Source organism: Kordiimonas lipolytica, from assembly GCF_001550065.1.
Genome location: NZ_LRUB01000017.1, coordinates 112,511 through 168,051 on the forward strand (window position 1 = coordinate 112,511; position 55,541 = coordinate 168,051).

The 55,541-nt window shown below is 57.2% G+C and carries 58 protein-coding genes (2 of these 58 running past the window's edge); 22 read left to right on the forward strand and 36 right to left on the reverse strand.

What is annotated here, in order from left to right; all coding sequences use genetic code 11:
- The 3 genes in view from KORM41_RS08565 to fumC are tightly spaced (at most 8 nt apart) and all read left to right on the forward strand, a layout consistent with a single transcriptional unit that may run on beyond the window.
- Nucleotides 1-795, forward strand: partial view of a sensor domain-containing diguanylate cyclase gene (locus tag KORM41_RS08565; protein WP_231727048.1) — the end only. 855 nt of this gene lie to the left of the window's left edge; the window shows 795 of its 1,650 coding nt (coding positions 856-1,650); the start codon falls outside the window, past its left edge; its stop codon occupies nt 793-795.
- On the forward strand, nt 795-2,075 hold the full coding sequence (locus KORM41_RS08570; RefSeq protein WP_068143439.1) for a DUF2336 domain-containing protein: 1,281 nt from the start codon (nt 795-797) through the stop codon (nt 2,073-2,075). The genes KORM41_RS08565 and KORM41_RS08570 overlap by 1 nt, the downstream gene beginning before the upstream one ends.
- Before the next feature lie 8 nt (nt 2,076-2,083).
- Nucleotides 2,084-3,481: a class II fumarate hydratase gene (gene fumC, locus KORM41_RS08575; RefSeq protein ID WP_068143441.1), complete on the forward strand. Its 1,398-nt coding sequence runs from the start codon at nt 2,084-2,086 to the stop codon at nt 3,479-3,481.
- Nucleotides 3,482-3,537: 56 nt separating this feature from the next.
- On the opposite strand, the gene KORM41_RS08580 is transcribed toward fumC, so the two are convergent.
- The 5 genes from KORM41_RS08580 to KORM41_RS08600 form a co-directional block, all read right to left on the reverse strand.
- Complete coding sequence (locus tag KORM41_RS08580) at nt 3,538-4,653, reverse strand: hypothetical protein (protein WP_068147197.1); 1,116 nt, start codon at nt 4,651-4,653, stop codon at nt 3,538-3,540.
- Between the two features lie 290 nt (nt 4,654-4,943).
- The gene (argB, locus tag KORM41_RS08585; RefSeq protein WP_082719644.1) at nt 4,944-5,852 is read right to left on the reverse strand and encodes an acetylglutamate kinase; all 909 of its coding nucleotides are present in this window, start codon (nt 5,850-5,852) and stop codon (nt 4,944-4,946) included.
- Nucleotides 5,853-5,904: 52 nt separating this feature from the next.
- Nucleotides 5,905-6,630: a lysoplasmalogenase gene (locus KORM41_RS08590; RefSeq protein ID WP_068143445.1), complete on the reverse strand. Its 726-nt coding sequence runs from the start codon at nt 6,628-6,630 to the stop codon at nt 5,905-5,907.
- A gap of 101 nt (nt 6,631-6,731) precedes the next feature.
- The gene (locus tag KORM41_RS08595) at nt 6,732-8,036 is read right to left on the reverse strand and encodes an MFS transporter (RefSeq protein ID WP_068143447.1); all 1,305 of its coding nucleotides are present in this window, start codon (nt 8,034-8,036) and stop codon (nt 6,732-6,734) included.
- Nucleotides 8,037-8,046: 10 nt separating this feature from the next.
- Nucleotides 8,047-8,676, reverse strand: coding sequence for a cation transporter (locus tag KORM41_RS08600; RefSeq protein ID WP_068143449.1), 630 nt, complete (start codon nt 8,674-8,676; stop codon nt 8,047-8,049).
- A 174-nt stretch (nt 8,677-8,850) separates the two neighbouring features.
- Between KORM41_RS08600 and KORM41_RS08605 the strand changes: the two genes are divergently transcribed.
- Nucleotides 8,851-9,933: a succinylglutamate desuccinylase/aspartoacylase family protein gene (locus KORM41_RS08605; RefSeq protein WP_068143451.1), complete on the forward strand. Its 1,083-nt coding sequence runs from the start codon at nt 8,851-8,853 to the stop codon at nt 9,931-9,933.
- Between the two features lie 114 nt (nt 9,934-10,047).
- Nucleotides 10,048-11,070, forward strand: coding sequence for a ferrochelatase (gene hemH, locus KORM41_RS08610; RefSeq protein ID WP_068143452.1), 1,023 nt, complete (start codon nt 10,048-10,050; stop codon nt 11,068-11,070).
- 2 nt (nt 11,071-11,072) lie between these two features.
- On the opposite strand, the gene KORM41_RS08615 is transcribed toward hemH, so the two are convergent.
- The 9 genes from KORM41_RS08615 to KORM41_RS08655 all read right to left on the reverse strand — a co-directional run bounded on the left by KORM41_RS08615 (nt 11,073) and on the right by KORM41_RS08655 (nt 19,521).
- Nucleotides 11,073-11,624, reverse strand: coding sequence for a TIR domain-containing protein (locus KORM41_RS08615; protein WP_068143454.1), 552 nt, complete (start codon nt 11,622-11,624; stop codon nt 11,073-11,075).
- A 2-nt stretch (nt 11,625-11,626) separates the two neighbouring features.
- Nucleotides 11,627-12,463, reverse strand: coding sequence for a macro domain-containing protein (locus KORM41_RS08620; protein WP_068143455.1), 837 nt, complete (start codon nt 12,461-12,463; stop codon nt 11,627-11,629).
- Nucleotides 12,464-12,542: 79 nt separating this feature from the next.
- A complete protein-coding gene (locus KORM41_RS08625; RefSeq protein ID WP_068143457.1) occupies nt 12,543-12,992 on the reverse strand; it encodes a copper chaperone PCu(A)C in 450 nt (149 codons plus the stop codon).
- Nucleotides 12,993-13,204: 212 nt separating this feature from the next.
- The gene (gene pip / locus KORM41_RS08630; protein ID WP_068143459.1) at nt 13,205-14,170 is read right to left on the reverse strand and encodes a prolyl aminopeptidase; all 966 of its coding nucleotides are present in this window, start codon (nt 14,168-14,170) and stop codon (nt 13,205-13,207) included.
- 124 nt (nt 14,171-14,294) lie between these two features.
- A complete protein-coding gene (locus tag KORM41_RS08635; protein ID WP_068143461.1) occupies nt 14,295-14,963 on the reverse strand; it encodes an HAD family hydrolase in 669 nt (222 codons plus the stop codon).
- Nucleotides 14,964-14,965: 2 nt separating this feature from the next.
- Nucleotides 14,966-15,763: a nucleotidyltransferase family protein gene (locus tag KORM41_RS08640; protein WP_068143464.1), complete on the reverse strand. Its 798-nt coding sequence runs from the start codon at nt 15,761-15,763 to the stop codon at nt 14,966-14,968.
- Nucleotides 15,730-16,920, reverse strand: a complete 1,191-nt coding sequence (locus KORM41_RS08645; RefSeq protein ID WP_068143466.1) for a hypothetical protein — start codon at nt 16,918-16,920, stop codon at nt 15,730-15,732. Before KORM41_RS08645 ends, KORM41_RS08640 begins: the two co-directional genes overlap by 34 nt.
- Nucleotides 16,921-17,266: 346 nt before the next feature.
- Complete coding sequence (locus KORM41_RS08650; protein ID WP_068143468.1) at nt 17,267-18,079, reverse strand: nucleotidyltransferase family protein; 813 nt, start codon at nt 18,077-18,079, stop codon at nt 17,267-17,269.
- A gap of 41 nt (nt 18,080-18,120) precedes the next feature.
- Nucleotides 18,121-19,521 carry an MmgE/PrpD family protein gene (locus KORM41_RS08655; RefSeq protein ID WP_068143470.1) on the reverse strand — a complete coding sequence of 467 codons (1,401 nt, stop codon included), beginning with the start codon at nt 19,519-19,521 and terminating at the stop codon, nt 18,121-18,123.
- A gap of 158 nt (nt 19,522-19,679) precedes the next feature.
- On the opposite strand from KORM41_RS08655, the gene KORM41_RS08660 reads away from it, so the two are divergent.
- Genes KORM41_RS08660 through KORM41_RS08675 form a run of 4 tightly spaced genes read left to right on the forward strand, consistent with a single transcriptional unit; the run spans nt 19,680 to nt 23,235 of the window.
- Nucleotides 19,680-20,819, forward strand: coding sequence for an ABC transporter permease (locus KORM41_RS08660; protein WP_068143472.1), 1,140 nt, complete (start codon nt 19,680-19,682; stop codon nt 20,817-20,819).
- 3 nt (nt 20,820-20,822) lie between these two features.
- Entirely contained in the window at nt 20,823-21,599 is a 777-nt protein-coding gene (locus tag KORM41_RS08665) for an ABC transporter ATP-binding protein (RefSeq protein WP_068143474.1), read from the forward strand.
- 32 nt (nt 21,600-21,631) lie between these two features.
- Nucleotides 21,632-22,603 (forward strand): MlaD family protein, encoded by a 972-nt coding sequence (locus tag KORM41_RS08670; RefSeq protein ID WP_068143477.1) that lies wholly within the window; start codon nt 21,632-21,634, stop codon nt 22,601-22,603.
- Nucleotides 22,600-23,235, forward strand: a complete 636-nt coding sequence (locus KORM41_RS08675) for an ABC-type transport auxiliary lipoprotein family protein (protein ID WP_068143478.1) — start codon at nt 22,600-22,602, stop codon at nt 23,233-23,235. Before KORM41_RS08670 ends, KORM41_RS08675 begins: the two co-directional genes overlap by 4 nt.
- On the opposite strand, the gene KORM41_RS08680 is transcribed toward KORM41_RS08675, so the two are convergent.
- Together KORM41_RS08680 and phaR are read right to left on the reverse strand one after the other, a co-directional pair.
- A complete protein-coding gene (locus KORM41_RS08680; protein WP_082719646.1) occupies nt 23,232-24,464 on the reverse strand; it encodes an MFS transporter in 1,233 nt (410 codons plus the stop codon). The two genes, KORM41_RS08675 and KORM41_RS08680, sit on opposite strands and share 4 nt — an antisense overlap.
- Nucleotides 24,465-24,568: 104 nt before the next feature.
- Nucleotides 24,569-25,162, reverse strand: coding sequence for a polyhydroxyalkanoate synthesis repressor PhaR (gene phaR / locus KORM41_RS08685; RefSeq protein ID WP_068144066.1), 594 nt, complete (start codon nt 25,160-25,162; stop codon nt 24,569-24,571).
- A gap of 144 nt (nt 25,163-25,306) precedes the next feature.
- Between phaR and KORM41_RS08690 the strand changes: the two genes are divergently transcribed.
- From KORM41_RS08690 to KORM41_RS08715, 6 genes are all read left to right on the forward strand, one after another.
- Complete coding sequence (locus KORM41_RS08690) at nt 25,307-25,513, forward strand: hypothetical protein (RefSeq protein ID WP_068143482.1); 207 nt, start codon at nt 25,307-25,309, stop codon at nt 25,511-25,513.
- Nucleotides 25,510-26,781: an alpha/beta fold hydrolase gene (locus tag KORM41_RS08695; RefSeq protein ID WP_068143485.1), complete on the forward strand. Its 1,272-nt coding sequence runs from the start codon at nt 25,510-25,512 to the stop codon at nt 26,779-26,781. Before KORM41_RS08690 ends, KORM41_RS08695 begins: the two co-directional genes overlap by 4 nt.
- Nucleotides 26,771-27,493: a class I SAM-dependent methyltransferase gene (locus KORM41_RS08700; protein WP_068143486.1), complete on the forward strand. Its 723-nt coding sequence runs from the start codon at nt 26,771-26,773 to the stop codon at nt 27,491-27,493. Before KORM41_RS08695 ends, KORM41_RS08700 begins: the two co-directional genes overlap by 11 nt.
- 158 nt (nt 27,494-27,651) lie before the next feature.
- The gene (locus KORM41_RS08705) at nt 27,652-27,864 is read left to right on the forward strand and encodes an SMc00767 family acetate metabolism repressor (RefSeq protein ID WP_068143488.1); all 213 of its coding nucleotides are present in this window, start codon (nt 27,652-27,654) and stop codon (nt 27,862-27,864) included.
- Nucleotides 27,865-27,869: 5 nt separating this feature from the next.
- The gene (gene rraA / locus KORM41_RS08710) at nt 27,870-28,376 is read left to right on the forward strand and encodes a ribonuclease E activity regulator RraA (protein ID WP_068143490.1); all 507 of its coding nucleotides are present in this window, start codon (nt 27,870-27,872) and stop codon (nt 28,374-28,376) included.
- Nucleotides 28,377-28,880, forward strand: a complete 504-nt coding sequence (locus tag KORM41_RS08715; protein WP_197420912.1) for a hypothetical protein — start codon at nt 28,377-28,379, stop codon at nt 28,878-28,880. It abuts the gene before it with no gap.
- 69 nt (nt 28,881-28,949) lie between these two features.
- Here the strand turns inward: KORM41_RS08715 and KORM41_RS08720 are convergent, their stop codons facing one another.
- From KORM41_RS08720 to metX, 5 genes are all read right to left on the reverse strand, one after another.
- Nucleotides 28,950-29,771, reverse strand: a complete 822-nt coding sequence (locus KORM41_RS08720; RefSeq protein WP_068143492.1) for a flagellin — start codon at nt 29,769-29,771, stop codon at nt 28,950-28,952.
- Nucleotides 29,772-30,019: 248 nt separating this feature from the next.
- Nucleotides 30,020-31,207 (reverse strand): flagellin, encoded by a 1,188-nt coding sequence (locus KORM41_RS08725; protein WP_068143494.1) that lies wholly within the window; start codon nt 31,205-31,207, stop codon nt 30,020-30,022.
- 136 nt (nt 31,208-31,343) lie between these two features.
- Entirely contained in the window at nt 31,344-32,237 is an 894-nt protein-coding gene (locus KORM41_RS08730) for a helix-turn-helix transcriptional regulator (RefSeq protein ID WP_082719647.1), read from the reverse strand.
- Between the two features lie 80 nt (nt 32,238-32,317).
- Nucleotides 32,318-32,917 carry a methionine biosynthesis protein MetW gene (gene metW, locus KORM41_RS08735; protein WP_082719648.1) on the reverse strand — a complete coding sequence of 200 codons (600 nt, stop codon included), beginning with the start codon at nt 32,915-32,917 and terminating at the stop codon, nt 32,318-32,320.
- Entirely contained in the window at nt 32,910-34,070 is a 1,161-nt protein-coding gene (gene metX / locus KORM41_RS08740) for a homoserine O-acetyltransferase MetX (RefSeq protein WP_068143499.1), read from the reverse strand. The genes metW and metX overlap by 8 nt, the downstream gene beginning before the upstream one ends.
- Before the next feature lie 214 nt (nt 34,071-34,284).
- Here metX and hisC point away from each other — a divergent pair, with 214 nt between their 5' ends.
- A complete protein-coding gene (hisC, locus tag KORM41_RS08745; protein WP_068143501.1) occupies nt 34,285-35,391 on the forward strand; it encodes a histidinol-phosphate transaminase in 1,107 nt (368 codons plus the stop codon).
- Nucleotides 35,388-36,311, forward strand: a complete 924-nt coding sequence (locus tag KORM41_RS08750) for a prephenate/arogenate dehydrogenase family protein (RefSeq protein WP_068143503.1) — start codon at nt 35,388-35,390, stop codon at nt 36,309-36,311. Before hisC ends, KORM41_RS08750 begins: the two co-directional genes overlap by 4 nt.
- 40 nt (nt 36,312-36,351) lie before the next feature.
- Here KORM41_RS08750 and KORM41_RS08755 read toward each other — a convergent pair whose 3' ends face one another.
- The 5 genes from KORM41_RS08755 to ftsE all read right to left on the reverse strand — a co-directional run bounded on the left by KORM41_RS08755 (nt 36,352) and on the right by ftsE (nt 40,501).
- Nucleotides 36,352-37,218, reverse strand: a complete 867-nt coding sequence (locus KORM41_RS08755; RefSeq protein WP_068143506.1) for an SDR family oxidoreductase — start codon at nt 37,216-37,218, stop codon at nt 36,352-36,354.
- 138 nt (nt 37,219-37,356) lie between these two features.
- A complete protein-coding gene (locus KORM41_RS08760) occupies nt 37,357-38,307 on the reverse strand; it encodes a DUF2125 domain-containing protein (protein WP_068143507.1) in 951 nt (316 codons plus the stop codon).
- A 2-nt stretch (nt 38,308-38,309) separates the two neighbouring features.
- Entirely contained in the window at nt 38,310-38,924 is a 615-nt protein-coding gene (locus KORM41_RS08765) for a YdcF family protein (protein ID WP_068143509.1), read from the reverse strand.
- Between the two features lie 9 nt (nt 38,925-38,933).
- Entirely contained in the window at nt 38,934-39,812 is an 879-nt protein-coding gene (locus KORM41_RS08770; RefSeq protein WP_068143510.1) for a cell division protein FtsX, read from the reverse strand.
- Nucleotides 39,813-39,814: 2 nt separating this feature from the next.
- Nucleotides 39,815-40,501 carry a cell division ATP-binding protein FtsE gene (gene ftsE / locus KORM41_RS08775; protein WP_068143513.1) on the reverse strand — a complete coding sequence of 229 codons (687 nt, stop codon included), beginning with the start codon at nt 40,499-40,501 and terminating at the stop codon, nt 39,815-39,817.
- 252 nt (nt 40,502-40,753) lie between these two features.
- On the opposite strand from ftsE, the gene KORM41_RS08780 reads away from it, so the two are divergent.
- From KORM41_RS08780 to KORM41_RS08790, 3 genes are read left to right on the forward strand one after another with little or no spacing between them, the layout of a single operon-like run.
- On the forward strand, nt 40,754-41,890 hold the full coding sequence (locus KORM41_RS08780; RefSeq protein ID WP_068143515.1) for a zinc-ribbon domain-containing protein: 1,137 nt from the start codon (nt 40,754-40,756) through the stop codon (nt 41,888-41,890).
- 28 nt (nt 41,891-41,918) lie between these two features.
- Complete coding sequence (locus KORM41_RS08785; protein ID WP_068143516.1) at nt 41,919-42,473, forward strand: phosphoribosyltransferase; 555 nt, start codon at nt 41,919-41,921, stop codon at nt 42,471-42,473.
- A 54-nt stretch (nt 42,474-42,527) separates the two neighbouring features.
- Nucleotides 42,528-42,995, forward strand: a complete 468-nt coding sequence (locus KORM41_RS08790) for a response regulator (RefSeq protein WP_068143518.1) — start codon at nt 42,528-42,530, stop codon at nt 42,993-42,995.
- Here the strand turns inward: KORM41_RS08790 and lysA are convergent.
- From lysA to argH, 3 genes are read right to left on the reverse strand one after another with little or no spacing between them, the layout of a single operon-like run.
- A complete protein-coding gene (gene lysA / locus KORM41_RS08795) occupies nt 42,935-44,206 on the reverse strand; it encodes a diaminopimelate decarboxylase (RefSeq protein ID WP_068143520.1) in 1,272 nt (423 codons plus the stop codon). The genes KORM41_RS08790 and lysA overlap by 61 nt on opposite strands.
- Nucleotides 44,207-44,229: 23 nt before the next feature.
- The gene (lptM, locus tag KORM41_RS22480) at nt 44,230-44,343 is read right to left on the reverse strand and encodes an LPS translocon maturation chaperone LptM (protein ID WP_407928202.1); all 114 of its coding nucleotides are present in this window, start codon (nt 44,341-44,343) and stop codon (nt 44,230-44,232) included.
- Between the two features lie 10 nt (nt 44,344-44,353).
- Nucleotides 44,354-45,778 (reverse strand): argininosuccinate lyase, encoded by a 1,425-nt coding sequence (gene argH / locus KORM41_RS08800; protein ID WP_231727054.1) that lies wholly within the window; start codon nt 45,776-45,778, stop codon nt 44,354-44,356.
- A gap of 72 nt (nt 45,779-45,850) precedes the next feature.
- Between argH and KORM41_RS08805 the strand changes: the two genes are divergently transcribed.
- Nucleotides 45,851-46,441, forward strand: coding sequence for a TlpA disulfide reductase family protein (locus KORM41_RS08805; RefSeq protein ID WP_068143522.1), 591 nt, complete (start codon nt 45,851-45,853; stop codon nt 46,439-46,441).
- 106 nt (nt 46,442-46,547) lie between these two features.
- On the forward strand, nt 46,548-47,147 hold the full coding sequence (locus KORM41_RS08810) for a TlpA disulfide reductase family protein (RefSeq protein WP_231727056.1): 600 nt from the start codon (nt 46,548-46,550) through the stop codon (nt 47,145-47,147).
- On the opposite strand, the gene KORM41_RS08815 is transcribed toward KORM41_RS08810, so the two are convergent.
- The 7 genes from KORM41_RS08815 to KORM41_RS08845 form a co-directional block, all read right to left on the reverse strand.
- Complete coding sequence (locus KORM41_RS08815) at nt 47,144-47,821, reverse strand: glutathione S-transferase family protein (protein WP_068143525.1); 678 nt, start codon at nt 47,819-47,821, stop codon at nt 47,144-47,146. The genes KORM41_RS08810 and KORM41_RS08815 overlap by 4 nt on opposite strands.
- 110 nt (nt 47,822-47,931) lie before the next feature.
- The gene (locus KORM41_RS08820) at nt 47,932-48,594 is read right to left on the reverse strand and encodes a glutathione S-transferase family protein (protein ID WP_068143527.1); all 663 of its coding nucleotides are present in this window, start codon (nt 48,592-48,594) and stop codon (nt 47,932-47,934) included.
- A gap of 20 nt (nt 48,595-48,614) precedes the next feature.
- Nucleotides 48,615-52,067, reverse strand: a complete 3,453-nt coding sequence (locus KORM41_RS08825; RefSeq protein WP_068143529.1) for a DUF3857 domain-containing protein — start codon at nt 52,065-52,067, stop codon at nt 48,615-48,617.
- Between the two features lie 168 nt (nt 52,068-52,235).
- Nucleotides 52,236-53,108, reverse strand: a complete 873-nt coding sequence (locus KORM41_RS08830; protein WP_068143531.1) for a 3-hydroxybutyryl-CoA dehydrogenase — start codon at nt 53,106-53,108, stop codon at nt 52,236-52,238.
- A 127-nt stretch (nt 53,109-53,235) separates the two neighbouring features.
- Nucleotides 53,236-54,165: an electron transfer flavoprotein subunit alpha/FixB family protein gene (locus KORM41_RS08835; protein WP_068143533.1), complete on the reverse strand. Its 930-nt coding sequence runs from the start codon at nt 54,163-54,165 to the stop codon at nt 53,236-53,238.
- Entirely contained in the window at nt 54,165-54,911 is a 747-nt protein-coding gene (locus KORM41_RS08840; RefSeq protein ID WP_068143535.1) for an electron transfer flavoprotein subunit beta/FixA family protein, read from the reverse strand. Before KORM41_RS08840 ends, KORM41_RS08835 begins: the two co-directional genes overlap by 1 nt.
- Before the next feature lie 179 nt (nt 54,912-55,090).
- A protein-coding gene (locus KORM41_RS08845; RefSeq protein WP_068143537.1) for a cob(I)yrinic acid a,c-diamide adenosyltransferase crosses the window boundary here: on the reverse strand, nt 55,091-55,541 show its 3' portion. It continues 116 nt past the right edge of the window; only the last 451 of its 567 coding nucleotides appear in the window; the start codon falls outside the window, past its right edge; the stop codon is at nt 55,091-55,093.

Sequence of the window (55,541 nt, forward strand, 5' to 3'; positions counted from 1 at the left end):
CTGGATATGGACTCCATCTGGGCCAGCCTGGTTGCAGCTGAAGACCATGTGTTGCCATTTGAAAGCACGGGAGAGCGCCAGCATCTTGCGCTCAGGATGCAGCGGGGGGACAAGAGCCTCGGCATGATGATTGTCAGCCGGGATACGAAAGTCAGCCCTTGGTCGGACCTTGAAGTGGAGCTTTTGAGCGGTGTCGTTGAAGTGCTGACAGCGGCGTTTGGCAAGGCGGAACTCATCGACACACTTTACCGCCTGTCCAGCAAGGACGAGCTGACCGGGCTGATGAACCGTCGTGCGCTTCTGGAAGCGGTGGAACGGCGCCTTAAGCACCAGTGCCGCACAGGCCTTTCAGGCTGTCTGGTTTTTATTGATCTGGACCATTTCAAGGAAGTCAACGACACACTGGGGCACCGGGCGGGTGATCAGGCGCTCAAGGGTGTCGCCAAGCATATGCAGGCCATGATCAGGCCGTGCGATTTTGCGGGGCGCTATGGCGGTGATGAATTCATCCTCTGGCTGGAGGATATGGATAGCGACGTTGCGGCCAAGAAGGCCGAAAGCCTGATCGCGGCCATGCCTGCCATTCGGAGTGAGATCGGCGGAGACGGTCTGCGGCTGAATGCATCGATCGGAGTTTGCCCATCGGTTGCGGGGGTGGATTTGACGTTCGAGAAATTGGCCGATCGCGCCGATGCGGTTCTGTATGAAGTTAAAGAAGCGGGGCGTGGCCATGTGGCTATTGCACCGACAAGCGAGGCCCCGGGTGATACCGCGGCGGGGGAAGAGGAAGACTGATGCTGGGTAAATTGAAGGCATTGCTTGGGGGCAAGTCCGATAAAGATAAAGCGTTGCCCGAAACGCTGACCAAGGAAGACGAGCAAAGGATTCTGGAGACCGGGTCTGAGGGGCAAAAGCAGGCCCTTGCGAACCGCACAGATGCCCGGCCAGAAGTGCTCTATTTTCTAGCCGAGGATGCATCGCCAGAAATTCGCCGGGCGATTGCCCAGAACCCGTCCACGCCGATCCAGGCTGCAGAGAAGTTGACGAGCGATGAGGATGAAGAAGTCCGTTCAGAACTCGCCCGTAAGATCGGCCGGCTGATACCGGGCCTCAAGCCGGGCGAACAGACCGCCCTCAGGGAAAAGGCCATCAAGGTGCTGGAAGCCCTGGCGGCTGACCAGCTGCCGAAGGTGCGGGCCTATGTGGCGGAAGAGATCAAGAGCGCAGACAGCGTGCCGAAGGCCATTGTCGACAGGCTGGCGCGCGATGTTGAAGAGATTGTCTGTGGGCCGATCCTCCAGTATTCGCCCCTTCTGAACGATGATGACCTGCGTGAGATCATTGCGGCTGGTGTGTCTGGTGGGGCGCTGAAGTCCATTGCCAGCCGAGCCTTGGTCAGCGAAGAGATTTCCCAGGACATTGCGGCCACGTTGGATGTGCCAGCAATTTCCACGCTCCTGACCAACCCAAACGCGCAGATCCGCGAAGACACGCTGGACCAGATTATCGATCACGCCAAGACAGTGGAAGACCTGCACGCGCCGGTGGCGCTGCGCCCGCAACTGTCGATCCGGGCGATGAAGCGGATCGCTGGTTTTGTGGCTTCAGCCCTTGTTCACGCCATGATGGAGCAGGCGGAACTGCCTGAAGAACAGGCGGAAGAGCTCCTGGAGAGAGTGCGAGACCGGCTGCACAGTGAACGCGTCGGCGATGAAGAAGAGGACAAGCTGGCGAAGCAGGCCATGGAGTATTTCGAAAAGGGCGCGCTGGATGACAAATTCGTCCATGACCAGATCGAGGAAAACCGGCGAGAGCTTTTAATGCAATGCCTTGCCGTAATGGCTGATATCCCGGCAAAAACCGTACGCCAGATTGTTAATTCCAAGAGCGGCAGGGCCGTGACGGCACTGGCCTGGAAAGCGAAGCTTTCAATGCGCACGGCCTATGAACTTCAGACAAAGTTCGCCTTGGTGCCCAAAGCACAGCTTCTGAATGCCAAGGATGGCAAGGACTATCCGATCGACGACAACGAGCTTGAATGGCATCTCAGCTATTTTGTCGAGCAGGCTGATTAGGTCGGGCTATGGCAGGAACCCGACAGGAAAGCGACTCTTTAGGCACCATTGATGTGCCGGCGGACCGTTTGTGGGGTGCGCAGACCGAACGGTGCCTGATGAATTTCCCGATCGGGACTGAGGTGATGCCCATACCGTTCGTTCGTGCTCTGGGGTATCAAAAAAAGGCTGCCGCACTGGCGAACAAGGATATTGGTCTTCTGGATGGCAGGCTGGCTGACGCCATTGCGGCGGCAGCGGGCGAGGTAGCGGCCGGCCTGCATGACGCCGAATTTCCTTTGCCTGTATGGCAGACCGGCAGCGGTACCCAGAGCAACATGAACGCCAATGAGGTGATCGCCAACCGTGCGAGCGAAATGCTTGGCGGCAAGCGGGGCGCCAAGGAACCGGTGCACCCGAACGATCACGTCAATATGGGGCAATCGTCGAACGATACGATTCCCACCGCGATGCTTGTCTCAGCCGTGCAGGAACTATCTGGCCGGTTGTTGCCTGCACTGGACGGCATGACCGCATCCATCGCTGCGTTTCGGCAAAGATTTGGTGATGTGATCAAGCTCGGGCGTACCCATTTTCAGGACGCCACACCCATCACGCTCGATCAGGCCTTTTCGGCCTATCAGGCGCAGCTGGAGGCTGTGTTGGCCGCGTTCACGCAGCAATTGCCACGCCTGAGCGAATTGCCGCAAGGTGGGACGGCAGTGGGTACCGGGCTGAATTGCCATCCGGATTTTGCGGCGGCTTTCTGCCGCCATATCTCCGACCTGACGGGCCTGTCCTTCAGCCCGGCCCCCAACAAGTTCGCGGGCATCAGTGCTCATGACGAACTTGTGGCGCTTTCAGGTGCCTTGAATGGTGCAGCGGCGGCGCTGATGAAAATCGCGGGCGATATCCGGCTGATGGGGTCTGGCCCGCGCGGCGGGCTTGCGGAGCTTCTATTGCCCAAGAACGAACCTGGCTCGTCCATCATGGCGGGCAAGGTGAATCCAACACAGGTAGAGGCGCTGACCATGGTGTGCGCGCAAGTGATGGGCAACCATACCACTGTCACCATTGCAGGCAGCCAGGGGCAGCTGGAGCTGAACGCCTATAAGCCGGTGATTATCTATAATGTGCTTCAATCGATCAGGCTTCTTTCAGATGCGGTGGATAGTTTCACCAAGCGCTGTCTTGATGGGTTGAAGCCAGACCGTGACCGAATTGACGCGCTGCTCAAAAGCTCGCTGATGCTTGCCACGTCACTGGTGCCTCACATTGGCTATGACAAGACGGCGGAAATAGCCCGTTTGGCGAACGATGAAAAGCTGCTCTTGAAGGAAGCGGCGCTCAGACTTGGCTATATTTCGGAAGAAGATTTCGACCGCTGGACAGACCCATCGAAGATGATCGCCCCATCAGGGGATTGAGTGAGAAGCACGACGTACCGTGCTTCTCCTGTTTGCCATAGTATCGCTAAAGGCCTTTAGAAGTCGATCATGGCCGACGCAAGATCGGCTGATGAGACGCCATCCAGATACACGCTGGTACCTTCACCGGTTTCGATATAGACGCCAAACACCACACCTTCATCCACCTGATCAAAAGTGTGCGCAAGCAGGCTCTCGAGGTCGGTGAAGTCGATCTCAGTTCCAGAGAAATCAAGCCGATCCTCTGTCACGTCAAACCCATGGACCGTATCGTTGCCATGCCCTGCTTGGAAAATGAAGGTGTCGGCTTCTTCGCTGGCGATGAAGGTGTCATCGGCCTTCGTGCCTTCGCCGCCGCCTTCAATGATGTTTTCCTCAACAGGATCAATGTCCGCGTCTGGTGGTGGTCCTGCACCGTCGCCGATTCCGCCACCGGGTTCTACAGGCATGATGGTTACTTCGCCATCATCTGCACCGGTTTCGCCTTCGCCGTCTGGAATGGGGCCAGCGCCGTCTCCGATGCCGCCATCGGGTTCTACAGGCATGATGGTTACTTCGCCATCATCTGCACCGGTTTCGCCTTCGCCGTCTGGAATGGGGCCAGCGCCGTCTCCGATGCCGCCATCGGGTTCTACAGGCATGATGGTTACTTCGCCATCATCTGCACCGGTTTCGCCTTCGCCGTCTGGAATGGGGCCAGCGCCGTCTCCGATGCCGCCATCGGGTTCTACAGGCATGATGGTTACTTCGCCATCATCTGCACCGGTTTCGCCTTCACCATCGGGAATGGGTCCGGCGCCGTCTCCGATGCCACCATCGGGTTCGACCGGCATTGGATCTTCAAGCGGTATTGGTCCGGCGCCGTCTCCGATGCCACCATCGGGTTCGACCGGCATTGGATCTTCAAGCGGTATTGGTCCGGCGCCGTCTCCGATGCCACCATCGGGTTCGACCGGCATGGGGCTTCCAAGTGGTATTGGTCCCGCCCCATCTCCGATGCCACCATTGGGCTCCACGGGGAAAACAAGCTCACCGCCACCTGCGGTTTGCCCTATCAGCCCCCTGATTTGATCACCCGACACGTCTGATGGCATGTCGAGCGTCACCGTGGTTTGGGGGATGGCAAAACCGCCAGGCCCTCCAAAGTTCCACGCCCCAGTCATGTAGATCAAAAGTCCTCTCCTTATTTTGATCAATTGTCCAGAATGTCCGGCCGTGATTACGGCCAGGGGTTGAATTGTGGAAATCAGGGGCTGAACCCAATATGAACGGAAAATTCAGAAAAGCCTTTTCCTGTTAAGGAATGGCATTCTTCTTCGATGTGTCTTGTGGAAAAAGGCTGATTTGAGCCATTTTCTCCTGGAGGTTGGGTCACACCTGCTTCTCTGCAGCCCATGCTCCAAGACAAAGGAGGCCGAAAGGGCCCCCTTGTTCCTTCATTTTGCCGCTTATCGCGAAAGGGTCAGTGCGCAGGCCGTATCAGCGTACCTGCACCGCGCTCGGTGAAGATTTCAAGCAGCATGGCATGCTTGACCCGGCCGTCCAGGATAACCGCACCTTTAACGCCGGCTTCCACGGCCTTGATGCAGGTTTCCACCTTGGGGATCATGCCGCCGGTGATGGTGCCGTCCGCCTTGAGGCGCGCGATGTCCTCCGGGTCCAACTCCGTCAGCATTTCCTTGTCTTTGCTGAGTACGCCCGGCACGTCTGTCAGCAGGAAGAAACGCCGTGCGCCCAGTGCCCCGGCGATGGCCCCCGCCATTGTATCGGCATTGATGTTATAGGTATTGCCGTCTTCGCCAGCCGCGATGGGTGAGATCACGGGGATGATGCCGTTGGCCATGCTTTGCTTGAGGACGGTCGGGTCGACATGCGTGGGTTCGCCCACGAAACCCAGGTCGATTACCTTCTCGATATTGCTGTCCGGGTCTGGCTTGGATTTTTCCATCTTGGTGGCGGTGACCAGCTTGCCGTCTTTGCCTGACATGCTGATGGCCCGGCCACCTGCCGCGTTGATGTCAGCGACGATGGATTTGCTGATAGAGCCACACAGCACCATTTCGGCGATATCCACAGTTGCTTTGCAGGTCACGCGAAGGCCGTCAACAAAGTCGGTCTCGATCGAGAGCTTCTTGAGCATTTCGCCAATCTGTGGGCCGCCTCCATGGACAACCACTGGGTTGATGCCCACCTGTTTCAAAAGCGTGATGTCCTGGGCGAACTGGCGTGCCAGCGCGTCATCGCCCATGGCATGTCCGCCGTATTTGATAACGAAGGTTTCGCCAGCATATTTGCGCATGTAGGGAAGCGCTTCGACGAGCGTGGCTGCTTTCTTCTGCAGAATTTTCATATCGCGGTCCACTGTGATCATGGCCTTGTTCCATCAATGAGGGTGACAAAAAGATGTAAGGCCAAGGCTGGCCCTAGTCAAATCGATACCCGCCAAAGTTTGTTGGTCGGTCGTCCGTCAGCATGACCCCCATCGTCATCATAAGCTGTGATGCATAATAAGCGGCCCATATGAAATAGCCGACATACTCTGGGGCTCCCATGAACTCGCGTGCGCCAATAGCGGCATCCGACAGCACGAACAACACAGCCCCGATGCCAGTCAAGCGGAACGGAAATTTGCTGAGCAGCGCAGAGGTTGCCATGGCAGTCAGGACAGCGGTGTAGACATACACATACATGCGCATCTCGCCCAAACCGTCATACAGCATGTAGCCGGAGAAGAAGGCGAACAGCCACAATAGCGACGACAGCCTGACAGGCAGCGTGCTTATGTCGCTCATGGGTTGGCGGTTGGTAAGGTACAGAACGATGAAGAAAATGTGGCCAACCATGAAGCCCATCATGCCGCGCAGGAATGCCTGCCCAGGCGGGTCGGTTGGAATTTCCAGGAGCACATCCCCTGAAACAGAGAATATGAGCGCGAAAAACAAAAGGGCGTGCCCGAATGTGCGTATATTCACGGCAACAAACAGCGCCAGGAAAGACACGGCACTGGCTTTGGAGAGAACGCTCCACAGGATGCCGTCCGGGTGCCATCCGGCCCCGTGAACCACAGCGCCAATGAATGACAGAACAATGAAGATCTGCCCCAGCGCTTCCAGGACCGGTCGTTTGCGGCGGCTAAAGATGCGTGTCACGTGATGCTCCTCCTCGCGCCACTATATGCAGGCTGCTGGGGTTGTCACAAGTCTTTGATTCAAATGTATCAATTTTAACCGCTGCTGTGTAGGGACAGTTTTCAATTGGCATTCTCAATGCGTGCCTTCAACCGCGCGGCGGGGCGCAGCAGCACAAGGTTTGCGGCGGCATACAGGATCAGGATCTGGATAACCGTCAAGCCTGTCGCCAGGAGGGCTGCGGCGATGATGGTACCGCCCGCCATGAAGGCGCTGTTGAATACATTGTTGGCGGCAATCGCACGCGACCGGGCCTCGCGCGGGGTATATTCCTGCAAAATGGTGTAAAGCGGCACGATTACCATGCCTGCCATCATGGCCACACCAATCAGCGCGATAAGCATCGGCCAGTTGGATGGAGCGGCGATAAAGGCCTTCAGACCAACGACAGTTTCAGCAGAAAAGGGCACACTGGGCACTTCTGGTAGGGCCCAAATAAAGGCCAGGCTGACAGCGCCAAGCCCCACAAGGGCACGGGGCGCCAGGCGGGCTGAAATTTCGCCCTTCAAAATGCGGCTGCACAAAAGCGCGCCCGCGCCAATACCGACCGAGAAACAGGCGATCACCAGCGTGATGACTGTTTTGTCCCCGCCCATGCGCGCGTAAACGATTTCGGGTATCTGCGCGATATAGATGGAACCATAAAGCCAGATCCAGCTGATGCCGATGATGGCTGGGCGTGCGATATCATTTTGCCATGCGCTTTTCAGAAGCGTGCCGGTTGAGGTGAAGATATTCACCCGGATGTCCAGGTTGGGCGCGGCCTGCCCGGTTTTGGGGACCAGCCGCCCTGTCAGCGTGCCGATGACGGCGAAAGCGATCATGATGCCGGAGATGATGAAATTGTCACCGTCCTGGCTGATCACCAGCCCACCCACCAGGATGCCAAGCAGGATGGCAACAAAGGTGCCGGCTTCGATAAGCGCGTTGGCGCCCAGAAGCTCATCTGTTTTCATCAGGTCAGGCAGGACACCATATTTGATCGGGCCGAAGAAGGTGCTCTGGAGCCCCAGCCCGGAAAGCACAGCCACCATCATGTAGAAATTCTGGAAATAGATGGCAAAGCCGCCCACCACCATCAGGCCAATTTCCCAAATCTTGATCCACACGATCTGGTTGGTTTTCTCATACTTGTCGGCAAGTTGCCCGGCAAGCGCGGAAAACAAGAAGAAGGGCAGGATGAACAGCCCGATCGCCAGGTTGGTCAGGATGGACGGCTGGATACCCATCTCGGACGCCAGCTTGACGGTGATCAGGATAACAAGCGCCTGCCGGAACAGGTTATCATTCAGCGCACCAAGAAACTGTGTGATGAAAAGCGGCAGGAAGCGCCTTGTGCCAAACAGCTGCCACTGCGTGCGTCCCACGGGCCCCGGCCTATTCTGCGGCCGCAGTGCGGTGGTGCGAAAGCTCGTGGCTGGCCTGCCGGATAATCTGGAACGAGCCGGACAGGAACAGCGATGCCATGATGCCTGCCACAATCAGGTCCGGCCAGCCGGTGCCGGAAATCCACACGCCGGACGCCGCCACCATCACCATCACGTTGCCGATGGCGTCATTGCGGCTGCAAAGCCACACGGACCGCACGTTGGCGTCACCGTCCTTGAAGCGCATCAGCAGAAGCACGCTCGCAACATTGGCGGCCAGCGCCGCTGCCCCAACGCCGCCCATAATCGCGGCGGTTGGTTGGTTCAGATAGAAAACCGTATAGATGGTGGACCCCAATACCCACAAGCCCATTACCGAAAGGCTGATGCCTTTGAAAAGCGCGGCCTTGGCGCGCAGGCTGCCGGCCTTGCCAATCACATAAAGCGACAGGCCGTAGGTGAAGGTGTCGCCCAGGAAATCAAGCGCATCTGCCTTCAGCGCCTGGCTCTGGCCCACAAAGCCCATGGGCATTTCAAACAGGAACATGGCCGCATTGATGAGGATCACATAGATGAGCGCACGCTTATAGCGCGGGTCCATCCCTTCAAACTTCACATCATGACAGCAGTTCGCACCCATAACAGTCCCTCTGGTTTCGCCCTTATTTGGCCCGATAATATGTTGGTGTGCAAGGCAAATTTCTGGATGATATTCCATTACATGGCTGGATGATATTGCATTACATATTTGCAATTGAAGCCGGTCTGTTGCGATGATAGGCGATGCTTTGAAAGCAAACGGAGCAGTAACCACATGATGCCAGTTCGCACGATAACCCTTGGCCTTCTTGTCAGCCTTTTTGTCGCGGCGCCGTCACGCGCCTCTATGATGCCGCCCATGGAAGACACGGGTGACCGTGTGGGCGGCGTTACGGTGATCACCAGGCTTGAGGCCGAGCGGCTGCCCGAAGGGCGGCATGATTTCTATTTCCGCGCGGGCTGGCGCAACACCGGCGCGCCCATTCATGTGCCGGTTGTGGTGGTGCGCGGCGCGAAGGATGGCAAGACGCTTCTGTTGACCGCCGCGGTCCACGGTGATGAGCTGAACGGCATCGCCGTGCTGCACCGGCTTCTGGAAAAGCTGGACCCAAAGACCCTTTCAGGCACGGTGGTGGCAGTGCCGGGGCTGAACCAGCCGGGCATCAATGCCAACAACAGGCGCTTCCCGGTGTCTGCGGGCGGTGGCTCGCTGGTTGATCTGAACCGTAATTTCCCAGGCAGTGTGGGCGAAAGTGGCAGCACATCCGGGCGCTATCTTGGTGCCCTGTGGCAGGGCCTCATTCGCCAGAACGCTGATTTCGCCGTGGATATCCACACCCAGACGCGGGGCGCTGCCTATCCGCTTTTTGTGTTCGCCGATTTCGGCAACAGCACAGCGCGCGCGGCGGCCCATACCCTTGGCCCCGACATGATCAAGAATGACGCGGGCCAGCAGGGCACGCTGGAGACCAGCCTGATGAAAGAGGGCATTCCGGCTGTTACGCTTGAAGTGGGCGCGCCAAAGCAGTTCCAGGGGGAGCTGATTGACCGCGCGGTCTGGGGCCTCCAGAACCTGATGCGGGCGCACAGGATGGTGCCGGGCAGTGTGGAACAGCCGCCGGTGAAAGCCATCGTGGGGTCGAACTACACCAATGTGTATGCCGACCGGGGCGGCATTGCCGTTTTGCATGTGGGCCTGAAGGACGCGGTGAAGAAGGGCCAGGATGTAGCCACGCTGTATGACGCGTTCGGGCATGAAATTCGCACCTACACGGCCCCGCATGACGGCTGGGTGCTGGCCGTGGCCACAGACCCGGTGCGCGAGGCCGGAAGCATGCTGGTGCGTATCCTGCAGTAGGCACACGAGCGAGATACGCGCCAGATGACAGATATCTGATTTTTTCATGAGCCATTTCGGCGCCGCTGTCGTAGAAACGGCGCAAGCAAAGTTAAGAAAACGGCGAACAGACCTATGACCAGCGAAAAACCGACAGATCACCCCACCGTGGCCCACGGCAAGCTGGGCATCCTGATGATGTCCCTTGGCACGCCCGACGCCCCCACCTATGGCGCGGTTCGGAAATATCTGGCGGAGTTCCTCTCGGACCCGCGCGTGGTGGAAACGCCGCGCCTGATCTGGCTGCCGATCCTTCATGGCCCGATCCTGACCTTCCGGTCTGGCAAGTCCGCCAAGGCCTACGCCAAAATTTGGGACAAGGAGCGAAACGAAAGCCCGCTTCGGACCTACGCTAGAGGCCAGGCCGAAAAGCTGCAGGCCGCCTTCGGGGAAGAAGCCGAGGTTGAATGGGCCTTCCGGTACGGCACGCCGTCCACCAAGGATGGCCTCACGCGCCTGCGCGAAAAGGGTTGTGACCGCATCCTGTTGTTCGCGCTCTATCCGCAATATAGCGCCACGACGACTGCGACAGCTTATGAGAAAGCTTTCGAGGTAATGGGCGAGATGCGCTGGATGCCATCTGTGCGCACGGTGCCGGCTTACTTTGATACGCTGGAATACCCTTCCGCGCTTGCCGCGAGTGTGAAAGACAGCCTGAGCACATTGGATTGGGAGCCGGATAAAATCCTGGCGTCCTACCATTCGATCCCAAAGGCCTACTGGGATAAGGGGGATCCATACCCCTGCCACTGCCATAAGACCAGCCGTTTGCTGAACGACGCGCTTGATCTGCCGGAAGGCAAGCTGGTGACCAGCTTCCAGTCGCGCGTCGGTCCCACCGAATGGGTGCAGCCCTACACGGACAAAACGGTCGAGCAGATGGCCAAGGACGGCGTCAAAAAGCTCGCCGTGCTCGCCCCGGCCTTTTCACAGGACTGTCTGGAAACCCTTGAAGAAATCAATATGGAACTTCGGGAAACCTTCCTTGAGAACGGCGGCACCCACTTCCACTATATCCCGTGCCTGAATGACACAGAGCAGGGCATGTGGGTGCTCGAGAGCGTCGCAAGGAACGAGCTCAAAGGCTGGCTGGGTTAGGGCTATGTGCAACCTAGCTCGGAGTGGGCTTTTGCAGAATAAAAATTGAGAGGTCCAGTCAATGCGTTAGCATGTACCGTAAATTGGCTAATAGAATCTAAAATTGCCCCCTTTTTAAATGGGATATGAATAGCATAAGCAGTTTCCTGGTGAACTCTCTCCGTTAGCGCTTCTGGCCAACGATTTTTCAACAATATTGGTTTGGACACAATGTTGAAGCCGGGATAGGTGATAATTAGAGGCAGCTCATACCTATCAACGGCTTGTTCAATTTCATAGCTGAGCATGCTGCCGGAACTCCTCGTTTTATCGCTTAAAATAACGAGGCAGTTTTTTGATTTGGCAAGGCGCTCTCTTATCCTCGATTCTAGGGTAGATCTTTGGCTGCTATCTCTAACTGCATACGTCTTCTCGTGGCTGTTCACGAATTTGAATTCGATATGCTTTTTTGAACTCCAGGCTTGTATGGTTGAGTAATATCTAAAGTCCGACTTGCTCGGGTCGGTTTGTCCAAGGCCGTCAAAAGCAATGTAGGTTCCATTGCGATAAGCCATATCTACTTCCAATCTTGATAGATTGATCCCAAATCGATTTCAGGCTTCTTGTCTTTTGGCAAAACTATTTTTATGGAATTTGAGACCTTTCCCTGTTTAGTTTCTTCAAACACCGCGGTGAGTATTAAGTCGACAAGAATAGCGTTTTTGATACCAATGCGGGCAAGCCCAGAACCTAGCAGCGGGATGTAAATAGTTTCGTTGGAACAGGAGTTTCGAGCTTTAACTAGAAGCCCCCGAACTGCTTTAATTAGGTCTTCCGCTGTAGCCGACGTTCGATGAGTTGTTTCATCGGTTCGGCCAAGCGCGACAAAAAGGAACTTATTTTCGTTAACAATAGCTGTCGCGGTTGTTCCAATTTCATAGCGTCGTGTACGCCCAGGATTCCTTGTAATGGTTGTAAAGGGCGTTTGAGAGAGTGCTGTGTCGACTTGGTTTCGCCAATTGCCACTATTTCCTCCCCAGAATTTCTGAATGACCTGGCCGTGAAGGCTCTTGGATGATACTATTATGTCATCAACGATGTCATCAAAACAGTCGTTCACCCCAATGGCTTTCCAGCCTTTTTGATCAAAAAAATCGCCAAAAAGCACGGATATTTTTGTGTCGAAACTATTGCTGGAAATAACGATTTCGTTTTTGAAGAAACCTTCTAAGAAAAGACCATCTGCAAAGAATAGAAGTAGCCCGAGGAGAGTAGAGCTTAACAAAAAATCTTTGTAGGAAAGGTCTAATTCCTGATTTGTGATGCCCTCATATGACTCGATAAAGAGCCATATAATGCCGATAGCTGTGAGCAAAGCTCGAAAAAAGCATAGCCACTTAGAAAACGACTTCATAGTAATGCACACTCCAAGGTATCATGAAGTTAGCATAGCATACGATATTGGACTTTTTGCAATTTATACTGGTTTTTGACTACTGCATCCCCATCATGCCGGTGACTTCCACAATCACCTCGCGCTCATGCTCGCCGTCGAACTCCAGCGTCAGCGGGAAGACATCGCCTTTCTCAAGCGGCTTTTTAAGGCCCATCAGCATCACATGATAGCCGCCGGGCGCGAGCGTGAAGGTCTCGCCCGGCTTCAGCGGCACGCTCATCACATGGTCCATCTTCATGATGCCGCCTTCCTCATAGGACCGGTGGATCATGGTGGTGTTCGCAATATCTGTATCCGCGCCCGTCAGCTCAATAATGTCGTGCGTGTTGTTGCGGATGGTCAGATACACAGCGGCAGAGACCGTGCGGCTGGTTTTGCGCGCCCAGACCTTTTCAATTTCAATGCCTTCGCCATCATGCTCGCCGTGGGCGAACGCGGTGACGGAAAAACTGAGGGCCAGAATAAGGGCGGACAAAATTGCTTTCACGGGTGTTCTCCTTTGTCCTGCTCATAGCCTGACTATATAGGCTCAGGCAAGGGACATCACGTCGCAGGGGGCAGGTAGTTTCGAAATGGACCCTGAAACAAGTTCAGGGTGACAGATGAGTGGGGTGGACGGCTTAAGCAACTCAGGTCGTCATGCTGAACTTGTTTCAGCATCCATACAGCAGTTGGCGAATGACGACCTGTTAACTTGGCCTACGCCGCGTCTGTGGCGCAGATCAGCTCATGCTGGATCGCGGGCTCGAACGCCGAATGGCCTGCCACCGGCACCATCTTCAGCGTCGCCCACGGCATGGCCTGCGCCAGCTCCCACGCGCTTGTCGGTGGGCAGATGGCGTCATAGCGGCCCTGCACAATGGTGGTGGGCACGCCCCTGAGCTTATGGGCGTCGTCCAGAATCTGGTTGTCGGCCTCAAGGAAGCTGCGGTGCTTGAAATAGTGGGCCTCGATCCGCGCGAAGGCGAGCGCGAAAACAGGATCCACCGAATGGGCGCGTTGTTCTTCATCGGGCACCAGTGTCACGGTGCTGCCTTCCCACAGGCTCCATTCCTTGGCGAAGGTCAGGCGGTCTTCTTCCCAGTCAGGGTCCACCAGGCGCTTATAATAGGCGCTGATCAGGTCACCGCGCTCTTCTTCCGGGATCGGGCCGCAGAAACGCGCCCAGGCTTCGGGGAAAATGCTGCTGGTGCCGCCACGATAGAACCAGTCCAGCTCGCGCTGGCGCGACAGGAAAATGCCGCGCAGGATCAGGCCACGCGTGCGTTCTGGAAAGGCCTGGCCATACAGAAGCGACAGGGTGCTGCCCCAAGACCCGCCAAACAGGAACCAGCTGTCGATATTCAGATGTTGCCGGATGGCTTCCATGTCGGCCACCAGATGCTGGCTGGTGTTGTGGTCGAGGGACGCGTGCGGGCGGCTTTTGCCGCAGCCGCGCTGGTCAAACAATATGATGCGGTATTTCGCCGGGTTGAAGAAACGCCGCTGGATCGGGCTGGTGCCGCCGCCAGGGCCGCCATGGACAAACACAATCGGTGCGCCCACCGGGTTGCCGGACTGCTCCACATAAATCTCATGCCCGCCTGGCACTTTCAGGCGTTCGCTCGCATACGGCTCGATGGATGGATAAAGAGAGCGGAGGGTTGTTGTACTGTCTGCGCGCACCGTGCTGTCCCGATTTTTTTTGTCTTAGGTTTCAGCCAGAATAAGCCGCAGAAGTTAATAATACAAGAAACACAGGTTGCCCGGCCCCATCCGCAGGGTCGCGCCAGCCGACGCCGCTTAGGCGTCAATGCCAGATGGCTGTTTCCACCCGGTCGTGCTGGCTGGCATACTGGCGCAGCTTGCGGGTTGGGTTCACTGCAACGGCTGAATCCACCAGATCAAGGGTCGGTATATCGCTGTGGTCATCGGTATAGAAAAGGGTCTCCAGGCCGCCCAGTTTCTGCCCCTGGATCAACTGCTGAACCATGGCCCGCTTTGCGTCGCCATAACAATTGTCACCCTGGATGCGGGGGATCACCATGCCGTTCCGCGTCTCCAGCCTCGTGGCCACCAGGTGGTTGAAACCAAGTTTGTTGGCGATGGGGGCGGCATAGAAGGCATAGCTGGCGGTGGCCAGCACAAGGATGTCGCCTTGGGCCTTGTGCCTGGAAATGGCGCTCAGCGCGTCCGTATAGCATTTCCCGCGCACGATCATGTTGGCGAAGGCATCGGCTGCGCCCTCTAGGTGGGCAAGCGGTTTAGTGCCAACCAGCAGGTGGAACATGACTTCCTTCAATCGGCTGCGGGAAAAAGCCTTGAGCTTGTAGGCCGCCATCACCAGCAACATCACCGGCGTCAACAGCAGGCGGTGGGGAGCATAATGCCATGCGTACCAAAGCAGAAAAGGCGTGTAGCTGCCAAATCTGATGATGGTTCGGTCCAGATCGAAGATGACAAGTCTTTGGCGCTGCATAATCAGGTATCCAGAATCTCGCTGGCGATCATGACATCCGAAGGCTTGTCTACATCGATGGACAAATGGGCTTCCTTGAGGATGACGGGGTGGACCGTGGCACCAATGGAGTGGGAGGCGCGGCTGAAAGCGCTTTCCAGGCTCAAGAGGCGCAAGGCAAAAGCGATAAAGACCAGTGGGCCGAAATGCCAGGCAAGCCGCCAGACGCGCTTGCGGTTATGTTCGATACCAGCCCAGAAGGCCAGGACCGAGCGGGCGCGTTGTCCCTTCAGCAGGAACAGGTTGCAGCTGGTGTAGGCCGCGCCCCGCGCGAACTTCAGCCATGTGCGGCGGGCCGCCGGTATCTTGGCCAGCACTGTTTCCGCCGGCACCAGCCCCACGGCGATATCGGTGTCCAAAGGCTGGCCGTCGAGGAAAGCCGCGACATCGCTACCCGTCAGCAATACATGATCGCATGTGGTTACCAGGGTCGGCTGGTTGCTTGGGTGACTGTCGAGGAAATCCACGATGCTGCCACAGATGGAATCGCCGCTGGCGACAAAAGTTACATCGCGCCGTGCCTTGAACGGCTCGAAATCTTCGAGCGCCGCCATGTCTTCGGGCGACTGGGTCAGGATGAAGATATCTGACACACGCCCCGATGCATCGAGCGCGTCCACGACACGGTTGAGCATGGCGCGTCCGCCGATATGGGCGGCGGCCTTGTATTTGACGTTGAACATGTCCGCGACCGGGTCGCCCTCCGGGCGGCGGCCAGCAAGGACAATTACCCGTATTTTTTCAGCGGTACAGGTTGACACGTATCTAGCCCCAGAAAGTTACAATAGGCTTCGGCGGCACGCTGTGCGGATGATTTTTGCTGAAGGTCGATAGACGACTTGAAGAGCTTCTGTTGCTCCGCCCTGTAGGCGTGAGGCGTTTCAAGTGCGGCCTTCAAAGCTTGGTCGAGTTGGTCAATTGAGGACGCAACGGGGCCGAGGGTCCAGAATTTATATTTCGGGTCGCGCTGCCAGTCCGCGCCGTGTCCGTTAAGGAAGATGCAGGGCCGTGGACGGGCAATGAATTCATACACCTGACTGGAGACGTCACCCAGATAGATGTCGGCCGAGCGTATGTGGGTCATGTCCATGCAGGCCGGGCTGCCGGTGTCGATCAGGATATTGTCGCTGTTCTTGAAACGCTTGGCCAAATCCTTCCGCCAGCGCACCACCCGGTTGGTCAGTGACGTATGGATGCGGCGCTTGTAGAGCATCACATGAGGCGCAAAGATCAGGTTGAAATCCTTGTTGTTCGCGAAATAGTCCAGAACCTCTTCGCCCATGGTGAACCAGGAAGACAGGTAAGGATCGAAGTGTGGGTTATAGAGCACGATCGGTCGCTGGTTCTTGAACGGACGGTGGACGATATTTTCCTCCGCCAGAGCATCGAACTTCATATAGCCGATCACGGCGCTGTTTTCCGGCTGCACGATGCCAAGGGCGATCATCCGGTCGCGGTGTTTGTCACCAGGCAGGAAAACATAATCGAATTTGGAGATATTGTCCGACCAGGCGACGTCCCGGTCGCCAGCACCATGGCAGACACGGACCATTTTCAGGTGGGTCAGGCCAAAGACCTCACGCAGCATCAGGCTGGTGCGCTCCGGCACCACCAGGGTGTCCAACTGGCGGAAATGGTCGAGGTTGTTTTTCAAAACAGCGATGCGCTTGAATGGCGCGACTTTGTTCAAGAGCTTGTCGAGCACTTTGTAGACAAGCGGCACATCAAGCAGCGTGAACTGACAGCGGGGCGTATCGCCCGCAATTTCGCGGACCATTTCAAGTTGTTCTTCAGTGGAGGCGAAAACCTCAATTTCCACATCATCAGCAGTGCCTGCCAGCGCCGGAATCATGGGCGCAAGATGGCTGACCTGATGAGCGGCATCATGGTTGAACAGAAATCCAATGCGGTGTGGCATAAGCGGCTTCTTTTTTTCTTTCTGCTTTTTATGAGGCCTTACTTAACTCGCGGCCGTCGCGGACATTTCAGACTAAAAAATAAACAAAGATCAGAACAAAACACTCTGACAAAACGTCGCATAAGGGCTGATTTTGCCCCAAATAAGGCAATTCGACAACCGATATGCTTCAAACGGGGGCGTTTTCGCTTCAGGACCGAAACAATAAAAAGGCCGTAAACGTTCGTTACACTAGCGTTTCAGAAATGTTTCGTCTTATCGGGGACGGACCTGATTTAACTAATTTCAGGCTGCAGAAGCGAAAAAAGGTGCCAATGGACGCCTTTTTCTGGATTAAGCTTGGTTGCTACTGTGCAGCCATGCGGCGGGACTTCAGGATTTGATCCGTCAGTTCCATGTCGCCTGGGTTGTCCACATCAATTGGTGCATCGGCGAATGGCATGCGGATCACCTGCACCGTCAATTTCCAGCGCCGTGACAGGCTCGCGGCCAGCTCGTGAATGGTGGCCAGCTTGTAGCGGTACTTGAGCATGAACATCAGGCCAAAGGCCTTCATGATACGCTGCGGTTTCTTGCCGAACTGGCCGCCACCCTCGAAAATCTTGGCGGTTTCCAAGGCTTTCTCGTTGGCCAGCGCATAGAGGTTGCAGCTGGACCAGCCACCGTCCTTGAGATTATGGAAGGCGCGCTTGCCTTCGGGATATGCTTCCAAGATAACGGATGCTGGGGTCATGGCAACGGCTGCATCGGGCTTGTGCTGCTCAATTTCCTTGCAGAAATGGTCAACCATTTCAGTGGTGTGCAGGGCGTTGTCCCCTGTGGTGATCACGAGTGGGTACGGGTCCTCGATCCGGGCGGCAGCGTCCGCGACCGAAAGATAGAGGTTTTCCGCGCTCGGCACATACTGAATTTCGCCCTTGTCCAGCATTTTAGCGAGCGCGGGCACAGTCCTGAGCAGCTCTTCGCTTTCGATTGAAACAAACACACGGTCGATGCCACGGGCGTTTTTTATTTCGCGGATGACGCGTTCCAGCATCACGACACCATCAAGTGTTACCAGGCACTTGTGGCTGACCCCTTGGGCTTGGGCGACAACGTCGGCGGCGCCGCGACGGCTGGCAGCCAGCACCAAAGCTGTGGCTTTCTTGGTTACAGTCATAGGGTTATCCCTCCTACCCAACGGGCATAGTTTAAATCAGACTAGGCCGTTAAGGAAGACATGAGTTTACGAGCGCTTTCGCCCTTCGGAAGTGCCATCAATGTCTCTCTTGCGGTCTTGTATCTCTCTTTGTCCAGAAGGGTGCCCACACAGCCGTCGAATTTGTCCCAAAGCTGGTCCAGCGTCAGGGGTGCAGCACTTGAGCCCACCGGCATTTCAACTTCAATGCTCATGGTGGTGCCAGACTTCAGCGTAACATGAACCTGTGTCGGGAAATCGCTCTCCAGTTTCTCGACATACTCTTTGCGCACAAGCGGCAACAGCGCGGTAACTTCCGGGCGACTGATCGCGGCCTCTTCATAGTCCGCCAGCGTCGCGTTGCCCGTCAATAGTCCAACAGCCAGTCCATATTCAAGGCTGAATTTGGCTTCCATCGAATTGGTTGGGCGCTCATACATCAGGTTCCGGAGGTGCGCAGCCGGCGCACGCACAAAAATTTCCGCCACATCAGGGGCTTCAAAGCCATGTTTTTCGCGCAGGAAAAGAAGGCCGTCGAGCGCACGGTGGACGCTGCCACAGTTGGGGAAACGCTTCAGTTTCAGGCCATATTCTTCAATATGCAGCGGCGTGCCGATATCCTTGGTCGCGAACTGGACTTTCTGACCATATTCATCCTTGTCTGCCATGGTGGCGCGCAGCTCTTCCACATCCTGGCCGACCATCAGCGTTCCCATGCCGTTCGCGGCATGCAGCGTGTTCGCGCCTGCTGTAATGCCGGCCTCGGCGAACTGGGCGGCCTGAACCGCGCCTGCGGCTGCAAGCCCTGCATGCAGCGGTTTGGTCATGGTGCCGAACTGGCTCATGAAGCCACCGGCAAGGCTTGTTGAAAGCGAAATGGCGTGGGCTGTTTGCTCGGCATCCAGGCCCATCAGTCGCGCGCATCCGGCAGCCGTGCCTACGGTGCCAACCGTTGCCGTGGCGTGCCAGCCGCGGCTGCGGTGGTAAGGGTTCACGCCCTGGCCCACACGGCCAACCATCTGCAGGCCAACGATATAGGCATCAAGAAGCGCTTCGCCCGTTAGGTCGCGTTCGTCCGCAATGGCCAGAAGGGCAGGTACCAGAACTGCGCTGGCGTGGGCTTTTGCTGGATCGAAATTGTCGTCAAAATCAAGGGCATGGGCGGCCGTGCCGTTCACCAGGGCGGCCATGGGGGCAGACAGGCCGCCTTCAAAGCCAACCGCGCGGCAGTCGCCTTGGCCCCACCTGCGGGCGAGAGTGAACACTTTGTGTGTAACGTCCTCGCGCGCACCGGGCACCATGACAGCGATGGTGTCAATGAAGGCGTCTCGCGCGCGGTCAAGCGCCAGGCTCGACCAGGAGGCGTCTACGCCAGTCGTCCAGGCTGCAAAAGCGTGCAGCGGGTTATCCGAATTGACCTTCATATGTCCCTTGGTATCTTATATGACTTGTGTGTTGGTCTGAATTCAGCAAGATTTATTTATAGTTAAATAAAACCGGCAGATAAAGCCTGTGTTTGTTTTCCAGGCGGCCTCTATTTGCTGTTTTGGGTTTTTGAAATCAAGAGGGAAGTGGCAAAAAATTGGCGGATGCCCGGACAGGTAACGGCTTTGTAACGGTGGAAAGTGGCAGCCCCAGCGCCTTGGTGCGCCTGCGCGGCGACTGGATCATCGATAATGCTGTCGATATCGACAATGCCATGCCGGGCATTGTGGCGGCCTGTGAAGCGGGCGCCGTTGTCGACTGTTCGGAAATCACAAGCCTTGATACCACGGGTGCCGTGCTGATCCGCCGTTATTGTGCCGCCATCGAGGATGCCGGTGCCGCAGTGCTCACAGGCGTTCTGGCGGCCCACAAAACCCTTTTGGAAGTTATCTCCTGCTGCCCGCCGCCTGCCAAAACAGAACCCGATCATGTCGCCTGGTATCTGATGCCTCTCCTTCAGGCGGGTGAAGCCACCATGACGGCGCTCCGGTCGTCAGCCCGGCTCCTGGGGTTCCTTGGGTTTGTGCTGATGCGCCTTTTTGGCTCGTTGTTTGACCTGGGGCGTATTCGCCTGGTGCCGGTGGTGCACCAGATGGAAGTGGTGGGGCTGCAGTCCATGGGAATCGTGGGGCTGATTTCCTTCCTGATCGGTGCCGTGATGGTGAACCAGGGGGCTATCCAGCTGGCCAAGTTCGGCGCCGATATTTTCGTTATCGACATGCTTGGCATTGGCCATCTGCGGGAACTGGGTATTCTTTTGACCGCTATTATTATAGCGGGCCGGTCCGGCAGCGCCTTCACGGCCCAGATCGGATCGATGGTGCTGCATGAAGAAGTGGACGCCATGAAGACGCTGGGGATGGAACCCATTGATGTGCTGGTGCTGCCGCGCCTTGTGGCGCTGACGGTATGCCTGCCGCTTCTGGCATTCTATGCCGATGTGGTGGGGATCGCGGGCGGCGCGTTGATGGCATGGATCCAGCTGGATATCACGCCCGCCAATTTCCTGACCTATTTCCGGGAAGTGATCTCGATCGACCACTATTGGGTTGGCATCATCAAGGCGCCTTTCTTTGCCGCAGTTATCGCCACAACCGGCTGCTACCACGGCCTCAGGGTACATGGCAGCGCCGATGCGCTGGGTATGCGCACAACCAGAAGCGTGGTGCAATCCATCTTCCTGGTGATCGTGCTTGATGCCCTGTTCGCTATCTTTTTCACCAGTGTGGGGCTATAGGCGGTGGCTAACAAGAAACCGGACATCGTTGTAAAGGTGCGGGACCTCAAGACCGCCTTCGGCACCCATGTGGTGCATGACGGTCTCAATCTGGATGTCAGGCGCGGGGAAATTCTGGGTGTTGTCGGTGGCTCGGGCACGGGTAAGTCAGTGCTGCTGAAGGCCATTATCGGGCTTCTGAAACCTCAGAGCGGCACGATCGAGATCAATGGTCAAGACCGGGCCACGATGAGCAATGAAGAAGACAGGCTTTCCCGGCGGGACTGGGGGGTCTTGTTTCAGGATGGGGCGCTCTTTTCATCGCTGACGGTGGCGCAAAACATCCAGGTGCCGCTTCGGGAACATTTTCACATGTCCCACAGCCTGATGAAGGACTTGGCGCTTTCGAAGTTGCAGATGGCAGGCTTGTCGCTGGATGCGGCGGCCAAGTTCCCCAGCGATCTTTCTGGCGGCATGCGCAAGCGCGCCGCACTCGCGCGCTCATTGGCGCTCGATCCGGACCTTCTTTTTCTCGATGAGCCCACAGCCGGGCTCGACCCTATCGGCGCAGCGGCGTTTGATGAACTGGTACAGGAACTCTGTCGCTCGCTGGGGCTTACGGTTTTTCTTGTGACCCACGATCTCGACACACTTGTCAGAGTATGCGACCGTATCGCGGTGCTAGGGGATCAGAAAATCCTGATCAACGCGCCGCTTGAGGAAGTGATGGCGTTTGATCACCCTTGGGTGCAGGAATATTTTCACGGTCCCCGTGCGCGGGCCGCAGGCGCAAAAGACTAGTGCCAAAGACGAGATAGGACAGGCAACGGCTTATGGAAACACGGGCATCGCATATATTGGTTGGCAGTTTTGTTCTGGCGTTCCTTGCCGGGCTGATCGCCTTTGCCATCTGGATCGCCAAGGTCGATTTGGATGCCGAATATCAGGAATATGACATCTTTTTCGATGGCTCCGTGTCCGGCCTTTATAAGCGCAGTATCGTTTACTATCTGGGCATTCCGGTTGGAGATGTGCGGGACATTACGCTTGCTCCGCACGATAGTGAGAAGGTTCGCGTGCTCGTGCGGCTCAGAAGCGAAGTGCCGGTCAATGAGGAAACCTACGCACGGCTTGAGTTTCAGGGGCTGACCGGCGTTGCCTATATCGAGATCAAGGGCAGCCCGCAGGGCAGCGCCCCCCTTAAGGCCAAGGCAGGGCAGGAACGGCCTGTGATCCGGTCTGAGGCCTCGCCCATTCAGGAAGTGTTCGAGACCGCACCAAACCTGATCAATGAGGCAATCCTGACGGTTGGCCAAGTCAAGAAGATGCTGGCAGAAGAGAATTTGGAACGGGTCAGCAATATCCTGGAGAATACCGAGCGGGCCACCCGCAATATTGCAGACGGCACGGAAGACCTGGATGCCTTGATGGTTGAAGTACGCGAGGTGATGGCCCGCGTGAATGAAACAGCTGCCAAGCTGGGCACGCTCGCGGACAGTGGCAACAAGCTGCTGGCTGAGGACGGCGAACGGCTTGTGGCTGAGGCGATTGAAACCATGAACGCCGCGCAGGCGATGCTGGAACGTGTCGATGCGCTGGTAGCCGCCAATGAGGACAGCGTCACGCAATTCGTGCAGGGCAGCCTGCCTGAGGTTACCCGGATGATCATGGACTTGCGAAGCACAGCCCGCAGCCTTTCGCGGCTGGTCAGGAAAATAGAGCAAAATCCGGCTGAAACGCTTCTGGGCCCGAAAGAGAGTACATACGACCTTGACGCCCGCAAGGTGAAGGAGACGAAAGAATGAGGCAGCTTTTTAGAAAAAACGCGCTTGGTCTTGTCGCTGCTTCTGCCCTTTTGGCGTCATGCGGGCCGCTTATCTCCTTCGGCGATGAAGGCCCGGCGGATGAGATTTATACGCTTCGCTATCAGGGCAGCTATCCCGCAAGCGGGTCGGGCCCTGTTGTATTCATTGATGAGCCCGCCGTTGCAGACAGCCTCAAGGGCGACAAGGTTGCGGTTGCGCTGCCGGGTAACCGCCGTTCAACCATTGACGGCGTACGTTGGTCGGCGCCTCTGGCGGACTTGATCAGAGACTATGTGTTGAGATCTCTTGCAGCAAGCTCAGAGGCCCGGATGGTCGGCGATGGTGGGCTGGATATCCAGTCCAGCTGCCGTCTGGGTCTGAAGGTCTGGGAAATGGACTTTGTTCCCGGCGCCCGTGCTGCGGACGACAAGGTCTCTGTTGTTTTGGAATTCACGCTCGTGCGCCTGAAGGACAACCAGCTCCTTGGTATGCCGACCATTGCGAAACAAGTGAGTACCCGCGGTAGCGGTACGGATGCCGTGATGGCAGCCTTCCATGAAGCCATGGGTGACGCGGCCGGGGATGCGGCCAGTTGGTTCGGCAAAGCCCATGAAGCTTGCGATGCGGGCTAGGCAGCAGGTTTCCTGAGTTCCCAGAAACTCCAGGCCAAAAGCAGGCAGCTTGTGACCGCGATAGCGTAAAAGAGCGGCTCTGGCGCTTCTTTTGTATACAGCAGGCCCGCGGCCAGCGGCCCTGCCACCCGACCAAGGGCCGAAATCCCGCTTGAAAGTCCAAGGGCCGCGCCCTGGTGGTGTCGGTCCGTGCGGCGCGACAGCAGGCTGTTGAGTGCGGGGAATGAAATGGTCATGCCGCTCATGATCAGCGGGAAGGCAATCAGCGCCACAGTGAAGGACGGCGTGCCGAAAATGATGACCAGGCAGCCAATAAAATGGATGCTGCCACCAAGCACCAGCGATTTCAGTTCACCAATGCTTTTGAACAGCGGCCCTGTCGCCAGCGACTGGATCGCAGCAATGCACAGGCCGATGGCCCCCATCAGGTTGCCGACTTCCTGCTGGCTCCAGAACAAGAGGTCCTTGGTCCAGAAGGGCATGATGGTGAAGGCCATGATCTGCCCTGCGGAGGTCACGATAAACATGGAAAACAGCGCCAGCTGGGCCGGGGTTTTAAGGAAGGTGGACCAGGGAGGACGCACTGACACGTGGCTGGTTTCTGTCTCACTCTCGTCAGAATTCGTTTCGGATATGAAACGATAAGCCATGAAAGCGGCGATCAGCGATAGGCTGGCTGCCACAAGGCCGGGCAACAGAATGGCTGATCCGCCACTCGCGCTACTGAGGTGGCTCAGTTGCCCACCTACCAGCGGGCCGAACGCGAACCCCAGCCCGAACACAGCACCGATCAGGCCCATGGCCCGGCCACGGTTGCTTTCATCGGTCAGGTCGGCCATGGCAGCCATGGCGATGCCTACATTACCGGCCATCGCGCCAGAGAAGGCGCGGGCCAGGAAAAGCATCAGAAGGCTGTCTGAAAACGCCAGGATGACATAGGAAACCATCGCGCCGATGAAAGTTGCGGCAAGGGCAGGGCGCCTGCCGATGCGGTCCGACAGCCGCCCCCACAAGGGGCCGGCGGCAAAAGCGGTCAGCGAATAGATGGAAAAGAGCGCCGCCCCCAGGGTCGCTTCATCCAGCACCATGCCCCCAACTGTTACGGTGCCCGCATAGGGGCCAACCAGAAACGGCAGGATCGGCACAATGATGCCGAAACCCAGGAGGTCGATAAAGATGGCGAACAGGATGGCTGGCATTGCCGGTGGTCTCTCGCTGCGGAGTTTCATTTAAATTGGGGCGCTCACTTGAGCATACTTTCTCGCCTTCGTGTATCACGAAGTTGCGAGATGGGGATGAAGCGTGCGCCCTGCGCGTTAATTCGATCAGCGCGTTAGTCCGAAAGCGCGTCGACTTTTTCCTTGAGGGCGGCCAGTTGGGCCTGGAGGTCTGCGATTTCCCGATCCTTCTCGCCGCCTTTGGGTGCCTGTTCTGCAGGTTTTGCAGCAGGTGCGTGCGTGGTCTGGGCGCTTGCCGTTAGGGCACGCATGCTCTGTTCAAAGAGCGCCAGGTTCTGCCGTGTCAGCTCCTCGAAAATCGGCATGAAATTGCTGCTGTCCACTGTTTCACCGCACGCGGAGCGGATCTGCTCCTGATGCCGGGTCAGAACTTCCATGGCGCTCTGCAGATAGCTTGGCACCATGGCCTGAAGGCCGTCGCCATAAAGGCTGATCAGCTGCCTGAGAAAGGCGATGGGCAGCATGTTTTTTTCGCGGGTCTCTTTCTCGAAGATAATCTGGGTTAGGACAGCGCGGGTGATATCGTCGCCCGACTTGGCGTCGCGCACCACAAATTCCTCGCCGGACTTGATCATGTCAGCCAGGTGGTCGAGCGTCACATAACTAGAGGTTTCAGTGTTATAAAGCCGCCGGTTCGCGTATTTTTTGATGATGATCGGTTCGCCTTGATCGCGCTTTTTCCGTGCCATCTTCTGTCCCATCCTGCCTTTTCGGATACCCCTTCCTCGCATGTGCGAAAAATCCGAAAACACGGCAATTCTTTAATTAATTGGCCGAATTAAATGGTATTTGGTGCGCTGCCGCAAGGAAAATTGTGCATATGCACAAAGAAAATGACTTTGCGCCAAATGCAGGCATCCTATAGTGAAATTGTCATGCGCGATGAAGATATTGAACAAGCGGCCGACCTGTTCCTGACCCTGTGGCAGGAAAATATCCGTCTTTGGGCAACCGAGAAGGATCTGCTGCCGCACGCCGAGCTTGCGGCGCTTCTTGAGGTGCCGCTTGAACGGTCACCAAGTGTGGGGGAAGACCCATGACCGCGCAGCCAAAAGAACACGCCAGCCGGATGGCAGATGTGGAAGCACAAATCCGCGGCCCCCGGCCTATGTCGCTCCATCTTGCCAACAGCTTGATGATCTGGCGCGAAGCTGGCGCGGGTGCCAGGCGGCTCCGTGCGGGCACTGGCATATGGCACACTGGCGTACGCGACAACCTGGATGCGCTCAAGGGCTTGATGCGCTCTGAGGATGACTGGCAGCGCTTTTTCACCGCGGTGGAAAGGAAGGCGTCAGGCCGCGCCGATACCATGCTGGCGGGTATCGCCAAATATCTGGCGCATCCTTACCGTCGTCCGGAAAGCAAGGCGGCTGAGGCAGTGCGTATTGGCAATTGCCGATTGCTTGATTTTGGCGCGCCTCAATCAGGAAACAGGGGCAAACCGATCCTGCTGGTGCCCAGCCTGATCAACCCGCATTATGTGCTGGATCTGATGCCGGGCCGTAGCCTGGTTGAATTCCTGAAAGGGCATGGTTACAGGCCCTATCTGGTGCACTGGTACGAGCCGGGCGAGGAAGAGCTGGGCTTTGGTATTGGCGATTATGTAATGAAGCGGTTGAAGCCGTTTCTGGATCATGTGGCGGGCGTGGCTGGCGCCCCGGTTCCTGTGCTTGGCTACTGCATGGGCGGGACGCTGACAACCGCTTTGGCCGCGCGCGCGGGTGATATGGTGTCAAAGCTTGCCCTTGTGGCCGCGCCGTGGGATTTCGATACCAAAAAGCCTCATGCGGGTAAGAAATATGCGCCAGTGATGGTGGAGGCGCTGGCCAAACTACCTACCAACATGCCGCTTCCGGTGGATGCGGTGCAGACGTTTTTCACAAGCGTGGACCCCACGCTCAATGATCGCAAGTTCCGGAAGTTTGCCACCATGGACCCATCTTCCGAAGCCGCCGAGTTTTTTGTCGCGCTTGAGACCTGGGTCAATACCGGCGCGCCGCTGCCGCGCCGGGTGGCGGATGAAGCCATGGTCGGCTGGTACCGGGACAATACCACAGGCCGGGAAGAATGGTATGTGGACGGCGCGCCCGTGCGGCTTGAGGATGTCACATGCCCGGTCTGGATCGCCGCGCCTGAGGAGGACCGGCTCGTGCCGCAGGAAAGCGCCTATTCCATGCTGAAAGGCCTGCCGAATGCCACCGTGCACGACCCGGGCGCCGGGCATATCGGTATGATGGTCGGGTCAAAGGCGCGGACGGGGCTTTGGGAACCACTTCTCAAGTGGCTGGAGACTGACCATGCGGCCTGATGTTCTGAAATTATACCGTTTCTATGCAAGCGCGATCGGCCGCGCCACCTGTCCGATTATTACCGCGAAGCTGATGCGCCTGACAGCACCGCCAACCGATGGTGTCACCATCGGTTTTGGCTTTACCCTGCCGTACCTTGACCTGATTGCCAGGGCAGAAGGCAGGGCCGGTGGCCGCTTTCTGGCTTTCATGCCCGCGCAGCAGGGTGTCTGCCATTGGCCCGCGCATTTGGGCAGCCGGACCGCCTTGGTCGAGGAATATCATCTGCCGCTTGCTGACAGTTCCGTTGACCGGATCATTCTGGTGCATGCGCTGGAGCATGCCAACAGGCCGGTAAATCTCCTGCGCGAAATCTGGCGGGTGCTGGCACCGGGCGGCCAGATGATCGCCGTGGTGCCCAATCGCATGCGCAGCTGGGCAGCCTATGAGGGCACACCTTTTGGTCACGGCAGGCCTTATTCGAAAGGCCAGTTGTCGTCGCTTCTGGAAGAACAGATGCTGCCGGTGGATGGCTGGGACACGGCGCTGATGATGCCGCCCTTCATTCGCCCGATGGCTTCGAAGCTCCTGAGATACGGCGAACGCCCCATTGGCTTTCTGGGCAAGAACCTGGGAGGGGCGCTGATTGTCTCGGCTCGCAAGCAGGTTTATGGCACTTTACCCAAAAGTGCCCGCAAAGCGGCAATCATGCCGGCTCTGACCGGTTCATGATATCTGTACGAACAACCCTGTGACCATAGAGCACCACCAAGCCTTTTCCAGCGAGGCGAGCGAAAATTCTTCAGATTTCTGGTCTTGTATTATTATTGCGCAGACAATATTGTTTGGGTCATAAAATTATTCGAAACGTCAAGCTAGTGGAGAGCAATATGACGAACGAGACCCCTAAAGATTCGACGATGGAAGAAAGCAAGGAAATGGCGATCCGTCAGGTAGCAAACGCCCTGCACCGCCTGAACGATGCTGTTATCTCCGCCGTGGGCAAGGGTGTCACGGTCGAGCTGATGCGTGCTTCCCGCTACCACAATGAAGAAGGCGCCTGGGGCGATATGCTGGTGCCGATCATTCACAAGCAGGACTAGGGCTCATGCCAAACGGGGAGATTGTCACGCCAAAACTGGCGACAGCGGACGTGTGCGACGCCATGGGCCGCGCCGTCTCTGTGCTCCCCGTTGACTTTCAGGATTTCGGCGGGCGCGTGGATTTCGCCGGGCCTGCCGTTACCCTTCGCACGCTGGATGACAATACCAAGGTGCGTGCGCTTCTTGAAGGCAAGGGCGAAGGCCGGGTGTTGGTGGTGGACGGCGATGCTTCTACCCGTGTGGCACTTCTGGGTGGGAACCTTGCGGCATTGGCGGCCAAAAATGGCTGGGCTGGCGTGGTGATATATGGCTGTGTCCGTGACCGGCACGAATTGCTGGGCGAAGACGTGGGCATCAAGGCGCTCAGAAGCTGCCCCAGGAAATCCGAAAAGCTGGACCGGGGCGATGTGAATGTGGAAATCGCCATTTCCGGTGTGCCCATCCACCCGGGCGACTGGGTCATCGCGGATGCCGACGGTGTGGTGATCGCCAAGGAACTCCCGAGTTTGTAGGTGGCTTCCTCTGATCCGCATATCGACCTCAGTCAATTGCCTGCGAGCAATTTGCTGACGTTGCATGCACAAATCACGGAAGAACTTCGAAGGCGTGAAATTTTAAGAAGCTCAAACAACCCTGTTGGCGATTTGGCAGAATTTCTATTCGTTAACGCCTTTGGATGGTCTCAAGCACCGAACTCTCAGAAGGCGATTGATGCCTTTGATGCCAAAGATCGTACTTTTCAAATCAAGGGGCGCCGTCCAACTCGTCATAATAAATCACGCCAACTTAGCTTCATTCGCGAATTGGATAAGAAGCATTTCGACTGTCTTGCTGGTGTCATTTTCCGTGAGGATTATTCGGTCTTTAGGGCGGCACTCATCCCATATGATGTCGTCATTGCCCATTCTCGCTATTCTTCGCACGCAAATGGTTGGTTGTTTCAATTGAAAGATGACATCTGGGACATACCGTCAGTTGAAGATGTCACGCTTCGGCTGCTTGAAGTTTCCTACTAAAAAACGGCCACCGCCCGCATGGGGTCAGTGGCCGAGTGCTCTCAGATAGTATTTTTTCTGAATTCCGTTTTACCTGAACAGGGACAGCACAGCCTGTGGTGCCTGGTTGGCAATGCCGAGCGCCTGAAGGCCGAGCTGCTGTTTGGTCTGGAAGGCCTGCAAGTTCGCGCTTTCCTTGGCCATGTCCGCGTCCACCAGGTTGCCGATCCCAGTCTCGATCCCGTCGCTGAGCTTGCTGTTGAATTCAATGAGTCTGTCGATCCTTTTAGCCGTGGCGCCAAAGTCCGACAGTGCTTGGTTGACCAGATCTATGCCATCCTCCAGATAGCCCACACTCGCTGCAGCGTTTGAGGCACTGTCAAGGTTGGCGTCTGGTTGGCCAAACTGCAGGACGATGGCCTCGATTGGATGAGCCGCCATGGTAATTGTTGCGCCATTCTTGCCGGAAAGAACCGTGGTATCTGTGCTGGTTTGCATAACGAGGTTAACGCCGTCAAATTCCGCATTCAACGCAATGGCGTTGATCTGGTTCCTGAGTTCCAGAAACTCTTCTGCAAGCGCGGATCGTGATGTTGCATCCAGAGATGTGTCCCGTGCCGCAACCGCTTTTTCCTTCATTTCAATCAAGAGATCCGAGATTGATTCGCCAGCCGCCATCGCGACATCAAGTATCTGACCGCCGCGATTCAAGCTGTCCTGGACAGCACGCAGTTCAGCAAGATCGCCTCTCATGGACTGAGCAATAGAATATATCGCCGCATTATCCTTGGCGGACGCGACTTTAAGGCCGGTATTGATGCGGGATTGGGTCTGGTCCAAAGCGCCTTGGGTGGCATTCAAATTTTGCAATGCCGCGAACGCACCAGCGTTGGTGTTAACTGAGAATGACATATTCTATGTCCTGCAATACGGTTCTGTATTCATGGGCCCATCGAAACCCTGACTCCTTTTGAGCCAGCTTTTATCCTACCTTAAGGTGTGCCTCGAGTCGACTCTGTTAGTTAAAATTTTATCTATTGGCTGCAGTTTTCCTTGGTTGGCCAACGGTTTGACTGCCGGAACTTCAAAAAAACGACCGTTGCCTGATTAAGGGACAACGGTCGAGTACTCTCAGATAGTATTCTTATCGAATTCGATTTTTACCTGAACAGCGACAGGACGCTCGATGGCGCTTGGTTGGCGATCGAAAGCGCCTGAAGGCCCAGTTGCTGCCTGGTCTGGTAGGCGGTCAGGTTTGCGCTCTCGCGCGCCATGTCCGCGTCCACCAGGTTGCCGATGCCCACTTCAAGGCCGTCTGACAGCTGGCTGGTGAATTGTTTCTGGATATCAAGCCTCTGTGACGTGGCGCCAAGGTTCGAGAGCGTCTGGTTGACGGCTTCAATGGCTGCATCAATGGAGGTTACGGCTGTTTGCGATGCAGCCGGTGATGACGGGTCTTCGCCTGCTGCAGGGTTGCCGTTTACAAGGTATGAGGACGCTCCGTTTCGAACCAGATAGAGGTTACTGCCGGCGTCAACATTGGGGGCGAAGGCAAAGCCATCGACCGTGGTGCCGTTAATCTCGGACGCGCTGATGCCGAGTGCTGCTGCAACGCCCTGCTGGAAGTCGTTGCTGACCGGGAATGTGTAGTTGGCATCTGTGGTGACGCCGGTGGAGGGATCGATCGTTTCGCCGTTCAAATTGCCGCCATTGTCGTTCTGCAGATTGACAAGCGCTGCCCGGAATTCGGCATCAGTGCCGGCACTAATGGTTACACCCGCCAGCGCCACAGGCGTGCCGGTAACAGATACAGTGGAGCCAACCAAGTTGGAGTCGGTGAGGCCCAAGGTGCCCAGTGTCAGGTCGCTGGCAGCAGAACTGATCGTGCTTGATCCGCTGTCGTCCGTGATGGCGGTGATGGAATTGGTACCGTCAACCACATTGCGCCCGTTGAAGGTCGCATTGCTCACGATGGATTCGATCTGGTCCCTGAGCTCAGTATATTTCTGGCTCATGGCAGTGCGGCTATCGGCGTCCAGACCTGCGTCGGAACCGGCCACGGCAAGTTCCCGCATTTCGATCAGGAGATCGGAAACGGATTCTGCGGCAGCGAGGGCGATATCGGTTTCGGACATAGCCCGGTCGAGCGAGCTTTGGACAGCATTCAGCCCGGACACATTGCCGCGCATGTTTTGGGCGATGGAATAAATGGCTGCGGAGTCTCGGGCACTGGCGACTTTGAGCCCCGTGTTTACACGCGACTGGGTCATTTCCAGCAGCTTGGTGCTGGCACCCAGATTTTGAAGGGCGGCAAAAGCGCCCGCATTTGTGTTCACACTGAAAGACATCTTCTATGCCCACATTAAATGTTTTCGCCCGTTCTGAGCGGCGCGCACCTTTTGTGCACTATCGACATCAATAACGTGAACAGTGGGTGTGAGTCCCGCCTTTGCGTCTCAAACTAGAGTCAATTTGTCTCAGATTTTATCTTTTTAGATTTCGCAATTCCGATGGCGTCATGCCGAAGGCTTCCTTAAAGGCACGTCGGAATGCGGTTTCTGTGCCGAAGCCCAGATCAAAAGCCAGATTGGAGATGGAGCCGGCCTCGTTACCTCCATGCCGCAATTTTTCATGGGCCAGTTGCAGGCGTTTGGTGCGGATATATTTCCCAATGCCACCCAGTGGCTCGGCCAAGCGGTACAGGCGTGCGCGGGACAGGCCCAAGTGTTTCGCGACCATATCTGGGTCCAGGTCTGGGTCCAGCAAATTTTTGTTGATGAAGATACAAACCTTGTCCAGTTGGCTGTCGCCGGTTGAGCCCTCATTGCCTGCATGGCGCTTGAAAATAGTATTCAGCATCATCAACAGGGGCGGCAGCAGTTCCTCAACGTCTTCCCCCTGCATAAGGTTCGTGTAGGTGCGGAAACAGATGAACTGTTGATAGAGAAGGCTAGTTGCGGGCAAGAGCGCAGAAAGAATAATGGGTGCCTCGTCACTAAGGCCAGTGGGCAGGAGGGGCTTTAGTTGCTCGTCGATAACCAGACAGTCGAGCTCGCAATCCGCACCTCTGAAGGTCACGTCCGCACCCAGCGGAATAATAGCGAAGTCGGCTGGTTTCAGTATTTCTTTCTGGCCGGCGCTCAGGATGGTTGTTTCACCGCGCCGCAAGGTGGTCAATATCAAGCCACGACCGCTTGATACCAGGGGCTGTGCCTGACGGACATGAAAATCTTGCCCATTAACATTCAGCGTCACGGCAGCAAAGTTCTGGAAGCAGTGGACTTGGTGCAAGCTAGCATATGCAGAAAAGTCCTTTTTCTGCATGGAGTTAGAAGCTGAATGCTCGGTCTGCATGATTTCCTGATCGAGTTGGGTCAAGATTTCTCCACCTGGTGCCGATATCTCCGAAAAAGCAAAGCAAAGGCAGTGCCAGTTTAGGAGAGACTAGAGCGGTGGGTTTACTTTTCCAGCAGGAACAGTGCCTGGTCGGCAGCCCAGTTGGCACGGGTGCGGCCATACTTCAGCGGCGTGCCGTCCGCCTTGTGGGGGACAAATTCCCGAACGCGGATGCCTTCTTCCTCGATCAGGTCAAATAGGTCGAGAATGGTACAGAAGTGGATGTTGTCCGTGTTATACCATGTTTTGTCGAGCGCCTTGGTCACCGGCATGCGGCCCCGTCCAACCAGGCTCATGCGCACTTTCCACTGACCGAAATTAGGGATGGTGACAACGGCGCGCTTGCCGATGCGCAGCAGTTCCCGAAGCACTAGCTGGGGCCGATACACAGCCTGCAGGGTTTTGGACAGCACCACATAATCAAAGCTCTGGTCCGGATATTCCTTCAGGTCGTTGTCGGCGTCGCCCTGAATCACGAACAGCCCCTTGGCGACGCATTCATTCACGCCAGCCTGGCTGATCTCAATCCCGCGGCCGTCGACACCCTGTTTGTGCACAAGATAATCCAGTAGCTCGCCGTCGCCGCAGCCTACGTCCAGAACGCGACTGCCGGGCTCGATGAGTTCGGCGATCAACTTCAGGTCGGGTCTGAGGTTATGCATCATCCGCCTCCTGTTCGCTGACCGTCAGCCCGTTGGTTTTCGCCGCGGCCTTCACGAAGCCCGTCAGCATATGGTCCATCTCCGGCACGTCCAGGAGGAAGGCGTCGTGGCCAAAGGGGCTTTCGATTTCGGCGAAGCTTACCGGTACGCCCGCTGCGTTGAGCGCATGCACAATCGACTTGTTCTCAACCGTTGGATAGAGCCAGTCTGAGGTGAAGCTGATCACGCAGCAGCGCACATGGGCCGCGGCCTTAAAGGCATCCGCCAGCCGTCCACCGTGGCGCGCGGCAATATCCAGATAGTCCATCGCACGGGTGATATAGAGATAGCTGTTGGCATCGAACCGGTCGACAAAGCTGGAGCCCTGGTGCCTCAGGTAGCTTTCTACCTGGAAATCCGCCTCAAACCCGAAGGTGACTTCCTCGCGGTTCTGCAGGTTGCGGCCGAATTTGGCTGTTAGCGCGTCTTCCGACAGATAGGTGATATGCGCCGTCATGCGTGCGACAGACAGGCCCTTGGCGGGTTTGACGTCATGGTCATAATAGCGCCCATCGCGCCAGTCCGGGTCGGCCATGATGGCCTGCCGCCCCACTTCATGGAAGGCAATGTTCTGGGCTGTGTGGCGCGGGGCGGTTGCCAGCATTACGGCGCTGTGCAGCTTTTCCGGGTAGGTGGTCAGCCATTCCTGAACCTGCATCCCGCCCATGGACCCACCAATGATCATCATCAGCTTGTCGATGCCTAAGTGCGCCACAAGCCCGGCCTGCACACGCACCATATCGCGCACTGTGATCACCGGGAAGCTGGTGCCCCAGGGCTTGCCGGTTTCCGGATTGTCCTGCCAGGGGCCGGTGGTGCCAAGGCAGCTCCCGAGCACATTGGAGCACACAACGAAATACCGGTCGGTATCGATCAGCTTACCGGGGCCCACGAGCCGTTCCCACCAGCCTGGCTTGCCGGTGATCGGGTGGGTCGAGGCCACATACTGGTCACCGGTCAGCGCGTGACAGATCAGCACGGCGTTGGTGCCCGCGTCGTTCAGCGTGCCATAGGTCTCGTACCCCACTGTCACAGGCGACAGCACAGCTCCGCCGTCAAGCTCAAGCGGCTTGTCGGTGAAAAGCGTTGCGGTTTTGCCAGCGGTTGGTGTCACGAAACCTGTCCAAATCCTTTGAGCCAAGGGCTGGTTTTGCCCGGGCCTTGTGGATGCACAGAAAAGCGGGCGCAGGCCCTTATGTCAATCGCCCTAAAACTTACCCGTGAGATTAGGAAAGTTTCCTTTGCCTTTAGGGGGGCGGCGCTTTATCCCTTTTTCTTGTATTTCTTAAGGGTTTTCCGGGTATTTTCCGGCTTTTTGGAGGTTTTTCATGGGTGCGCCCAAAGCACATGACTGGATTATGGACCTGGAGGCCTATGTGCCTGGCAAGGCGAAGGCTGAAGGCGTCAAGAATCCGGTGAAGATGTCGGCAAACGAATCCGCGCTGGGGCCAAGCCCCAAGGCTGTGGAGGTCATCAAGGCGTCAGCAGGCGGCGTGATGCGCTATCCAGACCCGGCTTCCCATGACCTGATCGAGGCCATCGCCAAGGTGCATGGCCTGAAGGCAGAGCGCATTTTGTGCGGCACTGGCTCTGACGAGCTTCTGACGCTTCTTATCCATTCCTATGCAGGTGTGGGCGACGAAGTGATCTTTTCAGAGCTCGGCTTTTCAGTATACCCCATTCAGGCGCAGGCCGCCGGCGCAACGCTGGTGCCGGTGCCGAATAAGGACTGGGCCGCAGACGTGGACGGCATGCTGGCCGCGGTCACCGACAAGACCAAGCTTGTGATTGTCGACAACCCCAATAACCCCACAGGCGCCTACCTGCCGTGGTCTGAGGTTGAGCGCCTGCATCAAGGCCTGCCGGACCATGTATTGCTGGTGCTGGACGCCGCCTATGCCGAGTGTGTCACAGCGGGCGACTATGAAGCCGGTGAAGAACTGGTGGACAAGTTCGATAATGTGGTGATGACGCGCACGTTCTCAAAACTGTACGCGTTGGCGGGCCTGCGGGTTGGTTGGATGTATGCGCCCGATGGGGTGATTGATGTGATCAACCGCTGGCGTATGCCTTTCAATGTGTCGAACCCAGGCCACGACGCCGCGCTCGCGGCCGTTAAGGACCAGGCATATCTGGATGAGGTCGTTTCCTTCACCGCCCAGTGGCGCGACTGGTTGACGGCGGAACTCACGGCCATTGGCCTCGATGTGGTGAAAAGCCAGACCAACTTCGTGCTGGTGGGCTTCCCGGATGAAAGCCCCTTCACGGCGGCTGAGTGCAACGACTACCTGATGAAGCATGGCTATATCGTGCGCAAATTTGGTGTGTTGCCCAATCACCTCAGGATTTCTGTCGGCACGGAAACCCAGAACCGGGGGATCATATCGCTCATCCGCGGCTTCATGAACGGCTCACCAGATGAGGCGCAGGCATGACGGATAAAGTTCACTTTGACCGTATCGCCATTATTGGTGCGGGGCTGATCGGATCATCCGTGGCCCGCGCCGTCATGCGCGCTGGGGCCGCCGGTACGCTTGTGGTATCTGACCGCGATGAGGCGGTCCTGAGTGAGGCCGAAAAACTGGGCTTCGCGCACGAGTTCACAGTGAACGCGCGCGAGGCCGCGCAGGATGCCGATCTGGTGGTCATTGCTGTTCCCGTTGGGGCAATGGCGTCCGTGGGCGTTACGATCGCACCTGTGCTCAAGGCTGGCGCCATTGTCACGGACGTGGGGTCGGTCAAGGAAGGCGTGTTCAAGGCACTTGAACCGCTGCTGCCTGGGAATGTGCATCTTATCCCCGGCCACCCTGTGGCGGGGACCGAGCAATCAGGCCCATCGGCGGGGTTCGCCAGCCTTTTTGACGGCCGCTGGTGCATCATCACGCCGCCTCAAGGCGTTGACGAAGGTGCGCTTGAGAAACTCACCAAGCTATGGGAAGCCATGGGCAGTAAGGTTGAGATCATGACCGCCCAGCACCATGACCTGGTGCTGGCGATCACCAGCCACGTACCGCACCTGATTGCCTACAATATTGTGGGTACGGCCAGCGACCTTGAAGAAGTGACACGCTCGGAAGTGATCAAATATTCTGCGGGCGGCTTTCGGGATTTCACCCGTATCGCCGCCAGTGATCCCACCATGTGGCGCGATGTGTTCCTGAATAACAAGGATGCGGTGCTTGAGATGCTGGGCCGCTTCAGTGAAGACCTTACGGCGCTTCAGCGGGCGATCAGGTGGGGTGACGGCGACGCGCTCTTTGACCTGTTTACCCGCACCCGTGACATCCGCCGCCGCATCATTGACGCCGGCCAGGACGAGGAAGCCGCCGATTTCGGTCGTCACCACGAGGAATAAAAAGATTAAGGCCGGGGAGACCCGGCCTTTTTTGTGTTGGTTACCAGACCTTCATCACTTCGGTAGGCAGGCGCTCGACCACCTCGTCGGGCACGAAGAAATCGGGCACCAGTGGTCCTTTGGCGTGCGGCGCGTACTTGGTGAAGTCGGTCATGCCCTCTGCGCGCAACACTTCTTCATCAATGAAGAAGTTGCCTGAACACTCTTTCGAATGGCGCGTCAGGATAGCAAAGGCCGCATCCGCCATGATCTCGGGCGTGCGGCTCTGCCTGGCCATCTCACCGTCGCCGATCACATTCCGGATCGCCGCCGTGTCGATCGCGGTGAAGGGCCACAGGCTGTTCACAGCAATGCCTGCCGCCTTGAACTCAGCGGCCATGCCTAATGTGCACAGGCTCATACCGTATTTGGCGATGGAATAGGCCACGTGGGGCGCGAACCAGCGCGGGTTCATATCCAGCGGTGGCGACAGCGTCAGGATGTGCGGGTTATCAGACTTCAAAAGGTGCGGGATGCACTTCTTGGACACAAGGAACGTGCCGCGCGTGTTGATGTTGTTCATCAGGTCATAGCGCTTCATGTCTGTCATCTGTGTGTTCGTGAGCGAAATGGCAGACGCGTTGTTGACGCAGATGTCGATGCCGCCGAAGGCCTCGACCGTTTTGGCGACCGCCTCATCCACCTGTTCTTCGAAGCGGATGTCACACAGAAGCGGCAGCGCCTTGCCGCCCGCTTTCTCGATCGCCTCAGCCGCCGTGTAGATGGTGCCTTCAAGCTTCGGGTGCGGCTCTGCCGTTTTGGCGCCGATGGCCACATTGGCGCCGTCCTTCGCTGCCCTAAGCGCGATCGCCAGCCCGATACCGCGGCTGCCGCCGCTCATGAAAATGGTTTTTCCCTTCAGGCTCATGAAATTCCTCCTTTTCCCCGCGAAACCGATTGGCCCGCATCCTTCCTTGCCCTGATAATAGCGCGTTTGGCGCTATGGGCAGCGGAAAAGGCAGAATTATTTTTGGGGCCTGATGGCTTAGATGGGGGCTTAGGGGGCTTAGTCCTCGAGAAGCGGCTTCAAAGGCATGACAGGCTCACCCTCCAGTGTCAGGCTGCCCATTTGCAGCATGACAGACAGGTCGTCTTCACCGGCGCGGGCGATGGCGCTCGCAGCATTCTCAAGCCCCATGTCTTTGAGGGTGGCGGCGATGGCATCGCGGCCCAAGACCCTGAAGGTGGCACTGCCCAGCGGGCGGAAGTCTTCATCGAGTGTCAGGCTGGCGTTGCCGCCAAGGCGCCCGCCGCCTGCATCCAGCTTGATGGCGTCCAGCTCCAGAAGGCCACCTGCGTCGCGCCAGGCGCCAAGGTCGCGGGCAGTCCAGCCTTTGACGATGGGCCCCATGATACCGCCGGACGTTTCAATCTGCGTGGCACCGGTGTCAACGGTCAGCTTGAAATCCAGAAAGCGGTCTTCATAGAGGCCGTTTTCAGGTTCATGATGCGCTGTGTCGGACCGCAGGAACAACTGCCATCCCTTGAGGCGTTTTGGCCCCTCCAGTCCTGGGGCTTTCATCAGGCTGAAGTCTGCCATATTGCCGGAATCAATTGCGATCACCGCCTTGCCGTCGTCGTGGATGCGGTAGCTGCCGCGCATGCTGCCGTCGGTGAAGGCAAGGGCTTCACCCGCGGCCTGAACGCGCACATTGGTGGCTTCGGCCACCCAGTGGCCGGGCGTCCAGAGGTGGCTCACCAGCGTCACGCTTTCGGCGCCAAAATCCAGCCCAGGCCCGCGGGTCTGAACCTGCAGCCCATCCACCGTGATCACGATGCGGTAGGGAAAGCCGGACAGCTTCACCTTGCCGTGCTCCACCTTCAATCCTTTGTCACGCCAGCCGCCGAGCATGGCTTCGGTGTCTTTTCGGGCCTGGAAGCTGCTGGTGTACCAAAGGCCAGAATAGATAATGGCGGCGACAATCAACAGCCCGGCAAAGGTGCGAATCTTGGTCATGGTCAAAGGGTCCCTGTCGCTGATTTGGCTTGCTTGCCCGCATCACCCGGCGCGGGTTTGAAGGCTTCTCCGATCAGCGTAAATACATATTTGTTATATTCATTTGCAAGATACAGCATCGGCCATTCGCCTTTGACCGGGTAGGCGAAAATGGTGGCGTTCGGCATGGCACGCCTGAACAGGATCAGGCTTCTGGGCATGTGATAATCTGCAGTGACAAGCACCAGTGTCTGGTAGCCGTGGGTTTGTGTCCACAGGTTGCTTTCGGTGGCGTTGCCCGCGGTGTTGGGCGCGGCCCGGTCGAGGTCCACACAGCAGGTGAAAAGCGCCTCTTCCGCGCCGGTCAACGCGCTCAGCTCATGGGGTTCTACCACCGGATTAACGCCTGAAATCAACATGCGGTCAGCTACCTTGGCTTCCAGCAGCTTAAGACCAGCTTCCAGCCGTCCGGCCCCGCCTGTCAGCACAATAATGCCGTCGCTTTTCGGGGTCATGCCGTCGGGTATCGCTTTTGGCAGTGTCAGGACGAAAAAGCCGAACCCGAGAAGCCAGGCGGCAACCAGATAGACAGGTGCCTTGATCAGGAGGCGCGCGACTGATTTTCTGTTTCTTGCCATGGTGTGCCGCTACATCATTTGCGCCAGCGCCCGCCGCACGGTAATGCGGGCTGTGACCATGGTGATGAGTGCAGAAAACAGTGGCAGCAAGGCAAGCCAACTAAGGTTGGCATTGTCGGGCAGGGTGGCTGTGATTAGCCCCTGGCCCATTTCACCCGCCAGATAGTTGATCAGATACAGTGTGCCCGCCGCCAGCAGCACACCCACAAGGCCGCCCTTAAGGCCGTGCGCCATATAACGCTCGTCAAAGGCCTTGGAAATCATGGCATCTTCGGCGCCCATCAGGTGCATGATCTCAATGCTTTCCCGGTGGGTGGCAAGGCCCGCGCGACAGCCAAAAATAACGATCGCCACGGTGGACAGCACAACCATGACCACGATGCCCGCCAGCACCAACTGCACGGCCGATGCAAGGTTTAGCACCTGGCTCATCCATTCCTGGTGGTCGTCAAGCTGCGCGCCCGGTGCGGCTGTGGCCAGCCGTTCCTTGAGGCCCCCGATATGAACCGCATCAGGTGATGAAAGTGACACATCGATCAGGGTAGGCAGCGGCAGGCCCGCATCAAACGGCACATCCCCAAGCCACGGGGACAGAAGCTCCAGCACATCTGCTTCCGCCAGCACATAGGCTGATGTGATGCCCGGCGTGGCCCTGAGAAGCGTGAGCGCGTCTTCGGTTTGCCTGGCGCGCTCAGCTTCATCCTCAACCACAATCTGAACAGTCAGGTTACTGCTCAGGCCCGCGCTCCATTGCTCGATGCCCTTGCCAAGGGCAAGGCCGCTTGCGAGCGCCAGCGTGCACAAAAACAGCATCACGCCGATCACCCACGGCAGCAGGCCTTCCCGCTGGTGCTGCTTAGGCAGAAATTGAAGTGTCCGGCCCCACATGCTCATGCTCCCGGATCGATTGGTGTGCCGCCCGGGACGTGCTCCAGATCGCCTTTGTCGAGTTTCAGGATCGGTGCACCGATAGATTTCACCAGTCCTTCATCGTGGGTTGCCACCACGGTGGTGGTGCCTTCCTTGTTGAGGGCGACAAAAAGATGCATCAGGCGGCGCGACATCTCGGGGTCCACGTTACCTGTGGGTTCGTCCGCCACCAGAAGGTCAGGCTTATTGATGATGGCGCGGGCAATCGCGACCCGCTGCTTTTCCCCGCCCGAAAGGGTCGCGGGGCGCGCATGCATGCGGTCCTCCAGCCCAACCCAGCACAGAAGTTCTTCCACATGGTCGGCGACCTGGGCCTTTTTGGCCCCTTGGATGCGAAGCGGCAGGGCGACATTTTCAAACGCGCTCATATGCTCGAACAGCCGGAAATCCTGGAACACCACGCCGATACGGCGGCGCATGCGAGGCAGCGCGTCACGCTCAAGCGTCATCAAATCACGGCCGAAAAAATTGATCAGCCCGCGAGATGGCCGATGCGCCAGATACAGCAGCTTCAAAAGTGTTGTCTTGCCGGCACCCGAAGGGCCAACCAGAAAATGAAAGGACCCGCGATCGAGTGAAAAGCTGACATCCCGAAGGACTTCAGCGCCCATTCCGTACCGCATGCCGACATTTTCGAAGGTTATCATCTGGTGCTCCCGCCAAGTTGCGCGCAGAATTGCATATAGGGGCTTTTGCGTCCAGTGGCATGGTGCACAGCTGGCTGATAATGTTGCCCCGTGTTAACCATGATGTCGGGATGTCAGCCAAGAGAAGCTCTTGGATCGCCCATGCCATGCAAGTGCTTGTGTTATGAGGCAGTTTTCCTATAGTGTTAACACTTATTTTATCGGGTGGGGCCTATCATTGCGGGTCTTTGGTGAGAAAGTTCGGGCGTTTAAATGATCCTTGTTTGTCCTGCATGTGATGCAAAGTTCAAGATTCCGGACGGGGCCATCCCGGCCTCCGGTCGCAAGGTTCGCTGTGCCAAATGCAAGCACAGCTGGCACGCTGTACCCCAGCAGATCGTCAAGGCACTGGCTGCCGCCGCTGCGCCGCCGCCACGACCTCAGTCTGCGCCAAGCGCTGCGTTTCCGCCTCCTGAAGAAATTGACGCCGGCGCCGCTGCGCGTGCTTCGGCCATTCGGCAATCTGTCCAGGGATTTGATGATGCTGCCTCGCCTGCGCCGCCACCGCTTGCGGATGAAGATCGCGATATGTTCGATGAGGACGGCGCACCTGAACCGAAAGTCGCGGCGCCGGGTGACGAATTTGACGAGGATCATGGCGCGACTGACCACGGTTCGTCGGAGTTTGACGGTGACGACTTCGGTGTTGGCGCTGTGGCCAAGGAACATATGGGTACTGAGTTTAGCCTGGATGACGATGACGACCATGAGGGCGGCGATGACGATAGTGAAGAAGATTATGATGCAGGTGATTTTGTCGCCCGTCGCCGCGCCGAGCAGCGCCGGGAGGCAGAACGCAAGGCCCAAGCCCGGAAGCGCCAGCTTCTGGTTGTCGGGTGGGCGCTTCTTGTCGTTATGTGGCTGACAATTCTGGGTGGACTGGTGTTCATGCAGGATACAGTGGTGAAAACCTTCCCGGGCATGGTTGGTTTCTATGAGATTTTTGAAGGTGCAAGCGACGTTGAACGATTCCGTCCGGAAGATGGTGAACCGCTGACGACGCCCCTGACCGAACGCGAGATCTACCTGACGGCAAAGCTCTATAATGACCGGACGCGGGTTGAGACCGTGGACGGTAACCCGGTTCTTATGGTGCGGGGGTTCGTTGAAAACCCAAGTGCCACGGAATTTGGACGAACGGCATCTGTACCGCAGGTACGCGTGGATGTGCTGGACCGCAGCGGCAATGTGCTTGAGACTGTGATCACCGACCCGGAGGGCTTTGCCATCCGGCGGGGCGCACGGATCGATTTCGAGACTAGCATCTATCCCGTGCCGCCGGGGGCTGCGAATGTGTCTGTAAAGGTGCTGGAAGGGACCCGGTCGCGCGTGGTGCGCAGTACTGGTTGACGCATGAAATGGGGGAGAGGGGGCGACAATGGATTACTTCTTCGATTGGAATAAAGCCGGCGATGCACATGTCGGCATAGAGCCCATCTTCACTGCAGATGAAATCGTCAACAAGGTGGATGAATTAGCTGGCAGGCTGACCCGCTGGTTTGATACTGAACCCGTGGCCCAGGTAGCGATGAACGGGGCCATGATGTTCGGCGCGGACCTGAGCCGCGCCATGTCTATGCGCGGCTGTGTGATGGAGATGGATTTCATCCATGTGATCAAGAATAGGCAAAAATCGACCCTGGAACTGAAGGCCACCACAGAATTGCCGGTAAAAGGCCGTGATGTTCTTATAATTGATGATATATTCGAACAAGGCAGGACTTTGAGCGCCATGCGAGAATATTTTCTATCCCTGGGTGCAGAAACAGTGACCAGCGTTGTGCTTCTTGATAAAAGTGGTAATAATCCAACTAGTATTAGGCCGGATTTCATAGGTTTTGAGTGCCCCGATGTTTTTGTCATCGGATATGGAATGGACATTGCATACCGATACCGGGAATTGCCCTTTATAGGCAAAATGGGCCGGGCATAGATCGGCGAAGATGCATTAATTAGGTGTCTTCCGTTTTTTAGGAAGGGTGTCCCCTTGGCACGGGTATTGGTAGTTGAAGATGATGAAGCGGTTCGCGACTTTGTATGTCGCGTCCTTTCGATGCATGGCCACAGTCTTCTGACCGCTCATGACGGCGCTGAAGCTGTGGAGCAGATGAATGCCCACCATTTTGACCTACTGATTTCAGATATCGCGATGCCTGTGATGGACGGTATTTCGCTTGCGCTCAAGGTGCGGGCATCAAGGCCCCATGTGCCGATCATTCTGATGACCGGCTACGCCAACGAGCGCCAGCGTGCTCATAATCTGTCGCTGTTGATCGAAGGGCTTCTTTCCAAGCCTTTCACCATGGAGCAACTGCTTGCGGAAGTTGGCAATGCCCTGAAGGCTGCACGGGCCCGCCAGGCGGAGATGGAGGCGGCAGGCGCCCCCATTGCGGCTCAGTCGTCCGAGAGCCAGGACGGCACGTCGTCAAGCGACAGCAAGTCTTCAAGCGACTGACGTTTCCTGACCACCGAATATCTGTCACCGTCCACCAGCACTTCTGGTACAAGGGGGCGGCTGTTGTAGGTTGACGCCATCACCGCGCCGTACGCGCCGGCGGATTTGATCGCCACCAGGTCCCCTGCTTTCAGGGGGGCAGTGATCCGCTGCTTTGTGAATACGTCACTGCTTTCGCAGATCGGCCCAACGAAATCGGCCCTCAGGGTGTCTCCTGATTTTGGTTCCTCTACCGGCACGATGGCGTGATAGGCGTCATACATGGCGGGGCGGGAAAGGTCATTCATAGCCGCATCAAGGATATAGAAAGTGCGGTTTTCGCCCTGTTTTTCATACAGCATTTCCGTGAGCAAAAGCCCCGCGTTCCCGGCGATCAGGCGGCCGGGTTCCAGGATGATGCTGCAATCCATATCCCCCAGTACATCCTTGATCATAGCGCCATAGTCCGCGGGCGCGGGTGGTGCCTCGGCGTCTGGGTCGTAGGGGATGCCCAGGCCGCCACCCAGGTCGATATGGCGGATGTCATGGCCTTTGGCGCGCAACTCGCGCACCAGGCCGACAACGCGCTCGAACGCCAGGCGGAAGGGTTCGAGATCCGTGAGTTGGGAGCCAATGTGCAGGTCTACGCCCACAGCCTTCAGGTTCGAAAGTTCGCCAATCCGGGCATAGACGTCGTCCACTTTCTGCCAGGCGATGCCAAACTTGTTTTCCGATTTACCGGTGGAGATTTTGGCGTGGGTCTTGGCGTCCACATCCGGGTTTACGCGGATGGAAATCGGGGCAACCTTGCCCATGCTGGCCGCAACCTCATTCAGCACCTCAAGCTCCGCTTCGCTTTCGGCGTTGAACTGCATGATGCCTGCCTCAAGCGCTGCTGCCATTTCTGCGCGGGTTTTGCCGACGCCGGCGAAAGCAATCTTCGAGGCCGGAATGCCAGCCTTGAGCGCACGCTGAAGCTCACCCAGGCTGACCACGTCCGCGCCCGCACCGGCCTTTGCCAATATGCGCAGCACAGCGATATTGCTGTTTGCCTTCACGGCAAAGCACACCAGCGCATCGAGGCCCTCGAAGGCGTCGGAGAAAACGCGGTAGTGCCGCTCAAGTGTCGCGCGCGAGTAAACATAAACAGGGGTTCCAACCTCTGCAGCAATCCTGCTCAGGGGCACATCTTCAGCCATCAGTTGGCCATTTTGGTAATGGAAATGATCCATGGATAAACCTGTCTGGGGAAGGGTCAGTTTGACGTGGATGAATAACCGGCAGGCGGCTTCACGTCGCCCTTCTTGCCGCAAGCGCCAAGGCTGCTGGCTACCAGCAGGATCATGCTAATGGTCAAAATCTTGCGCATCCGGGGCTCCTTATTTCAACGCTTTGCGGGCGGCCGTGACCGCTTTTTTGACATTCTCTGGCGCCGTGCCACCAAACGATGTGCGGCTGGACACGCTTGCCTCAACGCTCAACACGTCGAACACGTCGGACGTGATCCTGGGCTCAATCGTCTGCATCGCTTCGAGCGGCAGGTCCTTGAGGTCCACACCCAGCTGTTCGGCGGCTTTCACGACTGAGCCGGTGACATGGTGGGCGTCACGAAACGGCAGGTTCAAGACACGCACCAGCCAGTCGGCCAGGTCTGTAGCGGTCGAGAAGCTCTGGCCCGCGGCCTCCGCCATTACGTCTGCGTTTGGCTTGAGGTCCTCGATCATCCCGGTCATGGCGGCGAGGCACAGCTCAAAGTCATCGACAGCCTGGAATACGGGCTCCTTGTCTTCCTGCATATCTTTGGAATAGGCAAGCGGCAGGCCCTTCATAACCATCATCAGGCCGTTCATTGACCCGCTGATGCGGCCTACCTTGGCGCGGATCAACTCGGCCGCGTCAGGATTGCGTTTTTGCGGCATGATCGACGACCCGGTCGAATAGGCGTCAGAGAGCGTCAGGAAGCGGAAGGCAGCCGATGCCCACAGCACAATCTCGTCGGCGAGGCGCGACAGGTGCACAGCGGAGATCGACAGCACGCTGAGGAACTCAAGCGCGAAATCGCGCGCCGACACGGCATCGAGTGAGTTGGCCATCGGCCGGTCGAAGCCAAGCGCTTCGGCCGTCATGTGCCGGTCAATCGGGAAACTGGTGCCCGCAAGTGCGGCAGCCCCCAGCGGGCTTTCGTTCACGCGGGCGCGGCAATCAGATAGGCGCGCGCGGTCCCGGCTCAGCATTTCATGGTAGGCCATCAGATGGTGGCCAAGGGTAACGGGCTGTGCCGTCTGCAGGTGCGTGAAGCCGGGCATCACGGTGCCCGCGTGTTTTTCGGCCTGATCAATCAAGGCACCGAGAAGCCCGGCAAACTGGGCGTCGAGCGCATCAATGGCGCCGCGTGTCCACAGGCGGAAGTCAGTCGCCACCTGGTCGTTCCGGGACCGGCCGGTATGCAGCCGCGCGCCAGCATCGCCGATAAGCTCGCGCAGGCGTGCTTCCACATGCATGTGAATGTCTTCAAGGGCAGGATCGAACACCATCTTTCCTGCTTCAATCTCCGCCGCTACCTGATCAAGGCCCTTGTGGATCGCGTCGCAGTCTGGCTGGCTGATCACACCGACAGAGGCCAGCATGCTGGCGTGCGCCTTCGAGCCCGCAATGTCTTCGCGGTACAGGCGTTTGTCGAATCCGATCGATGCATTGATTTCTTGCATGATGGCGGATGGGCCGGAAGCGAAGCGGCCGCCCCACATGCTCTGGCCGCCTGCCTGCTGTTCAACTGCGTCGTTCTTGTCGGATTTGTGATCCACGGTAGTCTTGCCTTTCGTATCAGCCTGACTATTGTCTTGGCCAATTAATAACGGTCCTGTCGGGAGACTAAAATGTCCAAAAAGGCGCTTGTGCCAGCAGTCATCCTTGTCGTCCTTCTGGGCGCTGCAGCTTATCGGCTGTTTTCGCCTACGACAACGCCCTTCCCCACGGGTGCGCCGATAAATTCTTATCTGAAAGGCGAAATGGCAAAGCTTTCCTTGCCCGATACGCCAAAGGGCCTGACGGACCATATCATCATGCGCGAAGATGGCTCGCCCATCAAGCTTTCGGCCATGAAGGGCAAGGCGATGCTGATCAACCTGTGGGCCAGCTGGTGCGCGCCCTGCCGGGCGGAGATGCATGAGCTTGCGAACCTGCAGAAAGAACTGGGCGACGACACGTTCGAAGTTGTAGCCATCACGGTGGACCGTGGCGGCATCCTGCAGGCCAAAGACACGCTGGCCGAATGGGGCGTTGAAGGCCTGAACCTCTATGCTGAACCCACAATGGCGATCGCCCTTGAACTGGCGGACGGCAAACTGCCGACCAGCTATATCGTTGGTGCGGACGGTGAGGTGAAGGCCTATTTCCTTGGGCCCCTGAAGTGGGACGTGCCGGAGGCCATCACGCTCTTTACCGCGCTCAAGGAAGGTGCGCTTTAAGTTTTCATCCCCTCCGGTACCTATTCCCTCTGGGATTGTATTGTGGCATTATAGTTCGTGTAATGAGGTACTAAACATGCACGGCAACCAAGGTGGGGACTATATGATGAAACAGAGCAAGATGTGGATTGTCGCGGGTCTTTTGGCTGCGTCAGTATCCTTTGGGGCAGGCGCAAAGGAGCGGCCGATTGATCAGTATCTAAAGGGTGAGCTTGACGGTATGCATGCCTTTGAAACCAGCCTTAATCTGTCAGACTATCAGGTGGTGACAGGGTTTGACGGTACCGACAAGCAGGTTTCCAAGCTGGCATCCAAGAAGGGCAAGGCCCTGTTGATTACCTTCTGGGACCGGTCTTGTTTGATTTGCCGCAGCTATCTGAAAGACCTTGATGCCCTGCAGAGCCAGATGGGCGATGACAAATTCGAGGTTGTGGCCATTGATATAGGCAAAAATAATTTCACCTATACCGAAAATTCGCTGAAGCGCTGGGGAATTTCATCGCTGGGCGTCTACGGCAGCTACTTCAACAGCATCTACAATGAACTACGTGCCAATCCAATGTTCCGCCTCTATGGCAATGAGCCCACGAGCCTGCTTCTGGATGGGAACGGGGAAGTCAGGGCCTATACCAGCGTGACGCGCGACTGGTTGTCTGACGACGGCAAGGCCCTGATCAATGCACTTAAGGAAGACGCGATCGACTAGCCCAGGCTGGTCGCGTCCGCCGGGATTTCATCCTGTGCGACAACCTGTGTCTCCGTACTCGCGTCGGCCTTCCATTCCTTGATATAGGGGTGTTCAAGCACCGCCTGCATGTAGGCGCGGGAGGTTTCGCCAAGCTGAATGCCATAGCTTTCGAACCGCGACACAACAGGCGCATACATCATGTCTGCCGCGCCAAACTCGCCATAAAGGAAATCCCCGCCCGCGCCGAAGCGGGTGCGGGCTTCTGTCCACAAGGCGTCGATACGGTCGACATTTTTCTGCACGGCATCTGAAAGCGTCAAGCCGGTGCGGCGGTCGCGCATGTTCATAGGCGCGGCACCCCTGAGGGCCATAAAGCCGCTGTGCATTTCCGCTGCGATGGACCGCGCGTTTGCGTAAGCCGCCTTGTCTTCAGGCCACCAAAATTTTTCAGGCGCAATGCGGGCGCAATAGTCGATGATGGCCAGCGAGTCCCACACGCGCACATCGCCGTCGCAAAGGGCGGGCACGCAGCAGGTAGGGGAATAGGCCTTGATACGCTGGTAAAATTCCGGCGTGTCCAGAGGCAGCTTGATTTCCTCGAACGCGAGGCCGGTGTGACGCACCGCCAGCCAGCCGCGCAAGGACCAGCTGGAATATGTCTTGGTGCCGATGATGATCTTAAGGTCTGACATATGTCGTGACTCCCTGATTTTTCTTGGGGTGAACAGGATAGTCCGTTGGCTTTTATCACAGGTCTGCACGGGCGTCGCCCGATTGTTTCTAAGGCTCTGCCTCCAAAAAATTAAGGCAGGTGTGAGACGCGGAGGTCACTGAAAGCGGTCAGGCTGATGCCTTCTTTTTCGCATACCTCACGCACAGTGTTTTGGCCCGCCATGCGCTTCAAATATGCCCCAAGGTGTGGGAAGCTTTGGGGCGGCGTAGGCATATCACTTGCCCAGATGCACAGCATCAGAAGGAAATAGTCACAGACGGTGACCGTATCCCCCACCAGATAGGTGCGGTCTTCCAGCGCCTGATCCAGAATTTTCAGGTCCGCAGCCACGCGCTCGCTGTGGGCGGCTTCAACGGCTTTTGCGCCGCCCGCGTCCTTTGTGTGCTTGGCGGGGTAACAATAAACCATATAGTCCGCTTGCAGCGTGTTCGTCAGATACATCAGCCACTGCAGGAATTTGGCCCGCTCCAGGCTGCCCGGCAGTGGAGCCAGACCGGCTTCAGTATGCTGTTCCGCCAGATACAGGCAAATCGCCGGGCTTTCGAATAAGGCCAGGTCGCCGTCCATCAGGGTGGGGATCCGCCCCGCCGGGTTCATCTTCAGGTATTCGGCCGATTTCTGCGCATCCGATTTTCGGTCCACCAGCACAAGTTCATAGGGCACGCTCAGATGCTTCAGCATGAAATGCGGTGCGAGGCTGGCGTTGCAGGGGTAATAATATAACCGGTACATGCAGAAAGCTCCCCTTGGCGTTACCCGCCCCAATGCAGGTCAAAGGCATCAATTTTTACCCGTCTGCCATTCTTGGCGAAAGCCTCCTGGGCCTTGGGAAGAGCCAGGGCCTTGCGCAGCCTGTTCATCATGATGCGCTCGAACGGTGGTGTGTGTGGCGCTTCCTTGGCTTGCAGGAATTTGGTTAGCGCCATATCCCGGTAGGCATTGTCTGCCAGATGCTCGATCATGAGGTCGGCGGTTTCCGAAGGCCTGTCGGCGCACAGCAGTGTTGAGGCATAGGCGTGGATATTCTTGCGCGGGTTTTCAGCCATGGCATCAAGGATGGCGTCGCCATTATCGGCCTGGCCCAGCATATAGTGCGAACAGGCCTGCACGCTGCGGATGAACATGCGACCAAAGTCGCTGGCATAGTCTTCAGCCACTTCGGCGTTCAGTTCTTGCGCATAGGCCAGAGCCTCTTCATAGCGGCCCACCTGCTGCAGCAGAACGGCCAGGTTGATGCGCATGTTGATGGTATCAGGGAAATCCTCGATCGGCAGAGCTGTGAGCTTCTTCATGATGTCAATCGACTGGTCATACTGCCCCAGGTCACTGAGCGCGCGGGCATAGCTGTCTACTACCCAGAAGGCATCCGTGCCGATGGCCTCTACCGTGCCCCAATCATCGACGAATGGTTTGGCGGCTGCGGCAGCTTGTTCCATTTTGCCGCCGTCGCGCAAAGCCTCCACATAGGCGGCTAATCGCTCTGCATCTTCTTCGTCTTCCTCATAGGCTTTCTTGCGATTTTCGATCTCGCGGTCCAGCGCAAGCCGCAGGTCGGCGCCCGCGCGTTTCTCCACGTCTGGCCATATCGCCTCATAGCGGCGGTCGATCATCAGGGACAGCAGGGATGACGGGTCGCTGATTTTTTCGAGGAACCGTGGGATGTTTGTCAGCCTGTCGCTCTTCACCAGCGCCTGAACCGCATTGGCATAAATCCAGTCAGCGCCCCATGAGTTGGTGCCTTCATAGCCGGCGCCCGCCAGCAGGATGGATAGATTGTCGAACAACTCGCTTTTCCCTGCTTCCGTCAGTTTGAAGTTCAGGTCGTTGATCCACTGGCTGTTCAGGTTTTTCGCAGACGCCGGATGCTTGGCCGCCAGCGTAACCAGAATGCCAACTTCCTTTTCAAGGTCTTCGGCCCCGCGATAAAGCTCAGCCATCCGGAAATAAAGATTGGCGTCGTCGGTATAAAGTTCCGCCGCTTCCTCAAACGCTTTGAGGGCGAAACTATCGCGGTCCAGCTTGTTCAGCGCCATACCACGCTTGAGCTGGATCAGGCCACGCAGGCGATTTGCTTCAGGCACTTGCTTGAGCATGGCGTTCAGTGTCCTGAGTGCCAGAATATGCTTGTTATCATCCATGGCCTTCAGGGCTTTGGTCATGTCTTCCTCAAGGGGGCTAAAGAGCTCTTCGTCGATGTTGAAGCGCCCTGCCATGGAAAGCGGCACCTTTTTGATGCTGAAAGTCAGGTTTGTGTTACTGGCAATGTCGTTCCCGAATTTGATAGCCTCTGCCGCGTCATCTGGCGTGACCGAAAGCGTGGTGTTGGTTACTTCGAAGTCGATCACGAGCGTTTCGCGGTCTTCAGTGAAAGTGCGCTTGAAGGCAGCGCCTTCCAAAGCGCGGCGGACAATTTCGCTGCCGCGCGGCCGGCGGCCTTCGACCTCCATCTTGATCTGATGATGCCGGTTGATACGGTAAGGCATTTTAAGCGGTGTACGCCGCTTGGTTTGATTGGGGGTGTTGAAAAGATCGCGAACACCCCAGGCATTGATCGACATGGAATTCACAGCGCCTGAGCTTTTCGCCGCGGCGCGGGGCAGCCGGTATGCCGCATTGATGGTGATGCGGTTGGCGTCCAGGTCATCTTCGATTGTCAGGTCGCGGGTCTCGACAAGGCCATCATACATGCCCAGATAATAGTCCAGGTAGGATGAGGAAAAATCGTCATAGGACTGGCCGGCAATCGTGCCGCGCTGGATGTCCGCCTCGTCTTCTTCATAGACTGTGGTGACCTCAAGAGTGAAGAAGTCCTCGCCTTTTTTAGGGAAGCTATAGGCTTCCGTGACACGCATAGTTGGATCGGTCGTGGGCTGTACTTCAATGGGCTCCAGGCCCGCGTCTTCGGCGCCGATTGGCAGGCCGTAAGCATAGCTTGGCTGGATCAGTATGTCACCTCGACCGCCCTGGTGCGACCAGGTTGGGTCAAGCCAATAGGCGCGATCACCAATCTCTGCTTTGACGATGGCGTGATCGAAGGCGATCGGGGCGGGCAGGGTGTCGGGCAGGCTGGGGCCTTGCTCGCTGTCCACCAGCGCGGGCCAGGCCTCAATGCCCAGTTCACGCAATACGGCGGTCAGGAGGAGCGCTTTGTCTTTACAGTCGCCATAGCCGCGGCGGATCACCTGCTGGGGCGTCCGCGGAATGTGGGATCCATTGCCAATTTCGATGCCGACATAGCGGATTTTGTCCTGCACAAGTCGCAGGGCTTCGGTCAGCCTGTCTTCGGGCGCCTGCCACTTGTCTGCAATCGCCTGTACCTTGAGCGCAAAGCTTTCAGGCAGGGTCATGTCCACATCATATTTTGGGGCAGCCCAGCGCTGAACATCCTGCCAGCTTTCCATGCTTGAGATGCTGACAAGCGGCCAGCTGACGTGCCACGCAGGGGTGGATTCTTCGCCCGGGATAGGGGTGGGGTCTATGACCGACCATTCATAGATTTTCACGTCGCCTGACTTGCTGATCACAGGGTCCGGCGCATCTTGATAGGTTTTAATAAAGAGTGGTTTGTCTTCAGGCCAGATCAGCCGATAGTGGCGCTCACCGATGGGGACAGACCAGCCCATGTCGAAATAGTCGAAGAACTCACCCGGCCAAAGGCTTGAATGCACAACGCTGGATACGGCATAGTCGATGGTGTCACCCACCTGAATGTCTTCAAGTTCCGCCAGCGCCGTCAGGTCGCCATCAATGATGCCAGCGCTTTCAAGACTTTCCTCTTGCCGAAGCAGTGTGATCTGAACGTCTTGAAGGCGGTCCTGGATTTCGCCGTTCCGGACGACACGGATGTGGTTGAAGGTCAGGTCGGTGTCGTGCGGGTCGAAGGCATATGTCAGGCGCGAAGCCTCTTCGAGGCCTGAGCGGTCAGTCACCGTATAGGAATAACGGGTGTAATATTCATAGCCGTCGGGCCGCCAGGCAACCTGTGTGTCGGCGAGCATATAGAAGATGCCGTCGCCCACGGCTGCGGCCCGGTGTTCCGGCACGCCGGTGCCAGCCTTTCGGTCAACGACCCAATCCGGCGCATCGGCCTTACCGACCGTGACATCTGCTTTGGTCTCGATTGATGCCTGAAGTGGCAGCGTGGCAGCTGGCAACAAAATCAGGAAAAACACAGCAACAATTGGTGCCCATACGCGATAGAACATGACAACCCCCGAAAGATTTTACGTCTGTGCGCGCAAGGCGGCACAAAGTACATCAGAAATTGATAGCGCCCCGGGGCCGCAGTTGCAACATTCGTGTATTTTCTACAAGTCTAACGAAAAAGCCCCGCCAAAGGGCAGGGCTAGTTATCTTTGCGCCGTCATGCGCCTTTAGCGGGTCGGTACAGGTATGTCGCCGCGATAGTCATAGAAGCCGCGGCCAGTCTTGCGGCCAAGCCAGCCGGCTTCCACATATTTCACCAACAGCGGGCAAGGGCGGTATTTGCTGTCCGCCAGGCCGTCATACAGCACCTGCATGATCGAGAGACACGTATCAAGGCCGATAAAGTCTGCCAGTGTCAGTGGCCCCATCGGGTGATTGGCGCCCAGCATCATGGCGTCGTCGATGGCTTCAACGGTGCCCACGCCTTCATAAAGCGTGTAGATGGCTTCGTTGATCATCGGCATCAGGATACGGTTGACGATGAAGGCCGGGAAGTCTTCGGACACCACGGTCGTCTTCTTCAGCTTTTCCGTGAACACATGGAAGCGGTCGAAGGTTTCCTCACTTGTGGCGATGCCGGGGATCAGCTCCACCAGTTTCATCACGGGTACCGGGTTCATGAAGTGAACACCCATGAATTTCTCTGGCCGGTCGGTTGAGGCGGCAAGGCGGGTAATGGCTATCGAAGACGTGTTGGATGCCACCAGCGCATCTGCCTTCAGGTGCGGGCACAGTTCCTTGAAGATGGAGGTCTTGATCTTTTCGTCTTCAACGGCGGCTTCGATCACCAGGTCGCATTTGTTGTGCGCCGCCAGCGTGTCGGCCAGCGTGATGCGGCCAATGGCTGCGTCCATATCAGCGGCCGTGATCTTGCCCTTGGTAACCTGGCGGCCCATATTGCCCTTGATGACTTCAAGCCCGGCTTCCGCACGGTCTATCGAGACATCCGAAAGGATCACATCCATGCCTGCAAGCGCGCAGACGTGGGCGATCCCATTGCCCATCTGGCCAGCGCCGATAATCCCTACCTTCTCAACCATGATATTCTTTCTTTGCCACGTTTTAAGTCGTGACTTTTTCTAACATATTTTTTTGAACAGGGGCAAAAAAGGGCGCGCAATACGTGCGAATTTTCGTCGCACAGGCTGCACGCCCTTTTAGAAATGTTTAGCCGAGGGCTTTTTCAAGCTCAGGTACGGCGTCAAACAGGTCTGCTACAAGGCCATAGTCCGCCACCTGGAAGATTGGGGCTTCTTCGTCCTTGTTGATGGCAACGATGATCTTGCTGTCCTTCATGCCGGCCAGGTGCTGGATCGCGCCGGAGATGCCAACAGCGATGTAAAGCTCTGGCGCCACGATCTTGCCGGTCTGGCCGACCTGATAGTCGTTTGGCACAAAGCCCGCATCCACAGCCGCGCGGGACGCGCCAACGGCGGCACCCAGCTTGTCTGCAACAGCGTCGATGATCTTGAAGTTCTCGCCCGAGCCCATGCCGCGACCACCGGAGATGATGATCTTCGCGGACGTCAGCTCAGGACGGTCAGACTTCGAAAGCTCAGCGCCCACGAAAGAGGATACGCCAACCTTGCCAGCTGCGGCGATGCTTTCAACAGCCGCAGAACCGCCTTCAGCGGCTGCTTTGTCGAACGCGGTGCCGCGCACGGTGATCACCTTCTTGGCGTCGGAAGACTGCACGGTCGCGATGGCGTTACCGGCATAGATCGGACGCTTGAAAGTGTCAGTGCTGACAACCTCAACGATGTCAGAAATTTGCGCAACATCCAGGCTTGCAGCCACACGTGGCAGGAAGTTCTTACCTGTGGTGGTGGCAGGCGCGAGGATCGCGTCGTAGCCATCCGCAACAGACAGCACAACTGCTGCGAGCTCTTCCGCCAGTGGGTGTTCGTAAGTCGCGTCGTCAGCAACCAGAACCTTCGATACGCCGTCGATCTTGGCGGCGGCTTCTGCGGCGGCAGCGCAACCGGAACCAGCCACAAGGGCGTGTACTTCACCAAACGCTTTGGCAGCCGTGACGGTCGCAAGCGTTGCGTCTTTTACGGACGCGTTATCATGTTCTACAACAACGAGAGCGGTCATTAGATTACTCCCTTTTCTTTAAGCTTGCCCACCAGTTCCTCAACGCTTTCAACCTTGATGCCGGCTTCGCGCTTCGGTGGCTCTTCAACCTTCAGCGTGGACAGGCGCGGTGCCATGTCGACACCGAAGTCGGCTGGGGTTTTCTCGTCGATCGGCTTGCGCTTCGCTTTCATGATGTTTGGCAGCGTTGCGTAGCGTGGCTCGTTGAGGCGCAGGTCAGTGGTGATGACAGCCGGAAGGTTCAGCTTCACGGTTTCCAGACCGCCGTCGATCTCGCGCGTTACATTCACGCTGTCGCCGTCTGCAGCAACTTCAGAAGCGAACGTGCCTTGCGGCCAGCCAAGAAGCTGTGCCAGCATCTGGCCTGTCTGGTTGCAGTCGTCATCAATGGCTTGCTTGCCCAGAAGAACGATCGATGGATTTTCTTCTTCCACGATGCCCTTCAGGATCTTGGCAACCGCGAGAGGCTCGCTTTCGCCGTCATGCTCCACCAGGATGCCGCGGTCGGCGCCCATAGCGAGACCGGTGCGCAGCGTTTCCTGTGCAGCCTTAGGGCCGATGGAAACAACAACAATCTCTTCTGCCTTGCCCGCTTCCTTCAGCCGGATCGCTTCTTCGACAGCGATCTCGTCAAAAGGGTTCATGGACATTTTAACGTTTGCGAGCTCAACGCCCGTATTGTCGGATTTAACGCGAACCTTCACGTTATAATCGACGACCCGTTTTACGGGGACCATGATCTTCATGGGGTTCTTTCTCCCAATTTTTGTGCAGGGCAACAAAGCCCCTGAGAACCTTGGTTGACTAGGCCGGGGCAATCAGGCCCCAACCCTTGAAAATATTAGGGGTACACAGCGTTAAACCAGATAAAAACCCGAGTCAATGCGGTGCAGCATTTTGCGCTGCGCCGTAGCGTCAATCCGGGCTATCGTGTTGCGCCAGGCACCCACAAAACGTCCGAAGCACCATCCTTGTTGAGGTGCCTTGAAAGGACAAATAGGTGGTCGGACAGCCGATTCAAATATTTTATCGCCGCCGGGTTGATCGAAACCTCGCGCGATGCAGTGATGGCATGCCGCTCAGCGCGCCTGATCACGGTCCGTGCCAGATGCAGATGGGCGCTGGCCGCAGACCCGCCGGGCAGGATAAAGTTGGTGAGCGGCTGCATGTTCGCGTTCATGCTGTCGATCTCTTCTTCCAGCCGCGTCACCTGCGCGTCCGTGATGCGGAGCGTCATCTCACCCGGCGTGAAATCCTCGCCTGGGGTTGAAAGGTCCGCGCCCAGGTCAAACAGTTCATTCTGGATGCGCGCCAGCATCTCGTCCGCCGCCCCTTCGGTCGTGAGCCGCGCGAGCCCAATCACCGAATTGGCTTCG

What these genes read in the sequence shown, in the direction of transcription:
- KORM41_RS08570 (WP_068143439.1), top strand. Translation starts at nt 795, where the DNA reads ATGCTGGGTAAATTGAAGGCATTGCTTGGGGGCAAGTCCGATAAAGAT.
- fumC (WP_068143441.1), top strand. Translation starts at nt 2,084, where the DNA reads ATGGCAGGAACCCGACAGGAAAGCGACTCTTTAGGCACCATTGATGTG.
- argB (WP_082719644.1), bottom strand. Translation starts at nt 5,852, where the DNA reads ATGATCACAGTGGACCGCGATATGAAAATTCTGCAGAAGAAAGCAGCC.
- KORM41_RS08600 (WP_068143449.1), bottom strand. Translation starts at nt 8,676, where the DNA reads ATGGGTGCGAACTGCTGTCATGATGTGAAGTTTGAAGGGATGGACCCG.
- KORM41_RS08605 (WP_068143451.1), top strand. Translation starts at nt 8,851, where the DNA reads ATGATGCCAGTTCGCACGATAACCCTTGGCCTTCTTGTCAGCCTTTTT.
- hemH (WP_068143452.1), top strand. Translation starts at nt 10,048, where the DNA reads ATGACCAGCGAAAAACCGACAGATCACCCCACCGTGGCCCACGGCAAG.
- KORM41_RS08615 (WP_068143454.1), bottom strand. Translation starts at nt 11,624, where the DNA reads ATGGCTTATCGCAATGGAACCTACATTGCTTTTGACGGCCTTGGACAA.
- KORM41_RS08620 (WP_068143455.1), bottom strand. Translation starts at nt 12,463, where the DNA reads ATGAAGTCGTTTTCTAAGTGGCTATGCTTTTTTCGAGCTTTGCTCACA.
- KORM41_RS08635 (WP_068143461.1), bottom strand. Translation starts at nt 14,963, where the DNA reads ATGCAGCGCCAAAGACTTGTCATCTTCGATCTGGACCGAACCATCATC.
- KORM41_RS08645 (WP_068143466.1), bottom strand. Translation starts at nt 16,920, where the DNA reads ATGCCACACCGCATTGGATTTCTGTTCAACCATGATGCCGCTCATCAG.
- KORM41_RS08650 (WP_068143468.1), bottom strand. Translation starts at nt 18,079, where the DNA reads ATGACTGTAACCAAGAAAGCCACAGCTTTGGTGCTGGCTGCCAGCCGT.
- KORM41_RS08655 (WP_068143470.1), bottom strand. Translation starts at nt 19,521, where the DNA reads ATGAAGGTCAATTCGGATAACCCGCTGCACGCTTTTGCAGCCTGGACG.
- KORM41_RS08670 (WP_068143477.1), top strand. Translation starts at nt 21,632, where the DNA reads ATGGAAACACGGGCATCGCATATATTGGTTGGCAGTTTTGTTCTGGCG.
- KORM41_RS08675 (WP_068143478.1), top strand. Translation starts at nt 22,600, where the DNA reads ATGAGGCAGCTTTTTAGAAAAAACGCGCTTGGTCTTGTCGCTGCTTCT.
- KORM41_RS08680 (WP_082719646.1), bottom strand. Translation starts at nt 24,464, where the DNA reads ATGAAACTCCGCAGCGAGAGACCACCGGCAATGCCAGCCATCCTGTTC.
- phaR (WP_068144066.1), bottom strand. Translation starts at nt 25,162, where the DNA reads ATGGCACGGAAAAAGCGCGATCAAGGCGAACCGATCATCATCAAAAAA.
- KORM41_RS08690 (WP_068143482.1), top strand. Translation starts at nt 25,307, where the DNA reads ATGACTTTGCGCCAAATGCAGGCATCCTATAGTGAAATTGTCATGCGC.
- KORM41_RS08695 (WP_068143485.1), top strand. Translation starts at nt 25,510, where the DNA reads ATGACCGCGCAGCCAAAAGAACACGCCAGCCGGATGGCAGATGTGGAA.
- KORM41_RS08700 (WP_068143486.1), top strand. Translation starts at nt 26,771, where the DNA reads ATGCGGCCTGATGTTCTGAAATTATACCGTTTCTATGCAAGCGCGATC.
- KORM41_RS08705 (WP_068143488.1), top strand. Translation starts at nt 27,652, where the DNA reads ATGACGAACGAGACCCCTAAAGATTCGACGATGGAAGAAAGCAAGGAA.
- rraA (WP_068143490.1), top strand. Translation starts at nt 27,870, where the DNA reads ATGCCAAACGGGGAGATTGTCACGCCAAAACTGGCGACAGCGGACGTG.
- KORM41_RS08720 (WP_068143492.1), bottom strand. Translation starts at nt 29,771, where the DNA reads ATGTCATTCTCAGTTAACACCAACGCTGGTGCGTTCGCGGCATTGCAA.
- KORM41_RS08725 (WP_068143494.1), bottom strand. Translation starts at nt 31,207, where the DNA reads ATGTCTTTCAGTGTGAACACAAATGCGGGCGCTTTTGCCGCCCTTCAA.
- metW (WP_082719648.1), bottom strand. Translation starts at nt 32,917, where the DNA reads ATGCATAACCTCAGACCCGACCTGAAGTTGATCGCCGAACTCATCGAG.
- hisC (WP_068143501.1), top strand. Translation starts at nt 34,285, where the DNA reads ATGGGTGCGCCCAAAGCACATGACTGGATTATGGACCTGGAGGCCTAT.
- KORM41_RS08750 (WP_068143503.1), top strand. Translation starts at nt 35,388, where the DNA reads ATGACGGATAAAGTTCACTTTGACCGTATCGCCATTATTGGTGCGGGG.
- KORM41_RS08755 (WP_068143506.1), bottom strand. Translation starts at nt 37,218, where the DNA reads ATGAGCCTGAAGGGAAAAACCATTTTCATGAGCGGCGGCAGCCGCGGT.
- KORM41_RS08760 (WP_068143507.1), bottom strand. Translation starts at nt 38,307, where the DNA reads ATGACCAAGATTCGCACCTTTGCCGGGCTGTTGATTGTCGCCGCCATT.
- KORM41_RS08765 (WP_068143509.1), bottom strand. Translation starts at nt 38,924, where the DNA reads ATGGCAAGAAACAGAAAATCAGTCGCGCGCCTCCTGATCAAGGCACCT.
- KORM41_RS08770 (WP_068143510.1), bottom strand. Translation starts at nt 39,812, where the DNA reads ATGTGGGGCCGGACACTTCAATTTCTGCCTAAGCAGCACCAGCGGGAA.
- ftsE (WP_068143513.1), bottom strand. Translation starts at nt 40,501, where the DNA reads ATGATAACCTTCGAAAATGTCGGCATGCGGTACGGAATGGGCGCTGAA.
- KORM41_RS08780 (WP_068143515.1), top strand. Translation starts at nt 40,754, where the DNA reads ATGATCCTTGTTTGTCCTGCATGTGATGCAAAGTTCAAGATTCCGGAC.
- KORM41_RS08785 (WP_068143516.1), top strand. Translation starts at nt 41,919, where the DNA reads ATGGATTACTTCTTCGATTGGAATAAAGCCGGCGATGCACATGTCGGC.
- lysA (WP_068143520.1), bottom strand. Translation starts at nt 44,206, where the DNA reads ATGGATCATTTCCATTACCAAAATGGCCAACTGATGGCTGAAGATGTG.
- lptM (WP_407928202.1), bottom strand. Translation starts at nt 44,343, where the DNA reads ATGCGCAAGATTTTGACCATTAGCATGATCCTGCTGGTAGCCAGCAGC.
- KORM41_RS08805 (WP_068143522.1), top strand. Translation starts at nt 45,851, where the DNA reads ATGTCCAAAAAGGCGCTTGTGCCAGCAGTCATCCTTGTCGTCCTTCTG.
- KORM41_RS08810 (WP_231727056.1), top strand. Translation starts at nt 46,548, where the DNA reads ATGAAACAGAGCAAGATGTGGATTGTCGCGGGTCTTTTGGCTGCGTCA.
- KORM41_RS08815 (WP_068143525.1), bottom strand. Translation starts at nt 47,821, where the DNA reads ATGTCAGACCTTAAGATCATCATCGGCACCAAGACATATTCCAGCTGG.
- KORM41_RS08820 (WP_068143527.1), bottom strand. Translation starts at nt 48,594, where the DNA reads ATGTACCGGTTATATTATTACCCCTGCAACGCCAGCCTCGCACCGCAT.
- KORM41_RS08825 (WP_068143529.1), bottom strand. Translation starts at nt 52,067, where the DNA reads ATGTTCTATCGCGTATGGGCACCAATTGTTGCTGTGTTTTTCCTGATT.
- KORM41_RS08830 (WP_068143531.1), bottom strand. Translation starts at nt 53,108, where the DNA reads ATGGTTGAGAAGGTAGGGATTATCGGCGCTGGCCAGATGGGCAATGGG.
- KORM41_RS08835 (WP_068143533.1), bottom strand. Translation starts at nt 54,165, where the DNA reads ATGACCGCTCTCGTTGTTGTAGAACATGATAACGCGTCCGTAAAAGAC.
- KORM41_RS08840 (WP_068143535.1), bottom strand. Translation starts at nt 54,911, where the DNA reads ATGAAGATCATGGTCCCCGTAAAACGGGTCGTCGATTATAACGTGAAG.